The following is a 55,497-nucleotide window of genomic DNA, read 5'->3' as shown; positions in this document are numbered from 1 at the left end:
TCTTGCCCACCCGCCACAGCGCGATCATCAGCACCGACACGATGAAGGCCACCAGCAGGTCGTGCCGGCTGCCTTCCCAGATGTAGCGCGCGATCACCGGCAGCAGCGTGGCGCCGAGGAAGGTGTAGTAGCTCGGCAGGTGCATCGAGGTGAGCGCGGCGGCCACGCCGCACACCGACACCAGCAGCGACATCAGCACGATCTGCTGTTCCGGCGCTTCCGGGCTGAAGAACAGCCACAGCGTCGAACTCCAGAGCACGCCGGAAATGGCGGCGCCGATCAGCCAGTAGGTGCCCCAGCGCGGCGCGCTGGCGGCGTCGGGTGCGGCACGCCTGTACTGGCGCAGCAGTACCAGACGCGACACCTGGTTGGCCATCGACAGCACGAACCACAGTGCGACCGTCCATAGCGGGAAGGTGTCGTACACCGTCCAGGCGACCAGCAGGGTGCCGAGGATCTGGCCACCGAAGGCAGTGCCCAGGTTCGCGTACAGCATCTGGATCTGTGTTGCCACGACCTGGCGGTCGAGCTGGGCCTGTTCGCCCGGCTCCAGCCGGGCCGCCGCGTCGCCGCGCTCGCGCGTCAGCGACTCGATGGTCGTGTCTTCGGACAGCACGACCGGAGGCGTCATCTGGCTCATGGCGTCGAGCCCGGTGTTCCGAGCTTCAGTCCGATGCGGCTGGCTGCCAGCACCGCCTGCGTGCGGTTGCTGGCGCCGAGCGCCTTCAGGATGGCGGTGATATGCACCTTGACCGTGCCTTCGGCCAGATTCAGCTCGCGGCAGATTTCCTTGTTCGGCTTGCCCTGCACCATCAGCGTCAGCACTTCCGCCTGACGCTCGGTCAGGCCGATGTCGGACGCGGTCTGCGGCCGTCGCGGTGTCTCTTCCTGACGCGGCGCGCCGAGGCCAAGTTCGCCGACGATGGCCTGCCGCGGCACGTAGACGCCGCCCGACAGCACCAGTCGCAGCGCGCCGAGCAGCACTTCGTTGGTGCTCGATTTCGGAATGAAGCCCATCGCGCCCTCGTCGAGCGCCGCCAGAACGGTGTCCGAGTCGTCGAAACCCGACAGCACGACGATGGGCAGCGCCGGATGTGCGCCGCGGAAGGTCTGCAGCGCGCTCATGCCGCGACAGCCTGGCAGCGTCAGATCGAGCAGGGCGAGGTCGAGATCGGGGTGCTCGTCGGCCAGCCGCAGACCGCCTTCGCAATCGGGCGCGTCGTACAGACGGATGTCGGCCGCAAGGCCCGGCAGCACGTGGCGCAGCGCTTCGCGTATCAGCGGGTGATCGTCAACGATCAGTATCTTCATGGGTGTCCGGGGCCATCACGTCGTCAGCGCCTGAAAGTCCTTCGCGCATCGGAGACGTCAATGATGGCGGAAAGTAGCGCAACTCGGGACCTGTATTATTACTTTAGTCGTAGGCCGCTTGGATGAACTGCACCGGGAGGGTGCGCAATTACACTGAGGCGGCCCGCCTCCGGCTCACACCGTGCCGAGGCGGAGCACATCGACACGTCATCGGGAGGTTCTGTTTGGGCTGTCTGCTCATCGTCGAAGATCATGCGCTGGTGCGCGAAGGCATGGCCCAGACGCTGGCGCGGCTGGGTGCGGAGTGGTGCGTGATCGAGGCGTCCGACGCGGCGCAGGCGCTGGCCGTGATCGACGGCGGTGCCGAGGTCGATCTGGTGCTGACCGACCTGATGCTGCCCGGCATGAACGGCTTTTCTCTGCTCGCCACGCTGCGCGAGCGCGATCCGTCGCTGCCGGTGGTGGTGGTGTCCGCGCTGAGCGACAAGGCGACGGTGTCGCGCGCGATGCGCCAGGGCGCCTCGGGCTTCGTATCGAAAGGCGATTCCGGCGACCAGCTGGTGCAGGCGGTGCGTCTGGTGCTCGACGGCGGCCTCTATACCCCGCCCGAGCGTCGCCCACCCAACGCACGGGCCGGACGCACGTCGGCGACGATACGCCCGAGTCCGGCCGACGACTACGGGCTCACGCAGGCGCAGACGCGGGTGCTGCACCTGTTGGCCGAGGGGCGTTCCAATCGCGAGATCGCCGAGTCGCTCGGCCTGGCCGAAGGTACGGTCAAGGTGCACGTGACGCGCATCTTCAAGGCGATGAAGGTGACCTCACGTGCGCAGGTGCTGATCGCGCTGGCACAGCGCGGTACGCGCCGCGAGGGCTGAGCGCGGGACGCACGCGAGGCGCGTCCCGCAGCGCCCGGCTCAGTGCGTGGTGGTGCTGCCCATCGTCGCTTCGACGCCGCTCCGTGACTGGGCCGGCAGGGCGTGTTCCATCGCGTCCTCGGCGTCGATGTCCACCTCTTCGTGGTCGATGCGCAGGATGTCCAGCACCGGTGCGGCGACACGGCGACAGGCGTTGGCCAGCGGTGACGGCAGGCTGTCCGGGATGCGTTTCTGCAGCAGCTGCTTCGACGACGAGATCGCGAACACCGGTTCCAGGATGCGCGTGCGGTACTGGCCGAGCTGGCTTTCGATCAGCTTGTCGGCCGCTTCGCGCGCCCACGGGTTGGTCGGCCACTGGGTCGGAATGGCCAGTGCGCGCGGGAAGGTTTCCAGATCCTGCTGCACGGTGCGGATGTCTTCGTGCGAATCGCGGAAGGGCAGCAGCACCAGGTGGGCGAGGCCGTACAGGTGGCGGTCCATTTCGCTGCGGTTGGCGCCGCCGTCGATCACGCCTATCCACTTGTTCAGGCCGCGTATCTTGTCCACCACCTTGGCCAGCGCATCGCGCGAACGCGCGTCAGCGGTGAGGTAGCGGCGGCCTTCGGGGTCCAGCGGTTCGCGACCGATGTCGGTCAGCACGCAGACCGAGCGCTGGTTCAGCAGCCCCAGACCCTGACATAGCATGTGCGAAAGCGTGGTCTTGCCGGTGCCGCCCTTGTTGCCGATCACGCAGATGATTTCAGCCATTTCGTGTTCTCCACCTACCGGGGTTCGAGCAAGGATTATTCCGCGATCAGGCGTGCGCCATCGGCGGGAACTGCAGCCGAAACCGGTTCCATTTCCGCGACCGGGCGGCCATTCTTGCCGCGTCGTCCGGCAAATGTGTACACATATAGCGCACGCGCGGCCGGGTCGCCGTCGATGACGCGGTCCGCCGCCATGCCAGGAATTTCGAAGCTGTTGGCAATCAGCTGCCCATCCGCCTTCATTTCCAGTGCCGCCTTGCGACCCAGCCTGGGCATAGGCACCGGCGACAGGAAGGCATAGACGACGTCGAACTGGCCGAGCGGCACCGACCACAGGTCGTCACGGCGTATCGTCACATTGGGCAGGTGGCGGTTGCGCCAGCGGGCGACCAGCCAGGGCAGCGGCGCGTTCTCGATGCCGGTGAAGCGACAGTCCGGGCGCGACATGGCGAGCCGGCGCAGCAGTTCGCCGGTACCGCAGCCGAGATCGACCAGATGGATGGCGCGTTCCTGCGGCAGTGCCTGCAGCAGCGCTCGGGCTGTCGCCTGGTTGGTCAGGAACAGTGGCACGCGGCTGCGGAAGGTGGACCAGAACACCGCCGACAGCAGCAGAAAGGCGAACAGATACCAGGCAGGTGCGATGTCCAGCATGCGGGCGCCGACGACCAGCGGCGAGAACAGCAGGTGGATCACCACCCACCAGCGCGGTGCCTTCAGGGTCAGCGCGAAGGCGGCGGCGATGCCCGCCTGCATGACGACGATGGCACCGATGCCGGCCGGCGGCGTCACCGTGTAGCGCAGCGCGAACACGGCAACGATCCAGGACACGAGCTGTATGGCGAGGGCGCGGAACAGGTGCATAGCGAGCCGCCGTGCGGTAAGTCGATGCCCTTACAGTAGCCCAGCCGGCGCCTGCGCAGTCACCGATTAGCGCGCGCAATGACCCGCATTCCCGCGATTTGGCGTCAGCTGCGGGTGGCTTCTTCCAGCTTCTGCAGCCAGTTCAGCGCGTAGACGCGGTCGTTGCCGCACATCTCCACCGACGCCTGCAGCCCGCGGCAGCAGGCCGGGCGCTCGGGCGAACCGAAGATGGCGCAGCGCAGGTCTGCGGTCAGCTGCACGCAGCGCACGCCCGCCGGCTTGCCCTCAGGCATGCCCGGTATCGGGCTGGAAATCGACGGCGCGATGCAGCAGGCGCCGCAGCCGTCCCGGCACTGCAGCGCCTCAGTCATCGAGCGCTTCCAGCAGGCGGCGCACCGGCGCCGGCAAAGCCGCGGAGGTGACGTCGGTGCGTGGTTGCCAATGCAGCGACGACTCCGCCGCTAAGGCGCTGCGCGCGTCGACCGCGATGCGCAGCGGCACCAGATGCAGTTCGAAGTGGGTGAAGCCGTGGATCACCGGCGCCATCACCCGCACCGCGCCGCCGGAGATGCCGTGCGCCGCCAGCCAGTGCGCCGCTTCGCTCAGCGCTTCGGGTAAGGTCTGCGCCGCCAGTTCGGGCAGACTGAGCAGGCCGCCCCAGATGCCGTGGCCGGGTCGGCGTTCGAGCAGCACCGCGTCGGCTGTCGTCACCAGCAGCGCGTGGCGCAGGCGCTGCGGACGCAGCTTCGCCGGGCGTGGCGCCGGCAGCTCGCGCTGCCTGCCCTGCAGGCGCGCTTCGCAGCGCGCCGCGACCGGACAGGCGTCGCAGCGCGGGCGGTTGCGCGTGCATACGGTGGCGCCCAGATCCATCAGCGCCTGCGTATAGACCGCACCGTCGCGCGTCGGCATCAGCGCGTGCGCCAGTGCCCACATGCGCTGCTCGACTGCGCGCGTTCCCGGGAAGCCGTCGATACCGAAGACTCGGGCGAACACCCGCTTCACGTTGCCGTCGAGTATCGGTGCGTGCGCGCCGAAGCAGAAGGTGGCGATGGCCGACGCGGTCGAGCGGCCGATGCCCGGCAGACTTTCGATGTCTTCGACAGTGCTAGGAAAGCGGCCGCCGAAGCGCGTCATCACTTCGCGTGCGGCGCGGTGCAGGTTGCGCGCGCGGGCGTAGTAGCCAAGGCCGCTCCAGTTCTCCATCACCGTCGCTTCGTCGGCGGCCGCCAGTGCGGCCAGCGTCGGGAAGCGCTCGATGAAGCGGCCGTAGTAGCCGATCACCGTCTGCACCTGTGTCTGCTGCAGCATGATTTCCGACACCCAGACGCCGTAGGCGTCGCCGGTCTGCCAGGGCAGGTCGTGCCGGCCGTGCAGGCGCTGCCAGTGCACCAGCGTGGCCGCGAAATCGTCGCTGACGGCTACCTCTGAGGGAGTATTCATGGGCGCGGATTGTAGGCCGTGATGCAAAAGCGGCGATAATCCGTGCTCACTTGCATGCAGCCCGCCCGATGAAGCTTCCCGCCGTCCCCGTCCCGCGCCGTCCGGTGCCCGTCTCCGTTCGTCCGCATGGAGCGGCGCGATGAGCAATCCTGCGCACGACAGCCGTGCCTTCCGCGATGCGCTGGGCCTGTTCGCGACCGGCATCACGGTGGTCACCACGCGCGCGCCGGGCGGCGAAGCGGTCGGCCTGACCGTCAATTCCTTCAACTCGGTGTCGCTCGATCCGCCGCTGGTGCTGTGGAGCCTGTCACTCGGCTCGCCGAGCGAGGCGGCGTTCCGCGCCTGCTCGCACTACGCGGTGCATGTGCTGGGCGAGAGTCAGCAGGCACTGTCCCGCCAGTTCGCCAGCAGTCGCGAACAGCGCTTCGCCGGCGTACAGACGACGGACGGCCTGGGTGGTGCGCCGCTGATCGAAGGCTGCCTGGCGCGCTTCGAGTGTCGCAACGACATCCAGTACGCGGGCGGCGATCACCTCATCTTCGTCGGCCGGGTCGAGCGTTTCGAGCGCAGCGCTGGCGAACCCCTGCTGTACTTCGGCGGCGGCTACCGCGGCATCCGCCAGCCCTGATTACCAGGCGTAGCCGAGGCCCAGCAGCAGCGTGGTGTCGGTCGCCTTGCGACCGGGCGCCGGCGTGCGTTCCCAGTCCGCATTGACCTGGGCAGACGCCGTGATGCCGCCGGCGATGGGCAGCCGGACACCGGTCTTCGTTCGTACGGTCAGGAAGTCGGGGTCGGCAATACTCCAGAAGCCGTCCTGATCGTGGAACAGTTCGGCACGCCGGTCGAGTATCCAGTGCTTGGCGCGCACGCCCCAGCCGAGCGCTGGGTAGTCTTCGTCCTCGCCGGCCATGCGGTCCAGATTGACGTAGTCCAGACCGGTACGCAGCGACAGCTGGGTTGTTTCGTCGTTGTAGAGCTGCCAACCGTAACCTGCACCGACCGTGCTCCGCTGCCGGATGTCCTTGAACTTGTCCTGTTCCAGCGACAGACGCGAATAGATGAAGTTGTCGTCGTCAATGAAGTGGTCGTAGTTGCCATTCAGCAGCCACTGCTGCGCGGTACGCACGCCGCGGTCCTTGCGTCGGTCCACCTTGAGGCCCAGCTCCCACGCGTAGGCCTTGGCGCGGGCGTTCAGCACGGCGTCGCCATAGACGCGGTCGTTCTCCGAGTTCCCCCGCACCAGCGCAGCCGACACATTCGCGCGGCCGCTGTAGCTGACGCCGTGACCGGACTGTTCGGGCGTCGGGTTGATGAAGGCGATGTCGTGCTGCTTCACGGTGCGGCTGGCGTCGTCCTTGGATACGGCGATCCGGTCGGCGTCCGTGCTGTGCAGCGTCGCCTGGCGCGTCAGGTCACCGTCGCTTGTCATCACCGTGAGCGGTTCGTGGGTGCGCAGTACGGTGACCTGATCCCAGCGGATCTTCACGGTGCCGGCATAGGTGGTTTCGATCACCAGTTCGTTGCCGGCCTTGCTGACGATGCGTCCGCTCAGGCGGTCGCCGTTGGCGAGTTGCACCTCGTCGGCGCTGGCAGCGGTGGCGCCGAGCAGCGCCGGCAGGAGGATGGAAAGGCAGTGCGGCAGGCGTCGCAATCGCATGGCGGGTTCTCCCGGATTGTGTGGCGTGCGTGCCGGCGAACGGCGTCGGCCGGCGGCGATGGATGGATCAGGCGATCCGGATGCAGCAGGGGTGAAACGAGGATGTGCGGTTCAGCAGGCAGGCCAGTCTAGCGGCCTCGCTGACGTGCGGCTGTAGGAGAAGGGGAAGCGGGAACTGCGGAGATTGGGGGTGGAGCGGGTGAGGGGAACATCATCGTGTTCCCAACTCGTTGATTGATAACGAGTTTTCCGCACTCGGCGAACCGAGATGGACATAATTATGGACTGAAAACCACGCTTGGTCAACGCGCGCTCCGAGCAAGTCCAGTGCGAGCCATGGACAGCCAGCAATAGCCAATGTACCCGAGCGCTCAACGTCACGAGGCCGGTTCATCTCCCTTTGGCAGGAACTCCTCGCGGGCGCGCTGCAGAAACCGCTTCATGGGCTCAGAGGGTTCGGCGCTGCGGCGCAGCAGGTAGGTGGACAGCATGGGCGGCGTGCCGGCCAAGGGGCGAACGGTTATGTCGGGGCGGTTCAGGGTCTGCACCTGCGAGGCAATGGCGAAACCTAGGCCATAACCGGCACCGACCAGAGTCAGCATCACGCCTAGGCTCGTCACCTGATCTACCAGCTTGAGCGGCTTGGACGCACCTTGAAGCACCGCCTGGATCTGGTGGTGGCAGCCCGATCCCGCGTCCGGATGGCACAGTACCAACGGAAACTTCAAGGCTTCATCCAATGGCACTTCCGCGTGCGCCAACAAGGGGTGGCGCACGGGCACGATCACCGACAGAGGATCGGTCCACACGGGCTCGGCGACAAGGCCTTCGCTCACCGCGTCCGACAGCGCAAAGCCGATGTCCAGCAGATCGTTGTGCAGGCCCTTGAGCTGCTGCGCGAAAGGCAGCTCGAAGACGCGAATCTCCAGTTCGGGCTCTTCCTCGCGGCTGCGCGCCAGCAAGGTGGCAATGTGGGGCTGCGCCAAGCTGTCGCAGATGGCGATGCGCAGATAACCCTGATAGCCCTGCGCCGCCGCCTTTGCGGCACTCACCGCCTGCTCCACGGTGGCCAGCACACGCCGGCACTCACCGAGGAACACTTGACCGGCCCAGGTCAGTCGCGTCTGGTGCGCGCTGCGGTCGAACAACTGCACGCCGAGCGTGGCTTCGAGATTGCGCATTGCGCGCGACACAGGCGATTGTTCTACGCCAAGGCGCTCGGCCGCTCGCGCGAAATGCAGTTCTTCCGCGACCGCAACGAAATAGCGCAGTAGTCTGAGTTCCAATGCGGCCTCCTGTTTGCCTCGTTCCTGGCCTGCGTCCACCTCATGCGGATTGCGCCTCGCTTTCTCCTTCGATGATTGGCAAGAGGTTCCGGCGTTGCATGCTTGCCTATTCGGATAGGCAGATCGCATCCGAAAATTACGGAGGTTGAGGCGGAACGCTACCTGGCCGAAGACCTGAGAACCTCAATCACCGCGACGCTGCACTACCGCCTGATCCACAGGTTCAGTTCAATCAATTCCCGGGTTGCAGCTCCACACGCACCTCGCGCGATTTGCCGGCCCGTTCCACTGACAAGACCACCACATCGCCGACCTTCCTGTCGTCTAGCCGCGCGAGCAGCTTGGCCACATCGTCCGTCGCCTTGCCATCAACATCGATGATGCGGTCGCCCGGCACGATGCCTTGCGGCGTGACTTCGACACCCGCGAGGCCGGCCTTGTGCGCTGCCGAACCAGGGGTAACACGCAACACGAACACGCCCTTGCTTCCGGTCAGTGCAAGCAGGCGCTGATTGAGCTGTTCGTCCACCTCAATGCCCAGCGCCGGACGGATGTACTTACCGGTCTTGATGAGTTGCGGGACTACGCGCATGACGGTGTCCACCGGCACGGCGAAACCAATCCCGGCCGAGGCGCCGGAGGGGCTATAGATCGCCGTGTTGATGCCGATGAGCCTTCCTGCCGAATCGAGCAGCGGCCCACCGGAGTTGCCAGGGTTGATGGCGGCGTCGGTCTGGATCAGGTGATCGATGGCCGGGCCGCCCGCTTCTCCGGGTAACGAGCGGTCGAGCGCGGAGACGATGCCGGTGGTGAGCGTCCAGTCCAGGCCGAAGGGGTTGCCGATAGCGAACACCTTCTGACCCACCTTGAGGTCGGCACTGGTGCCGACCGGCACGGCCGGCGGGCGCTTGAAACCGACGCCAATCTTGAGCACGGCGATGTCGTGCGCTGGGCTCGTCCCCACCAGCGCGGCCTGGTAGTCGCGGCCATCGGCGAGTTTGACCGTGGCTTCAGAAGCACCCTGGATGACGTGGAAGTTGGTGACGACGTGGCCGGCATCGTCCCAGATAAAGCCCGAACCGGTGCCGCGCGGCATGGAAAAGACATTGCGAGTCCAGACGTCGCGCACCAGCTGCGCGGTGGTGATGTAGACCACCGAAGCGCGCGATTCTTCGAACAGTTCGATGGTGGCTTTCTCGTCCGCCGCCAGATCGCCACGCGCCGTCACGGTGCGATCTGCCGCCTCGCGCGGACTGAACCAGGCCTCGATGGCGGGCAGGAACTGCCACACCAGCATGAGCGTGGCAATACAGGCGGTGATGAAGAGCCAGCGCCGGATGAAGGGGTCCGGTGCGGGGCGTGGGTACGGGTCGGGGTAGGCCATGAGAAGTCTCCTGTTGATAGGCAATCAGCGCCACAGCCCGCTCGGGTGCCAGCGCGGCGGGCGCGGCGTCACAGCGGATTCCGGCAAGAAATGGGGCGCGTGGAATGGCAACGCTGATGCTGGCCCAGGCGCCAACGTCAGTACGCGTGAGATGCGTTCTTGCGTGGCCGGATGCGTGCGCAACCAGAAGGGTTCGGGATTGCCCCATCCCGGCCACAACCAGGCGCGCCAGGAGCGGCTGACCCGCTCGATTTTCGCCAGCGCGGACGCCAGCCCCTGCGGGTCGCCCGTCAGTTCCGCCGCGAGGCGGTCAGCGTCGAACTCACGCACGCGAGACAAGCCGAGCTGTGCGAGCAGGGCCAGCTGAGGCGATGCGGCCAATAACAATAGACCAGGCCAATAGACCTCCGCCGCGCCAACCAGCAGCGCGGGCAGGCTCAGCAGGATCGCGATCTGTCCCATAAGGGCCAGCAGGCTCGTGAGGCGACTGACGGAATCCGCCAGCCCCATGACGCGCAGATCCTCATTGGCGATGTGCGCGATCTCGTGCGCGAGCACACCCGCCAGCTCGCGTGAGCTCAGGCTGCGCAGCAGGCCATCGGTGAGGGCGATCGATGCCTCCTGCTTCGATCCGGTGGCGAAGGCGTTGACGACGGCACTGGGCACATAGTGCGGCACCGGCGTGGCGGGCAAACCGGCACGGGCGGGCAGCTCGCGCAACAGGGCCCACATCTCGTGGGCTTCTTGCGGGTGCAAGGCCCGTACGCGGTACAGGCGCAAGCTCAGCGCCGACGCGGCTACCGGTTCCAGCAGCAACGCACCTGCAACGGCAAACAGCGCGAGCCACAGGCCGCCTTCCCCAAACGGCAGTCTCCCTGCTGCGGCTGCGATCCCGACCAGGGTCAGGACCAACAGTCCGGTCTGCAGGCGGTTGAGCCAGCGGTGTTGCAACAACGCCGCGCGCGGGTCACTGGGATGATGACGGGTCATGCTCAGATGTCTCGGCGGCGCGGTCGTCGCGCTCGCGCAGCAGCCAGTAGGTCGCACCCAGAGCCAGCGTGGCGCCTGCCAGCGCGGCTATCTTTGCGGGGCTCGCCTCGGGGTCAAGGATCACGAACTTGCGCGCCAGCGCGATCAGGCCGATGAGGATCACGGTCTTGACCTGGATGATGCTGTCCCGACGCAGCGCCACGCGCACGATGGAATGCTTGAACTCCATCGCGATCAAGAGCGTCATGATCATGCCGAACACACTCTGGAATACCTTGTGATCCAGGGGATTGAAGGCATCGAGAACCAGCAGCGTGAAGACGATGGAGATGAGCTGGAACAGCGACACCACGATGATGACGGCAATCACCGCCGACAGCACGAGCGCGACGACCTGCTCGAAGCGCTCGTAAAAACTCATGATGGCCCATTGGTCACGGAAGACCTGAAATGGGTTAAGGCGTGTTGATTTCATGACGATGAACTCCCTGGAAAACGGCTGCTGTCGAGACGGCGGCGCATTGCGCTGATGTGTCCTTCAATCAGCTCGGTCGACATGCCAAGCGTCGACATCACCTGTTCCGCCAGCCCAATAGCTGCGGCAAAGGATTGCTGGTACACGCGCACGTTGGGCATGGCGCGAAATGCATCGGCCGCGGTCGTACTTCTGCATGACACCCACAAGGTCAGCGCCGGACGGCGCTCGGCAATCGCCTGGGCGATGCGCAGCACTTGCTGGGCATGGTCGAACGTGAGCACCACCAGACGCGCTTGCGCCAACCCGGCAGCCAGCAGGGTATCGGGCCGACTCGCATCGCCATGGAACACCGGCGCGCCGGCGGCACGCGCGGCCTCTACCTTCTGCTCGTCTGCTTCCAGCAGCAGATGCGCCACGCCGGCGTGGCGAAGAATCTCGCTGACTGTCAGGCCAAGCTCGCCCGCGCCGCAAACGATGACATGGTCTCGATATCGCGCCGTCTGCGCGGCGATCTCGACTTCTTCAGCCTGGGGTGGCTGAATGACGCCGCCGGTGCGGCTCAAGAACCGGGCAAGTACATCGTGATGGCGGATCAGCAGCGGTGCCAAGGCCATGCTGAGCACCAGCGCGACCAGCATGGGTTGTACGACGGTCGCGGGGATCAGATGCTGCTGCAAGACCATGCCCAACAACAGCAGGGCGAACTCGCCGCCATGCCCCAACGCTATGCCCGTGCGCCAGGCATCGAGGGCGGACAGGCGCGTCGCCCGCAAGGCCAGGGTGTTGAGCCCGATCTTGACCGGTACCAGCACTGCCAGCCACGCCAGCACCGCCAGCGGTGCCGAAAGAATCTGCGCTCCGTCCAACTGCAGGCCGATGGTCACGAAGAACACCCCCGACAACACATCGCGAAACGGTTTGAGGTGGCTTTCCATGTGGTGACGGAAGTCGCTCTCGCCCAGCACCATGCCGGCCAAAAACGCACCCAGGGCGGCGGATACGCCGACCGCGTGTGCAGCAGCGGCGGCAGCCACCACCACGCACAAGGAAACCAGCACGAAGGATTCTTCGTGGCCCTGCCGCGCCACCCAGCCCAGCAGGCCATGCAACAGACGACGGGAGGCGAGGGCCGCTGCCGCGAACAACATCAGCACGCCCAACACTTCGAGCAGCACGCTCTCGATCTTCGGCGACTCGCCGCGCGCCCAGATCGCCAGCAGGGCCAGCAGGGGCACGCTGGCCAGATCCTGAAAGACCAGCACGGCGATGGCGCTGCGGCCATGGCGTGTGGTGAGTTCACCCTGGTCGGCCAACTGCCGGCTGACCAGCGCCGTGGAAGACATGGCCGCCGCAGCGCCGAGCAGCGCAGCGCTCTGAGCTGGCTGCCCCAACCCCATCAGCATCAGGGTCAGAGGTGCGGCCACAACGACCATCTGCAAACTGCCAGCCACCAGTACGGTCTTGCGAGTGAGCCAAAAGTGCCCGAGGGAGAATTCCAGTCCGACCATGAACAGCAGCAGCGCCACTCCCAGCTCGGACAGAAAATCAAGCGCTTCTCCCGGCGCGATCACGCCGGTGACTGAGGGGCCCAGTAAGGCGCCGGCGGCGAGGTAACCCAGCAAGGCGGGCACTCTGAACGCCGCCGTCGCCACCGCCGCGAGGCTGCATGCCGCCAGCAGGATCAGGGTGGCGCCGAGCAAGTCCTGCATCGGTCAGCGCCCCACCTGTGCAGATGCCCAGCGCACGATGTCCTGCGCGCCCAAGGCGCCGGCCTGACGCCCGATCTCCCGCCCACCCTGGAACAGGGCGAGCGTCGGAATGCTGCGAATACCGAACTGGGCGGCCAGGTGAGGCTCGGCCTCGGTATTTACCTTGGCCAACCTCACCTTGGGTTCAAGCAGGGAGGCTGCCTGCTCGAACTGCGGGGCCATCATCTTGCACGGCCCGCACCATGGCGCCCAGAAATCGACCAGCAGCGGCAGATCGCTGCGCTCCACGTGGCGCGAGAACGTCGCCGTGGTCAACTCGATGGGCTCGCCCGTGAACAAGGGCTGCTGGCAGCGGCCGCAGTTGGGATGTTCCGATAGCTTCGCAGTCGGTACGCGGTTGATGGACTGGCAATGCGGGCAGACAAGGTGAAGATCATTCTTCATGGTTCGCCTCCTTGGACCACAGTGAGGCTGCCTCGCTTCGGGTCACAGACAATGCCGACCAATCAACGCCTTGGAGCCAATCGTTCCCGTTTTTGCTTACTCCGGCCTCTTCCAGATGAGCAGCGATGAATGCTTCGGCCTGCATGAGCCACCTTCGGACAGCATCTTCCTTACTAGGAATCAGCAGGATTTCAGAGACGCTGCTGGCATTCAGCCCGTCCACACGGATAAGCAGAAAAATGCGCCGCCACAAACGCGGCATGTCCTTCAGCAGGTCAAATGCAAAAGCAAACTCGCTCGACCGATCAATCAGCTCCTCCTGTTCCGCGATCGTTGCGGCATCGGGATGCTGACTGCCAGCGAAGATATCGGCCAGCTTGAGTGTGTCATCGGGCTGATAAAATTCGAAGATTTCCTCTTCCACCATGGCCTCGGCGACGTCCTGGGCATCCGGTTCGACCGGCGCGTCCAGAGAAACGAATTCGCCAAATTGCCGGCTGCTTGCCACTTCGTTATCCAGGACGGCGAACAGATGCTTCAAAAGACCGGTGTAAGCCGCTTTTTCTTCCGGCACGGATTGCCATTCCACCTCAGCTTGGACAATCGCTTCATCCACCACGTCGCGCAGCGTCGGATAATCGCGCGGTAAATCGCCGACGGCCCGCAGATAAGCCAGCTCACGCCTTGCGACAGCCTCAAGTTTCGACAGTAGAGGCATTCGGGTCGCCTCGGCCTCATGGGCGGCTGATGCGGGTTTTGCGGCAATCCGCACCTTGAGCTCGCGCAAGCGCTCGCGTCGTGCTTTGCGCTTGATTTGATCCTGAGCATGCAGTCGGTCAAAATGCTTCTTGGCCTGACGGAACAACGACTGTGCGAGCATCTGCGCGAGGGGCGTCAGCTCGTCATGTGATGCAGTAACGCTGACAATCTTTTTGCCGGGCAGGTGCATATAGCCACTGGCCAGAAATTGCCGCTTGATCTTGTCGCGATCAAGGACGATTTGAAGTTGCGCTGAATCTTTAGTGTGTTTGTCGAGCAATGGCTTGAGGGCGTGCTCGATCACATTTCCCAAAGCTCTCTGCCAAGGTTCATGAAACTCTTTGTCGATAGCTCGATAGCCATATTGCATCTGCATGTATGACTCCTTCGATGTCATTTCTATGGAGGTATGAATCGAGGATGCTCATATCCATAGAATTTAGTTTGACCCGCTCTTATCCCTGGCGCGTTTTGCGAAGACGCCAACTCAAGAACAAAAGCGTGACACCATAGACTGCCGCATAGAAGCCCAACAGCCAGCCTGCGGCCAGGAATGACTCGACCGGACGGGAAAAAAATATCCACAAGACGATAGCGCCAAGGACAATCGAGAGCAGTCCACTGAAGGCAAGCCAGATTTCACCCTTGATTTCTTGACGCAGCCGAACGGCGGCGGATATCTCCAGCACACCGGTGAAAATCGCCCAGAACCCCACGCTAGCCCATAAAAAAGAAGCCATGACCATCGTGGCGACCCAAGGAGCAACCAGGACGACGACGCCGGTAAGTATGCCGACAATGCCGCTGAACAGCAGCCAGCCCCAGCGCTCTTTTTTCTGGATATGGCGCACCGCTGCAACCAAGTTGAAAGCGCCATTGACCAAGGAAAATGCGCCGAACACTAAGGTCATGGCCAACAGAGCCGATTGTGGCATCCAGAACGCAAGGGCTGCGAAAATCAATGCCAAGACACCGCGCAACGCAAAAATCCACCAATTTTCGGTCAATGAACACAGTGTTTTGGTGGGCTCATCCGCACTGGAATCGGTGATGGTATCTGTATTCATGCTATATCTCCTAAAGATCTAATGGGGTGAAAAAGCAAACACTCCTGAGCCAAGAGAGGGGCGCGACGCGCCCCTCTTACGCCCTATCCAGCGGTTTCAGAACAACTTGGACAGCTTTGCCTTGATTTCATCGAGCCAGCCTTTTCCGCCGCCTCCCCCAGCCGTCTTTTGCTTCACTTTCTTGACTTCAGCATACAGGGGCTCAAAGTCCTTCTTCTTTCCATAGCCCAGCATTTCTGCCATTTCCAACTGCTGCCGCGCTTCGTTCAATAATGTCTCCAGGCGCTCATTGGACGCTTCGCTCCGCTGACCATCTTCTACCAAGGTCTCGGCGCGCTTCAGGAGCAGCCTGGCGCGCAGGGCGGGCAGCGGATGCACGCTGCGCGTCTCGACCAGCGTGCTGAGCGCTGCCTGCAGCGCGGCTTTGGCTTCTTCAATCTTGCCCTGATCGATCAGCGGCACGACTGACTTCACGGCTGCGGGATAGGACGCCAGAGGGATGTTGGTGACCGCGATCACGATTTCACTGGCCAGCAAAGCCAGCACGTGACGTGCCTGTTGCACCTCGCCATGTTTGAGGGCATCCAGCGCCTCGTCGGTCATCGCCTCAATGGTTTCCGTGTTGGCGAACAAGTCGTGCACGATGGTGCGCACATCAACGGGGGCCAGGGCAAGCGTGGGTTCGCGCGCAACGATCAGCTCCAGCTTTCCCGTCACTTCGGCCAGCGTTGCCAATGCGCGTGCAGCGTCCTTGCCGTCAAGTGCGGCCAGCGCTGATTTGGTCAGCGCCAAGGCCGAGACGGCCTCATCGAGGACTTGTTTACGTTTGTCTGCAGCCTGCGAGTCCGTTTCCTTCTGAACCTCAGGCTGTACCTCCGTGACGACTTCAGGCTTGGCCTGTGGACTGACAGGAAGGCTGCTTACCGCGGCCTGTTCGTTTATTTCTTTGTTCGTCGCATTGGGATTTGATGTTTGCTCATTCATGATGATATGCCTCGTATGAGTTAGTGAAAATAGGCGAATCTATTGGGGCTGACTGCGAACATCGCGAGACTGACCGACCGAACAGTCGGCCCCTTCATCACCTCAAAACAGCTTTTGGAGGCGCGTCTTCAACTCGTCGAACCATCCCTTGCCGCTTTTGCCACCAGCCGACTTTTGCTCAATGGACTTCACCTGATCGAAGATGGGTTTGAAATCCGCCTTCTTGCCATAACCCAGGATCTGCGCCATTTCGATCTCCGTGCGCACGGACGACAGCAAGGTGCTGAGCTCCTCGTTCTGCTTGGCATCGCGCTTGTCGGTCTCGGCCAGCTTTTCAGCTTTTGCCATCGCGGCTTCAGCCCGTAGCACGGGCAGAGGAAAGGCGACCGAGGTCACCACCAGCGTGTTCAGTGCGCGGGCGAGTTCCGCCTTGGCGTCGTCGATCTTGCCGCTGTCGATGAGCCGTGCGGCCGACTTGATCGCTGCCGGGTACGTTGCCATCGGCAGGTTGTCGGTTTCGATCACGATTTCGCTGGCCAGATTGGCGACGATGGGCCGGGCCTTTTGCACCTCGCCATCACCCAACAACTCCCGAGACAACTTGACCGCTTTCTTCACCGTTTCCACGTTGGCGTGGATATCGCGGGTGATGACGCGTACATGGACCGGCGCCAAAGCAAGTTTGGCGTCGCGTGCCAATACCAGTTCCAGCTTTCCGCTGGCCAGTTCCAGCGCAGCGAGCGCCTCCTTGGTCTTCTTTGCATCAAGGAGTGCCAAAGCCTCCTGGGTCTTGGTGAGCGCCGTGATGGCGTCCTGAGTGAGCTCAGCACGCTTTTTTTCGGCTTCCCGGGCGGCCTTGTCATCTACCTGTGGCTGCGCCGCCTTGGATGCGGCAGAGGGTGCTGCAGCACCTGGGCTAGAACCTGCCGCCGATTGGGCCTGGGCCGGTCCGCTCAGTCCGACGACGACCGCCAGGGCAAGTGCGGAGAAGGTTGATTGGGGCTGTTTGATATTCATGATCTGGGGCTCCTAATTAAAGTTAGTTGACTGAGATTTCAATCTGTTTCGGTTTGGCTTGCTCGGCCTTGACAAGCCGCACTTCCAGCGCGCCGTCTTTCATCGAAGCCGTCACCTTGGTCGGATCAACGTTGTCAGGCAAGACAAAGCTGCGCACAAAGCGGCCATACGCACGTTCGATGCGGTGGAACTTCTTGCCCTGCTCCTCTTTTTCCAGTTTGCGCTCGCCGCTGATGGTGAGCACGCCGTTTTCCGCGCTGACGCGCACGGCATCCTTGGGGACCTCCGGCAGATCCAGCTTGAGGAGGAATGCGTTCTCATCCTCGCTGATGTCCACCATTGGTGCCCAGTCCGCCGTGGTCATGGCTTCGTTGCCGGTACGGGCGCCCTCTCGCTGGGGTGTCCGTCCCAACATCGTCGCCAGGCGGTTTTGCAATTCATCCAGTTCCCGGAAGGGGTCCCACGGAGTCAATGCAGACATATCGGTTCTCCTTGAACAATGCCGACGAATTGGATGACGCACTGAACAGAGCCGTCGGTTTACTCTGAATGGCACCTACTACTGTTTTCAGTTCCGAACAAGTCCTTGAGTCAATTGACGGATATCGCTTTCGTCGAGCGTTTCCCGCGCCAGCAGCTCGCGCGCACAGCGCTCCAGCACCGCGCGGTTGATGTCGAGAATCCGGTAGGCGCGCTCGAACACGCCCATCACGATGTCGCGGATGGCCTGATCGATGCGCGCCTGGGTCGATTCGGCCACCCGGCAGCCGCCGTGGGCCAGTTCCGGTGTATCGAGAAAGCGGGGCCGCTGCGCCTCGAAGGCGATGTAGCCCAGTCCTTCGTCCATGCCAAAGCGGGTGATCATGTCGCGGGCAATGTCGGTGGCCCGTGCGAGGTCATCGGCAGCCCCGGTGGACAGCTCGCCGAACACGAGCTTCTCGGCCGCACGACCGCCCAGCAGCACGGCGATCTTGTGTTCCAGATCGGCGCGCGTCATCAGGAAGCGGTCTTCGGTGGGGCGTTGCAGCGTGTAGCCCAGCGCGCCCATGCCGCGCGGGATGATCGAGATCTTGTGCACGGGGTCGGTGCCGGGCAGCGCCAGCGCCACCAGCGCATGGCCCATCTCGTGATAGGCCACGGTTTCCCGCTCCTTGGGATTGAGCACTCGGTTCTTCTTCTCCAGGCCCGCCACGATGCGCTCGATGGCGGCGGTGAAATCCTGCAACTCCACGGCGGACGCTTTGCGCCGGGTCGCGGCCAGCGCGGCCTCGTTGACCAGGTTCGCGAGGTCTGCACCCGAAAAGCCTGTGGTCAGCGCAGCCACCTGTTCGAGATCGATATCCTGAGCCAGCGTCACCTTCTTGACGTGGACTTTCAGGATGTCCAGCCGTCCCTTCTTGTCGGGCCGGTCCACCAGCACCTGGCGGTCGAAGCGGCCGGCACGCAGCAGCGCCTGGTCGAGGATTTCGGGGCGGTTGGTGGCGGCGAGGATGATCAGCCCCACCGAGCTGTCGAAGCCGTCCATCTCGGTGAGCAGCTGGTTGAGCGTCTGCTCACGCTCGTCGTGGCCGCCGATGGGCCCGCCGACGCCGCGTGCACGGCCCAGCGCGTCGAGTTCATCGATGAAGATGATGGCCGGCGCCTGCCCGCGCGCCTGCTCGAACAGGTCGCGCACCCGCGCCGCGCCCACGCCGACAAACATCTCGACGAACTCCGAGCCGGAGATAGAGAAGAACGGTACCCCGGCCTCGCCCGCCACGGCCTTGGCCAGCAGGGTCTTGCCCGTGCCGGGCGGGCCAACCAGCAACACACCTTTCGGGATGCGCGCGCCGAGGCGGCCGTAATCCTGCGGGTTCTTCAGGAAGTCGACGATTTCGACCAGCTCGGCCTTGGCCTCATCGACACCCGCGACATCGGCAAAGGTGACGCCGGTGTTCTTCTCCATGAACACCTTGGCGCGGCTCTTGCCGATGCTCAGGAAGCCGCCCATGCCCTGCTTCTCGGCGAAGCGGCGGAACAGGAAGAACCAGACGCCGAAGAAGGCCACCGCCGGCAGAATCCAGGAGAGCACATCACGTAGCCAGGTGCTTTCCACCACCCGCGCGTAAGGCACGTCGTACTTGGACAGCCGCTCGGCCAGGTCGGGTTCGACGCGAGTGGCCACGATGGTGGTCTTGCCCCGGCTGTCCGGCGATTTCAGGCGCCCGGTGACCGTGCGGTCCGACACCAGCACTTCGGCGACGCGCCCCTCGGCCAGCGCCTTCTCGAATTCGCTGTAGGGCACGGGCTCGACGGTCTTGGCCGCCTGCCAGTAGTTCTGCAGCGTCAGCAGCAACAGGCCGGCGACGATCCAGTAGCCAATGTTCCATTGATCTTTCTTTTCCATGGGCAATGTTCCTCGCAAGTCGTGCCGCTAGAGAATGGGGGTGAACAGACGGGCCACCCCGTCGCGCAAGCGGATGGCCAGCGGGCGGGCGCGCAACGCCATGGCCGATATCTCGTTCGATGCATCACGGGCGGCATCAAAAAGGGATTCCAGCCGCGTAGACAGCGCGGTGTCGTACACCTCCACATTGAACTCGAAGTTCAGGCGCAGGCTGCGCGCATCCCAATTGGCCGAACCCAGGCAGCACCACTGGCCGTCTATCAGCATCAGCTTGCTGTGGTCGAACGGGCCAGGCCGTTCGAAGATGCGTACACCGTGCTCCAGCACCTGCCAGTAGTGGGCGCGCGCGGCCCATTGCACCGTGGGATGGTCGCCGTTTGCGGGCGTCAGCACCTCGACGCGCACGCCGCGCAACGCGGCCGTGCTCAGCGCCGCGATCATCGGCTGATCGGGCACGAAGTAAGGTGTCCAGATGCGCACCGAATGCTTCGCCGCGCTCAAAGCGCCCATGAAGGTCCAGCGCATCCTGTCCAGGGCCTCATCGGGACCGGCCTCGATGCCGCGCGCCCAAGAGGTTCCTTGCTCATCAGCCGTTGCGGGCGGTTCGCCCCAGAAACCCTTGCTGAGCCGCTCGCCCGTGGTATCGCACCAATCATCGGTGAAGCACCGCATCAGATGCGCAACCACCGGCCCGCGCAGACGAAAGTGCAAATCGTGACAGGCCTGCTCCGGCGCATCGGGCCGCCAATACGGGCTGAAGATGTTCATGCCGCCGGTGAAACCCGTCTCGCCATCGATCACCAGCAGCTTGCGGTGATTGCGCAGATGCGCGGCATGCAGGCGCGCGGGAATCAACGTCGGGTTGAACGTCGCCGCCGGAACGCCGGCGCGTTGCAAGGCGCGGTAGGCGCTGCGGGGCCTCCAGCGGGCATAGACGTCGTCGATCAGCACCCGCACTTGCACGCCGCGCTCATGAGCCCGGCGCAGCGCATCGACGAACTGCGCCCCGATGCCTTGGCTGTCGAAGATGTACGAAGCCAGCGCGACGCTGTGCCGCGCCGACTCGATGGCAGCGAGCATGGCCGGGTAGGCCTGCTCGCCATCGACGAGCGGCTCGATGCGGTTGCCGCTGGTCAGCGACTGGCCGGTGGCACGTCCCACCAGGTGCGCCAGGCCGGCAAACGGCGCCGATACGGCCTGGGGCATCGTAGGCGCGCGGTCCTGCCGAACAGCAGGATCTGCCCCCGGAAACAGCCGCCGCGCCCGCCGCTGGTAACGGTTGATGCCGAACAGCCCATACAGCAGCGAACCGCCCAGCGGCAACAGCGCGATCAGCAGCACCCACAGCGTGGCCGATCGAGGGTCACGCTTGTAGATGACCGCGTGCCCCGCTGTGGGGATAGCGACCGCCAGCGACACGAGGGTGGCTGCCCATGTCAGCCCGTTGGGGTCGGACACGACAGCCTCCCCATGACTCAAGATTCGCCGCCCGCTGACTTCTTCTTGCGCGCAGGCTTGCTCGCGTCGCTCGGCGGCGTCTCGGCCACGTTCGCGGCATCGGGCTTCTCAGGCTCGGCCGGCTTCGCGGGTGGCTCCTGGCGCTCGAAGACCACCCGTTCGGCCTTGTCGTCCCAGCGGGCGCTGGCGTGATCGGCCTTGCCGATACCGCCACCCAGCATCTCGCGCGCCAGAGCAGTTTCCAGCTCGCTGCGGATCAGCCGCTTGAGCTCACGCGCGCCGAACTCGGGCTTGTAGCCTTCCTCCGCGAAGTGATCGATCAAGGTCTGATCGAAGGTCAGCGTCACGCCCTGGCTGGCGGCGTTGCGGGCCACACGATCGAGCTGCAGGCCGACGATATGGCGGATCTCCTCCTTGCCCAGCGCATGGAAGACGATGATCTCGTCGATGCGGTTGAGGAACTCGGGGCGGAAGTGTCCGCGCAGCACGTCCATCACCTCGCCCTTGGTCTTCTCGTATTCCTCGCCGGCGGCGCCACGGGCCTTCAGCCGACGCTGGATGATGTCCGAGCCCAAGTTCGAGGTGGCGATGATGATGGTATTGGTGAAATCCACCACCCGGCCCTTGCCGTCGGTGAGCCGCCCGTCGTCGAACACCTGCAGCAGGATGTTGTAGACGTCGGGGTGAGCCTTCTCGATCTCGTCCAGCAGCAACACGCTGTAGGGTTTGCGCCGCACCTTCTCGGTGAGCTGGCCACCCTCGTCGTAGCCGACGTAACCCGGAGGCGCCCCCACCAGGCGTGCCACGGTATGGCGTTCCCCGTACTCGGACATGTCGATGCGCAGCAGCGCACCTTCATCGCCATAGATGGACTCGGCCAGCGCCTTGGCGAGCTCGGTCTTGCCCACGCCGGTCGGCCCGAGGAACAGAAAAGTCGCCACCGGCTTGCTGCCTTCGCGCAGGCCCGCGCGCGACAACCGCACGGCATCGGCCACCGCGCGCACCGCTTCGTCCTGGCCCACGAGGCGCTCGTGCAGCCGCTGCTCCAGATGCAGCAGCTTCTCGCGTTCTTCCACCGTCAGCTCGTTGACCGGAATGCCGGTCAGGCGCGAGACGATCTGCGCGACATGCTCGGCTTTGACTTCGGCACTGCCCGAGGCGCGCTCGCGTTCCCATTCCTCGACAAGCTTCTTGAGTTCGGCCTCTTTGGCCTCGATGTGCTTGCCCAGCTCGGCGGCCTTGTCGTACTGCTTGCGCGAGGCCACATAGTCCTGCTCACGCCGCAGCTGGTGCAGTTCGGACTCCAGCTCTTGCACCGCCACCGGGCGGGCCGTGGCCGACAGCTTCACGCGTGCGGCCGCCTGGTCGAGCAGGTCGATGGCCTTGTCAGGCAAAAAGCGCGCGGTGATGTAGCGGTCCGACAACTCGGCGGCGGCGATGATCGCATCCTCGGTGATGCTGACCTTGTGGTGCGCCTCGAAGGTGTCACGCAGGCCGCGCAGGATCATCATGGTCTGCGCTACCGTCGGCTCGGGCACCATCACCGGCTGGAAGCGACGCTCCAGCGCGGCGTCCTTCTCGATGTACTTCTGATACTCGTTGAGCGTGGTGGCGCCGATCAGGTTCAGTTCGCCGCGCGCCATCATCGGCTTGAACACGTTGGCCACGTCCAGCCCGCCTTCGCCGCCACCCTGGCCTGCACCGACGATGGTGTGCACCTCGTCGATGAAGAGAATCAGCTCGCCCTGGTGCTCGGTCACTTCCTTGAGCACCTTCTGCACGCGCTCCTCGAACTCGCCGCGGTACTTGGCGCCTGCCACCATGGCGTTGATGTTGAGTTCGACCAGACGCTTGTCGCGCAGCGTCTCGGGCACTTCGCCGGCGACCATGCGCTGCGCCAGCCCTTCGACGATGGCGGTCTTGCCGACGCCGGGCTCGCCGATCAGTACCGGGTTGTTCTTCTTGCGCCGGGCCAGCACTTCGATGGTCGTCTCGATCTCCTGCGCGCGGCCGATGACCGGATCGAGCTTGCCCTCGCGCGCCATCTTGGTGAGGTCGCGCGAATACTTGTCGAGTTCCGGCGTGTTGGTCGGCGTCTCGGCGCGGCCATCCTCGGCCCCTTTGCCGACCACCTTGCTTACCTGCTGGCGCAGCGCTTGCGGCGTGAGGCCGTAACGGCGCAGCAGGTTGGCCGCCAAACCTTCGCCTTCCTCGGCGAGCCCGATCAGGAAATGCTCCGGCCCGACATAAGAGTGGCCGAGTTCGTTGGAGGCCACGAAAGCACGGCTGAGCGCGTCCTTGACCCGGGGCGACACGCCGATCTCGCCCTCGAACGGCTTATCGCCGCGCTTGGCTTCGGATTCGATCTGGCGCTTGAGGTCATCGACCTTGATCTTGAACTGCCCCAGGATGGTCTTGACCACGTCGCTGTCGGATAGCGCCAGCAGCAGGTGTTCGGTATCGACTTCGGCGCGCCCGAACTCTGCAGCGTGTCGGGCGGCCTCCTGCAACAGGGCCTCGGACTGTTCGCTGATACGGCTGGCGAGCCCACTGCCGCGACGGCGCGCGGTGCCCGTACCGGCCGGGGCGGGTTCGCCGAACGAGGCATCGACGACCTCGTCGGTATCGGCCGCCATGGACGGTGCGTCGTCACCGATGCGGAAGAAGTCGCTGCCAAGGAAGTCTTCGAACAGCCCGCTGCGCGAGCCGAACAACGCTTCGAGCGGCGAGACGGTGCGCTTTTGCTGGCGCACCAATTGGCGATAGTGCTCGTCACACAACAGCATGGTGCTGTGGCGACCATTGAGATTGGCTTCCACCCGCACCGTGGCGGGCTGGCCGCAGACTTGGCATTGTTTTCTGGCCATGCTGATGCTCCTGTAAAGATGGATTTGATGAGACGCCGCCGATCACGAAGCCTCATCCTTTTGTGGTTTTGAGAAAAGCGAGCCGACCAGCGTCAGCCGTTGATCGGGATCGAGCGCCCCTGCTTGGGCGTACTGGCCTCGCGCTTTTCCATCGTGATCGTGAGCACGCCGTTCTTGAAAGCGGCCTTGATCGTGTCCTGGTTGGCATCGGCCGGCAGGTTCAGAGCGCGCTGAAAGCTGCCGTAGGAGCGCTCCACCCGGTGGAAACCACCATCTTTGGTTTCCTGCTCCTGACGCTTTTCACCGCGCACCAGCAGCACGTCGTTGTCGAGCGTGATCTGGATGTCTTTTTCCTCGATGCCGGGTACTTCCAGGGCGATCTTGTACTGCTTGTCGGTCTCCTGGATGTCCAGCGCCGGCTTCAGCATGCCCGGCCAGTCCGACGGCCAGCGTGGCATGGCCAGCGTCGGGAAACCGAAGCCTCGAAACGCGTCGTCGAACAGGCGGTCGATCTCGCGATGTAATTGCAGGATGGGACTGACGGGCCCACCCGCCACCGGCAGGTCATTGCGCTGCACCGGGAGCGAGGCAGTGCTCTGTTGTTCTTCCTGCTCCTTCTTGAACCAGTTCCAGGGAGCCAATTTCTTGAAATCAATGTCCATGTCACACCTCCAGAAGAAAAGTTGAAGACTCTCGCTCACTCCGTTTGCCTGCGGCGACGGACAGCGCGCCCAGACGACACGGAGTGTTCCGCTGACTTTGGCTGCTCATCTGTGCGTATCACCTCCTTCTTTCTGCCTGCTTGGACCTGATCATTGATCCATCGATCGATTTCACTTTGACGAAACCGCCACGTCCCGCCGACCTTGAAGGCCGGAATCTCCCCGTGCGAGGCGAGCCGGTAAAGCGTCCGCTTGCCGACTTTCAAGTAGGCAGCCAACTCGTCGAGTGTGAAGATCGCCTGCTGGCGCGCTGTCATACCACCCCCACAAGTTCCGTCGTCACGCGGCCTCGCCTGAGGAAATTCTTGCAAGATACTGCAAGATATTGCGCCTAACATGCCGAAAGTCAAGAGTCAACATCCAGCGATCTGCTGGCCGATTGATGTGACTCAATCGTAAGCAGCCAGGAAACAAATGTTGGCTGCCACCGCGATGGTGCTCCCCAAGTCATCAATCTGCTGCCATGTGAAAGGGGAAGTCCATGAACGAGATTGCCCGAGTCGGGGTGGATCTGGCCAAGCGGGTTATCTAGGTGCATGCGGTGGACGCGCGTGGTGGTTGCCAAGGCGCTGGCCGCTGACAAGTTTGCGGCCTGGTGCGCGGAGCTGCCTCCCGGCTGCCTGGTGGCCCTGGAGGCCTGCGGCGGTGCGCATCACTGGGCACGCAAGCTGCGCGGCTATGGGCTGGATGCGCGGCTGATTGCAGGCCACTTCGTCACGCCCTACCGCATGGCCGGCAAGGGACGCAAGAACGGTGCGGCCGATGCCGCAGCGATCTGCGAGGCGGCAACCCGCCCGCACATGCGCTTCGTGCCGGTGAAGCCGCCGGCGCAGACGCTGCTGGCCAGCCATCAGCTACGCAAACCTCCCGATTCACTCACGCAGCTTATTCCTGCTTGCCTAGGGACGACCATGTAAGCGGCAGATGGTCGGAGTCCTTTGCGACCAGCACCTACGCGAGCAGCCCGGAGGTGGGGATGCCCTTGGCGATGATCTCCGCCGGGACCGGCGCCTGGGTCAGCGTTCGGCATCTATGCGCAGGTCCACTTGCCGCGGATGTGGCACTCGACCGTGAACACGCCCGGCGTGTAGTCCAGCTTCTCGCTGATGCGCTTGAGCGCACAGCCGCACGCGCAGCGGGTGTTCTCGGGCTCGTGGTGGCAGTCCACGCGCGGCAGGTCCGCCGGCAAGGCGGTGCGCTTAGGCATCGCGCCAGGCGTAGCCGGCGGCTTCTTCTTGCCCAGCAGTTCCTGGAGCTGCGCCTCAGCCGCGGCAAGGTCGGCGTCCGTCTGGAAGTGTGTAGGCCTTGCCGGTGGCTTTGGCTTGGCGGACCACCAAGTCTGAGAGTGCCATGCTCTAGCTCCTGAACATGAGTCAGGAACCAGATGCTTAACCCATCGACCTCAGCGCCCTAGCAGGCTGGTGAGAAACCCTTGAATCCTTCCGAATCACGTCCTTCCGCTCGTTTTCTCCGGCACCGGAAGTGCGCCGTGGCGTGTGATTCGGGATTCTCTCACTCTCGCATTCCGCTGCTCGCCGGGAAGCGGACGCATCTATCCCTTCTACGCGGCAGCCGTTCGCATCAGGCTCAGCATTCGGGTCAGGTTGTACGCCGCGAACGCGAACAGTGCCTGGCCCGAGAGCTTTTCCAGCCCCTTGTGCCGCGTCTTGCGCAAACCACCCACCGTCTTGATCCAGCCGAAGGCCTCTTCGATCATCTTTCGCCGGCGCAGACTCATCGCGTAGCCTTTGCCACGCGCCGTGCGTCCATCGACGGCGCTGCCGCTGACCTTGCGCGCCACGTGTGCCTTGATGCCGCGCCGTTCGAGTGCGGCAACGAACTCGGCCGTGTCATAGCCCTTGTCCGCACCCACCGTCGCGCCCGGCTTGCGCACGCTGCGATCAATCATCCGGATCGCCGCCTCCCACTCGGCGCGTCCCGTGGCTTGCGTGCTCTCGACATCGACGACGAGCCCGTTGCGGTTCTCGGAGAGCGCGTGCGCCATGTAGCGCAGCTTCGCTTCCGCGAACTCGCCCTTCTTGTAGAGCCGCGCCTGCGGGTCGGTTGTGCTCTGGTGTGTGGCGTTGCTGCGCGTCTTGCCCTTGAAGTCCGCCTCCGGGTTGCGCCCGGCAGGCTTGTCCGGGCCACTGCCGTCCTTGGGAACGAAGCTCTTGTGGCTGGCCCAGGCCTCGATCATCGTGCCATCGACGCTGAAGTGCTCGTCGGAGACGAAGCCCTGCCACTCGGCAAGATGCAGTACGCGACGGAAGAACTGGCGTGCGACGTCGGTGCCGAGCAGACGGTCGCGATTGATGCTGAAGACGGTGCGGTCCCACACCGCGTCATCCATGCCCAGGCCAACGAACCATCGGAACAGCAGGTTGTAGTCGAGCTGCTCGACGAGCTGGCGCTCGCTGCGGATCGTGAAGAGGATCTGCACGAGCAGCGCACGCAGCAGCTGCTCGGGCGGAATCGACGGGCGCCCGGTGTGCGAGTAACGCTCATCGAACAGCGCACTCATGTTGGCGAGAATGCCGTCGACCAGCGCACGCAGAGTGCGCAGCGGGTGGTCCTTCGGCACGCGTTGCTCCAGGCTCACGTAGCTGAACATCGACGCTTGGGGATTCTCTTGGCCGCGCATGGGAAATCGGGAAAAGCAGAAAGACGATTCGAGGCAGGAGTCTGCCTCAAAACCCGCGCCCGGAGCAGCGGTCGGGGTTTCTCACCAGCCTGCTAGCAACAATCCGGAAGCCGTCGTGCCCGCAAAAATGGACACAAAAATGGACATAAACGTCGTGGCTTAAGGTGGATTTCCGTGGAGCCCACTGGAACATCGAGGTGTCGAAAACTCAACCAGAATCAACGACTTACGATGCTTCTTGGACATTCTCAGAATTCCCTGGAACGATGCAGTGGAGGTGAAGGGAACAGCACCCGGTCGCTAACAGGCCGTTGAAATACCTATCGACGCCTCACCTGCAAAGCAGGAAGATGAGGCCATCGATCGACGAACGGTGAGGCGACGATGCGAGGAGCGGACAGCTACAACGAGGCTCTGTTCAGCACGATACGGCTGGAGGACTTCGTGCCGGCCGAGCATCCGTTGCGGCCGATTCGCGTCTGGGTCAACGACGCGCTGGGCAAGATGGGCGATACGTTCGCGGCCATGTACGCCGCCGACGTCAAGGGCGGTCGCCCGAGCATCGCGCCCGAGAAGCTCATCCGCGCGATGCTGCTGCAGGTGCTCTACAGCGTGCGCAGCGAACGCCAGCTCGTCGAGCAGATTCGCTACAACCTGCTGTTCCGCTGGTTCGTCGGGCTGTCCATCGACGACGAGGTGTGGAACCACTCGGTGTTCAGCAAGAACCGCGACCGGCTGATCGAGCACGATGTGGTGACCGAGCTTTTCAACGCCACGGTGGAGATGGCGCACCAGCGCGGGCTGCTGTCGGGCGAACACTTCAGCGTGGACGGGACCTTGATCCAGGCCTGGGCCAGCCACAAGAGCATGCGGCGCAAGGACGGTTCGGACGACGGGCGCCCACCCGAGGACTGGAAAGGCCAGCCCCGCAGCAACGACACGCACGAATCGACGTCGGATCCCGACGCGCGGCTGTACCGCAAGAGCAACGCCGCACCTGCGCTGCCGAGCTACCTGGGGCATGTGCTGACCGACAACCGCCATGGCCTGGTGGTCAACGTGCAGGCCAGCACCGCGGACGGCACGGCCGAGCGCGAGGTCGCCGCGCAGATGCTGGGCGACGTTGCAAGACCGGGCAAGCGCGTGACGGTGGGTGCCGACAAGGCATATGACACCAAGGGGTTCGTCAAGGTGTGCCGGGAGATCGGAGTGACGCCGCACGTTGCGCAGAACACGAGCCGCAATGGCGGCAGCGCCATTGACGGGCGCACCACGAGACATTCTGGCTACGCTGTCAGCCAGCGCAAGAGGAAGCGCATCGAGCAGTGCTTCGGGTGGGGCAAGCTCATCGGGCCGATCCGTCAGGTGATGGTGCAAGGACTGGACAAGGTGGACCAGCTTCTGACCCTGACGATGACAGCCTACAACCTCACACGACTGCGCAACCTGGCGCAGCCATGCCCGGGGTGCGTCCAATGAGCTGCGAAGAGGTCGAAATGCCCTCTTGCGGATGCATGAATGCCGGTGAAACACACGCGCCGCGGCCTTCCGGGTGGAACCCGAGGACTGTATGAACTTGCCAGAACATCCAGCGATGGCGGAACGCGCGTTCATTCAGGGTTCTTCAACGGCCTGCTAACTCATTTATTACGAACGTTTTTTCCGATCCAGGCGTCACGGAATGGACTCGATTGTGGACTCAAGTCTTCGGCCTGGTCAACGCAGGCCGTTGCGGGTGATCCAAAGCGAGCCAAGCACATCCATCAACAGCCAGAGCATCGGATTTCATTCCGAAGTCTATCTGTCCACCGGCACATAACGCCACAGGCCGCAACGGACAGGCGAGCTGCGTCCTCAAAGGACCGGCTCATCATCGACCGGCGCGGCCCCGTCTTTCACCCGCTCGATGAACCGCCTCATGGGCTCCGAGGGTTCGCCCCGGCGGCGCAGCAGGTAGGTGGAGAGCATCGGTGGGATGCCGGCCAGGGGACGAATGGAGATGTCCGGGCGCTGTAGCGTCTGCACCTGCGAGGCGATGGCGAAGCCGATGCCGTAGCCGGCGCCGACCAGGGTCAGCATCACGCCCAGGCTGGTCACTTCGTCCACCAGCTTGAGCGGCATGTTCGTGTCCTGCAGCACCGCCTGAATCTGGTGGCGGCAACCGGAGCCCGCCTCGGGGTGGCACAGAACCAGCGGAAACTTCAAGGCTTCGGGCAGCGGCACCTGCACGTGTGCCAGCAAGGGGTGGCGTGCGGGCACGATCACCGACAGCGGATCGGTCCACACCGGCTCGGCGACGAGGCCATCATGCACCGCGTTTGACAAGCCAAAGCCGATGTCCAGCAGATCGTTGTGCAGCATCTTGAGCTGCTGCGCGAACGGCAGCTCGAAGACGCGAATCTCCAGCTCGGGCTCATCCTCGCGGCTGCGTGCCAGCAAGGTGGCGATGCGGGGTTGCGCCAGGCTGTCGCAGATCGCGATGCGCAGATGGCCCTGGTAGCCCTGTGCCGCCGCCTTGGCGCTCTTGACTGCCTGCTCCACGGTGGCCTGCACGCGCCGGCATTCGCCGAGGAACACCTGGCCGGCCCAGGTCAGCCGCGTCAGGCGTGTGCTGCGGTCGAACAACTGCACGCCAAGCTGGCTTTCCAGGTCGCGCATCGCACGCGACACAGGCGATTGCTCGATGCCCAGACGCTCGGCTGCACGGGCCAGATGCAGTTCTTCCGCAACTGCGATGAAGTAACGCAGCAATCTGAAATCCAAGGCCACCTCCTGTTTGTCTTCTTCTGGTTCGGCCTCTCGGGCGCCAGCATCTACATCCGCATCCCGTCAGCACCTCCTTCGATGGCATCGCGTCGAAGCACTCATGCCTGTCGGGAGCAGGCCCGTCGCCGACACGCGCGGAGCAGGCCGGCGCACAGCCCGGGCTGAATGCTGATGGTCAGCGCCTGCTGCTGCCATGCCAGGGCGGGCAGCGGTGCGCCGGGCACCGCGCGCAGGTGCGCGCGTGTGGCTCGTGTCCGCGATCAGTGCAGCCGACGACGACACGCCGGCGTCAGGGCGGGCGTGCCGATGCAGTTTCATGAGGGTGTCTTTCGGCTCACCCCGGTCGCTGCCCGGGTCGGTCACGAAGCTCAGTTTCAACACCCGGACTTCTGCGTAGCCGCCAACACCTGGGCGACGCGCTGGCGGGCCCACCAAGCGGTCGCCGCGGATGAAGTCCTCGGGCTGCGGTTGACGCGGCGCGGAGGCCTGCAGCCGCTGCGCGAGCTGCCCATCGCCCATGCGTTCGTCGTTCCAGGACACGCTGCCGTGGGTGGTGACGGACAGGTTCGCCGCGTCGGGCTTGATCGGCTTCACTCCATTCAGACACAGATACTAATGAGAATTATTATTGATTGTCCGTGGTTTTATGTGATATGGCAACACCGATGGAATCACCCGGCCTCGCCTGGACACTCGCCGCCTCGTGCCGGCGACTGAGGCCGGATGGCGGCAACTGGAAAGCCTCTGTGACCGGCATCGCCACCGGGAAGCACTCATGCGGTTCCCTACGGCCAGAGGAATGGACTCCACTTTCTGGGGGGAATTACATGAACTTACGCCATCTTCGCTGTTTCATCGCCGTGGCCGAAGAGTTGCACTTTGGCCGGGCGGCGCGGCGGCTGCATGTGGAGCAGTCGCCCCTGTCGCGCACGATCCGCCAACTGGAGGCCGACCTGGGCGTGGCGCTGCTGGAGCGCACGCCGCGCGGCGTGCGCCTGACCCCGGCCGGGCAGGTGTTTCTGGAGGAGGCCCGGCGCGTGCTGCTGACCCTTGAGCAAGCCCAGACCAAGACGCGGGCGGTGGCGGTGGGACACCGGGGCACCCTGCGCATCGCCCTGGCCGGCGGCGTCGGGCGGACCCGGCTGTCGGCGCTGCTCGCGCTGTGCCGCGAGGAGGCGCCGGAAGTGGGCATCCGGCTGTTCGAGGCGCCGCTGTCGCAGGTGGTGGGCGGCCTGGGCAACGACCTGTACGACGCGGCCTTTGCGATGGCCGGCGAGATGGCGGCCGGGGTGGTCGCCAGGCCGGTGTGGCAAGATCCACTGGTGGTGGCCATACCCGCGCGGCACCCCTTGCTGGCGCACAAGCGGGTACCGCTGGACGAGGTGGTGGGCTACCCGCTGGTGCTGTGTCACCCGCAGGTTTGTCAGGAGTGCAGCCGGCAATGCGAGCGCCTGCTGCGCCTGGTGGAGACACCGCCGGTCGTGGCCGAGTACGTGACGACCCACTCGTTGATGCTGGCCCTGGTGGCGGCCGGCTATGGCGTGGGATTTTCCACCGCGGCGCACGCGGTGGCATGCCGGCAGGCGGACGTGATCGTCCGGCCGCTGGACGAGGACTCGGCGGCGTTGACGACCTACCTGCTACATCCCGAGGGCGCGATGTCGGAGCCGCTGCGCCACTTCATCGACCGTGCTCAGCGTGTCGGCCATATGCCGTTGGATACGCAACGGCTCGCATGAGGCTGCTTCAGGCGGGTTGGGGCGATGCCATTTTGGTCAAGGTGCCAGACCCGTTTTGTCATAGCGGGGTTCCATTGACGCGGTGCACGGGCGTGCTGCACTCAGGCTGCTCGCGCTTGCGGTTGGCATCCTGCGATGAGACTTGCATGCCCATCGCGTCGCGTCACAGCGAAGACGCGCGGCGCAACAGTGCTTGCCGTATGCGCATCGGCTCTGGCGTGTTGAGCTGATCGCGCTTTACTGGGCCTTTTCCCCTGCAAAGACTTTGGCCTGGTTATCCGGGTCAGGCATGGTGCCCGCGAATGATGCTGGTGACAGCATGTTTCGCGGCTTGCGAATTGTGAGTGATGGCGCCATGCGCGGCAAGACGCACATCTCGCAACGAAACCGGCGGCATCGTCGATGCCACGGTCTTCGCCGCTTCGCCACTTGCTCGTTTCGCCCGGAGATTTCTGGACAGCCACGCACGTCGCCTGTACGGCGGGTGCGTGTGTGTGGACTCGGTGCGATGACGAATGGAGGCGCGTGATATGCCGAAGTCGAGCAGCCTGGCCGATGGCGCCAAGACCAACTACCGCCCGATCGAGGCGGCAATCCGCTGGAGCGGATTGCTGCGCTTCGAGCGGCGCATCCTGGCGACCTTGGGACAGCGGCCTCTGCCGGAGGCAACGGAGTTTCCGCGCTGGCCGATGCTGCGGTTGAACGCCGAAAGAATCTTCGATGCGCTGGCTCACGGCGAGCTGCCGTATGGCAAGGACGGCTTGGCGCGGGACACGCAGGGCCTGACGATGGACGACCCGTCGCTGACCGTGCGGCACGTCGATCTGAAAGCCTGGATGGCGCACTACTACCCCGGCGAGAAACCGGCGTTTCTGTTCGATGAGATCGAGCGTGCGCTTCACCCGGCGATCAGCCTGGACACAGTGGGCGCATTGATGGCCGAGCGGGAAGCGATCAAGGCGCGGCTGGCGGAACACTTGGGCGTGCACGAGACGCTGCGCGCCGAGCACGAGGCGCTGCTGAAGACGCACGCCGCCTACACGGCCGACGCGGAGCGTGCGAGCACGCCTGGGCCGCGCAGCGAATCGACCTACCTGAACATCGTTGGCGGGTTACTGACGCTACTGCTGGGCAAGTCGCCCAGCGGCATGCCGTATTCCAGCTTCCTGACGCAGGAAGCCATCATCAGCGCGATGGTGGCGCACCACGGCAACGCGATGGGCATCACCGAGCGCACGCTGCAGGCCAAGTTCGCACTGGCTCGGCGCAATCTGCAGAGCACAAATTCCTGAGCGATGCCAGACCGTATCTGCGGTCGCGGATGCCGCATTTGCGGTGTCTTTCCTCAGCGCGGCGTTCTTAATGCGAGTCACGCCAATCAGCGCCACTGAGCGTTAAGGAGTGACCCTCATGTCTTCGCAGACCACCGCCACGGCGGCACCGACCGAGCACCGCATCCTGCGCCGCGCCGAGGTCGAAGCCAAGACCGGCTTCAAGCGCGCGCACATCTACAGCCTGATGAAGGAAGGCAAGTTCCCCAAGGCGCTGCGCCTGGGCGTGCGCGCGGTGGGCTGGGACTCGGTGGAGATCGAACAGTGGATCGCCGATCGCCTCAAAGAACGCGCCTGACGCTTCTTCTCGGTTCATGCCATTCGACGAGGAGAAGCCCATGCAGGTGGTGTCCATCATTTCGACCAAGGGCGGCGTGGGCAAGACCACGACGGCGGCCAACCTGGGCGGCTTTATCGCCGATGCCGGGCTGCGCGTGCTGCTGCTGGACCTGGACGTGCAGCCCACGCTGTCGAGCTACTTCACGCTGGACGCGCGCGCGCCCGGCGGCATCTACGAGATGCTGGCCTTCAACGAGCGGCGCATCGAGCAACTGGTGTCACGCACCGCGATCGCGGGCCTGGACCTGGTGCTCTCCAACGACGACCGCGGTGAACTGAACACGCTGCTGCTGCACGCTCCGGATGGGCGCCTGCGACTGCGCCATTTGCTGCCCGTCTTCCGCACGCACTATGACCTGCTGTTGATCGACACCCAGGGCGCGCGCAGCGTGCTGCTGGAGATGGCTGTGCTGGCGTCCGACCTGGCGCTGTCGCCGGTGACGCCGGAAATCCTCGCGGCGCGCGAGCTGCGGCGCGGCACGCTGCAACTGATCGAGGACATCGCGCCGTATCGGCACCTGGGCATCGAGCCGCCGCCGCTGCGCCTGCTCATCAACCGTGTGCATCCGGTGTCGTCGAACGCGCGGCTGGTCCAGCAGGCGCTGCGACAGGTGTTCCAGGAACAGGCCGGCGTGCAGGTGCTGGGCACCGACGTGCCGGCCATCGAAGCCTATCCGCGCGCTGCGACACGAGGATTGCCAGTGCACCGGGTGGAGTACCGGCAGCCGGCTGGGCGCACGGCGCCCGCGGCGCTGGAGACCATGCGCACGCTGGCCGGCGAGCTGTTCCCCGCGTGGCGGGAGTGCTTCGCGCTGGTCACCGGCCGGGCCGATGCGGGAGGGGCCAGCCATGGCGAGCGCACATGAACTGGCGCGCGGCCGTGAACGGCTGCGCGCGCTGATCGAGTTCGCGCTGGGCGAAGGCTGGCGCGTGGTGCGCACGTCCGGCGGGCACCTGAAATTCACGAAGCAAGGCTGCGCGTCGATCTACACCAGTTCGACGGCGAGCGACCACCGTGCCGACCGCAATGCACGCGCGCAACTTCGCCGCGCCGACCGGCAGGCGCAGGAGAACGGCCGTGGCTGAGCTGACGCCGCAGGACATGGCTGCCAAGCTTCTGGCCACCGGCTTCGAGCGCAGCGGCCCTTCGGCCGCGACCTTGAGCGACCCCATCGCCGACACGCCGATGGTGGTGACGCTGGACCAGTTGCGGCCCTACGACCACGACCCGCGCGTGACGCGCAACCCGGCCTATGCGGAGATCAAGGCGTCCATCCGCGAACGCGGGCTGGACGCGCCCCCCGCGATCACGCGCAGGCCGGGCGAGGCGCACTACATCATTCGCAACGGCGGCAACACGCGGCTGGCGATCCTGCGCGAGTTGTGGAGCGAGACCAAGGAGGAACGCTTCTTCCGCATTGCGTGCCTGTTCCGCCCGTGGCCGGCGCGCGGCGAAATCGTGGCGCTGACCGGGCATCTGGCCGAGAACGAGCTGCGCGGCGGGCTGACCTTCATCGAGCGGGCATTGGGCATCGAGAAGGCGCGCGAGTTCTACGAGCAGGAAAGCGGCCAGGCGCTGTCACAGAGCGAACTCGCGCGGCGGCTGACGGCCGACGGCTATCCGGTGCCGCAGTCACACATCAGCCGCATGAACGATGCGGTGCGCTATCTGCTGCCGGCGATCCCGACGCTGCTGTACGGCGGATTGGGCCGGCATCAGGTGGACCGGCTCGCAGTGCTGCGCAAGGCGTGCGAGCGCACCTGGGAGCGGCGGGCGCTGGGCCGCACTGTGGCCGTGGACTTCGCCACCTTGTTTCAGGACGTGCTGACGCAGTTCGACACACAGCCGGACGACTTCTCGCCGCAGCGAGTACAGGACGAGCTGGTGGGCCAGATGGCCGAGCTGCTGGAGGCGGACTACGACACGCTGGCGCTGGAGATCAACGACAGCGAAAGCCGCCAGCGTGCGCTGACCAGCGAACCGGCGGCGCCGACGCCAGCGGCAGCGCCTGTCGTGCCTGCTGCACCTCCCCCGCCGGTCTCCGCGCCTCAGCAGCCACCCGCCTCGTCTGTGCCGCGCGACACCACGCCAGCCGCGCCTCCGGCGCCAGCAGCAACACCGCCTGCACCGCCCGAGGCGCCGGAGGAGCAGCACGGGCAGCGCGACGAGCGCCTGCAAGGGCACATCGTGACGCCGGCGCCGACCACCGAGCGCCTGCAGTCCATCCAACGGATGGTCGCGGACCAGCTCGGCGACAAGCTGCCCGACTTCGAGGCCGATGCGCTGCGTGCGATCCCCGTGCAGGCGGGCGGACTCTATCCCATCTCGGACGTCTGGTACATCGAGCCGAGCTTGGACGTGCCGGATCGCCTGCGCGTGCACATCGCGCAATTCGCGCGCGAGATCGCCGGGGACGCAGCGGTAGCCGACCACATCGAGGCCAGCGACGGCGGCATCGGCTTCGTCTGCGTGGCGCCGGCCGTGGGCCAGGCGAAGGCGCTGCCGGTGTTCGCGCGGGCGGTGCTGACCCTGCTGCATGCGCTGAGTGCAGCGCCGCCCGCCGCGAACGGATTGGACCGCGCGCGGCTGGCCGATGAGCTGGCGGCGCTGCTCCATGGCCATGGCGGCTCGGCCACACGCCTGAGCGATGCTGCGCTGGTGAAGCTGTTCCGTCTGCTGCGCCTGGCGCGCCGGCTGCTGGATCTGGAAGCCGGCGTAGCGAGCCAGGATTCCTGAGCGCAGGAGGCTCCCGTATGTCGGCACCGCACCCGCTCAACCAGGCCGTGATCGCCCAGGCCCTGCATGACCTGCGCAACGGCCAGTTGCGCCGCTGCAAGGCCATGGGCTTCGGCGAGGAGGAGCTGGATGCGCTGAAACACCCCGAGCTCGTGAGCATGCTGGTGAATGCCACGGTGTCGTGGTGTTCGGTATCGGTGAACCGGGAAGTGTTGAAGCGGCTGCTGAGCCAGGTGCACGACGTGGAGCGGGAGATCGCCACGGTGGACCGCATGCTGCGCCTGGGGGCGAGCACGGAGATGGTCAGCAAGTTCTACGGCCTCACGCATCAGGAAGTGGCGCTGCGCCGCGACATCCTCGGGCTGCCCAAGCGCAAGGGCCGGCATCCGGTGCTCGACGAGGCGCAGGAGGTGGCCTTGTGGGAACGCTGGAAGGCCGGCATCACGGAGCGGCAGATCGCGCTGAACGACGACATGGCGATGGTGGCGCTGACCATGGATCTGGCCGAGGCCATGACCCTGCCCATGTCGGTGATCTGGTCGGCGATACGGAACTGGATCGACCATGGGTTGGTATAGGCCATGACCACGGGCGGCGCACCACGGCGCGAAGGCCCCGTTGCGCTGTCCGCGCTCTTCGACGAGGCCCTGCAGCACCTGCAGCCGGCGCAGGGAACGGCGCCGGCCGCCGACGGTTTCCTCTACAGCGGCAACCGCCATGAGAGCGTGCCGCGCAGGCTGTTCCTCGACCGGCGCCTGACGCCGCTGGAGCGAAACGCCTGGCAGGTGTTCCGCCTGCAGCTCAACGACGACGGCGTGACCGCCTTTCCCACCTACGACCAGCTCCGCCCCTATCTGGCGTCCATGCCCTGTGCGGCGCAAGCCTCGCACGAGACCGTTGCGCGCGCCTTGACGCTGCTGCGGCTGACGCGCTGGCTCAGCCTGGTGCGGCGGCGGCGCGATCCCAAGACCGGCCGTATCCAAGGCAACCTCTACGTGCTGCACGACGAACCGCTGTCGCCCTTCGAGGCGATGCAGCTCGACCCGGACTACCTGGGCCTGGTGAGTCAGGCGCTCACGCACGCGGCGAAGGCGGTGCAGGTCGTGGGCATGAACACGCTGCGAGAGATCGCCGAAGACCCCCTGCTCAGCGGGCGCACGCTGCCGACCCGTCTGCAAGTGCTGGCGCAGCGCATGGCGCGGCATGGCTGGACGACGCCAGGTTATCCACAGGAGGGTGCGGACCACGAATCCGAAGAAGGCCAGGAAGCCCTGCTTCGGAATGACGCGCGCCCGTCTTCGGAATCCGAAGCAGGGCCGAAACCCGCGCCGGACGGCTCTCTTCGGATTCCGAAGGAGGACCGTACAGTACGTAATGATCGTATAAATGAAGTACGTACAGTACCGCGCGCGAGGGCCTTGCAGAACCTGCGGCTGCCCGAGCGTTTCCTGCGCTTGAAGGACGAGCAGCAGGCCGGCGCGCTGATGGCGCTGCAGCAGGTGGACGAGGCGCAGCGGCAGGCCGTGCTCGACGAGTGGGCGGCACGCTGTGGCGGCAGTACGGTGCGCAATCCCGCCGGCTACTTGTTCGGCATCATCCAGAAGGCGATCCGCGGGGAGTTCAAGGCGTGGGCGGGCAACGACGCAGCAGCGCCGCCCGCGCCGCGAGCTGCGGGGCCGGCGCCATCGTCGTCGCCTTCGGCTTCCCGCCCAGCCGACCCCGAGGTGGCGCGCGCCTACCTCGCACGGCTGCGTTCAGCCTTGCGCGATCCCTGAGCTATCCCCAGGGGATAGACGGAACAGGTCGCCTTCCAGCTGGGGGAGCAGACCGCTTGGAACTGTGCTCAAACTGTGCGTATAATGTGCTCGTGATTCCTTGCCTTTGGGAGCAACGTCATGGCCTCTACCGCTTTCGCGGATGTGCTCGAATCGGTGCGTGAAGCCGGCACGTCCCGCTTTTCCGCCACGAACGTCGCCGATGCCCTGGGCCTGCAGTACCAGGACTTGGCCACGCTGGCTGGCGTGCACCGCAACACCCTGCGCACCCACCCCGAGTCACCGCGACTCCAGGCCGCGCTTCGTGACCTGATGCGGGTGCTATCGGCCGCCTCGGCGGTGCAGCCGGATACCGCGCGTGCATTCTTCATGGTCAAGAACGAGCCCATCCCGACGTTCCACCACAAGACCCTGCTGCAGTTGGTGCAGGAAGGACGCACCGACGATGCGATCGACTACCTGGAGTCGATCAGTGCAGGGTTCACCGGATGATCCTCCTCGACCTGCCGCCCGGCACCACGCTGTTTCGCGCGCACACCCCGCAGTGGGCCAGCCGGCCAACCAGCGGCGCTGGTGCGGCGGCCAAGGGCGGGCGCTTCAACCGGGAGGGCGTCGAGGCGCTGTATCTGTCGCTGGAGGAAGCGACCGCGCTACGCGAATACCAGCAGACCTCGCCCTTCCTGCCGCCCTGCACGATGTGCTCGTACACCGTGGCATTGCGCGAGCTGGTCGATCTGCGGCAGCTCCACCGCGGCGAACCTTGGGACGAGCTGTGGCACGACTGGCGCGAGGACTGGCGCCATCTGAAATTCGACCTTCACATCGAGCCGCCCACTTGGGTGCTGGGCGACATGGTGCTGGCCCAGGGCCATACCGGAATCCTGTTCCCCAGCCAGGCGAACGATGGCGGCACCAATATCGTGGTGTTCGTGGATCGGCTCAGGGATGGCAATTCGGTCGAGGTCAATGATCCCGACGGGCGACTGCCCCGCGACCAATCCAGTTGGACGCGCTGACTCCACAGCGCGGATTCGCACTCCACCCTTCGGCCCGCCGCCGAGCTATCCCCAGGGGATAGCCGGCACACACAGCCTTCCGTGCGGAACAAACCGGGCGCGCATGGGCTGCGGTTTGTTGACTGACGGCCTTCCGGCCGATGCCGATGCTGGCGACTCGCCCCTTCACCGCGAGTCGCTCCCATGGCCAACGAACGCACAGAACCCCTGCAACTGAATCTCGGATCGCTGCGCAGCGCGATGTCGCTGACGCTGCACACGCACCATGCATCGCGCATCTGGCACGGCCGCGCGCCGACCGAGGGGCGCCCAGGCATCATCGGTCTCAACGGCTTCATCGGCGCCATGAACAAAATGAAGCGCGGCGCCGAGCAGGACGACCCCTACTCGGACTGGTGGATGCTGCGGATCGAGGACAAGCTCGCCGACACCAAGACCCGTCTGCAGACCCTGCGCGAACAGGTGGATCAGGCCTTGGCCGACGTGCCAGCGGCGCTGTCCCTGGGCGAGAACATGAACGTGCAGCCGGTGAAGCTGCCGCTGTTCGTGAACGCCCAGCTCGGCTTCATGGCGGTGTATCTGCTGGCCGACTACGACGACCTGGCACGCAAACTCATCCTGGCGCACCACACGGCGCTGATCGATCGCAGCACCTTGGAGCGCTGGCTCAATGATGGTGCGCACGCGCTGCGCAGCCTGTTCTCGCTGGCCCAGCAGTACCGCTACTCGGGCACCACGCGCGACGACTTCGCGGCGAAGAACGCGGCGGCGCGAGCGGCGCTGGAGAAGTTCGGCGAGTTGCCGCAGGACGTGCTGGAAGGCACGCGCCGCTCGCGCTTCGCGCCACCGATCGCGCGGCGGACGACCAAGCCCGGCACGCCGCCTGCAGCGCCCGCCATCGAGCCCGATGCGCCGGCTCACACGGATGGCACAGCCGATGGTGCGGCGGGCGATGAGGCTGCGGGCGCATGACAGCATCGCCCCCTATCAGCCACTCCACGCGCTTCGTGGCGCTGGAACAGGCGGACTTCCAGCGGCTGGAACACGCAGGCTACCTAAAAGGCCTTTTACAGCCTTTTAAGGGTAAGGGGAGTCTGGAGACCTGGGCCAGCCAGTGCGCAGCGCTGCGCGACGACGTGATTGGCCTGGCGCAGCGGCGCGTGCTGCCCCAGGCGCGCGCCTACCCATTCAGTCTGCTCGACGTGCAACTGGCCCAGCAGGCCACTGGCGCAGGGACGACCTTCCTGCGCTGGCGCAACCTCGACCGTTCCTCCATGGGCGTGGCGTTGTGGGAGGCCCTGCTGGCCAACCCCGCGACGCCGGCCTCGCTGATCGACGAGCTGTACGCGATCGAACTGCAGCGCATCGTGCTGAACATGCAGATCAGTCTGACCCACAGCATCGCTCGCCAAGCCCTGGAATGCGCCAACAAGGCCGCCCAGGCCGAAGTGGCTTACCTGCGGCGCGTCCACGGGCATACCGCGTCCGTTCCACCCACCACCAAGGAGTCACCATGAGCACGCACTTCGTCGGCGAGGGCAGCATCGGTTCTGCGCCGGACTACCGCGAATTTCCGAACGGCAACGACGAGCCACGCCGGCTGCTTCGCCTGAACGTCTACTTCGACAACCCGATCCCGAAGAAGGACGGCGAGTACGAAGATCGCGGCGGCTTCTGGGCACCCGTGGAGCTGTGGCACCGCGACGCCGAGCACTGGAAGACGCTGTACCAGAAAGGCATGCGGGTGCTGGTCGAGGGCCGCACCGTGCGCGACGAATGGGAGGACGCCGACGAGAACGAGCGCGTGACGTTCAAGGTCGAGGCGCGGCGCGTGGGCATCCTGCCGTACCGCATCGAGTCGGTGGCGCTCAGCGCCAAGCCCGCCGGCGGACAGTAATTCGCCCATCGCCGTTCCCCCGAGGGCGGCTGTAGCAACCGTCATACGCCCGCGATGCACCAGCGAGCTATCCCCAGGGGATAGCTCCAAGGTCGTCCACAGAGTTCCAGCCGCCCTCCCGAAACGACGCTCTTGCTGTGCCAGCTCCTGTGGTCCATGCGCACAGCTGCGGCAACGGACCGCCTGCCGATCACAAAGCGGTGTCTGCATCAATCGGCTTCCTTGCTGCCGGCATCTCCTGGCCCCGCCAAGCTGACGCCCATCCAATGAACCGCACATTTCCAAGGAGGCTTCATGCGCGTGTTCCTGTGCGAGAAGCCGTCCCAGGGCAAGGACATCGCCCGTGTGCTGGGCGCCAGCCAACGCGGCAACGGCTGCTACAGCGGCGCCGGTGTCGTCGTGACCTGGTGCATCGGTCATCTGGTGGAGGCGGTTCCACCCGAAGGCTACGGCGAGCAATACAAGCGCTGGGCCATCGAGCAACTGCCCATTCTTCCTGAGCGTTGGCGTGTCGAGCCCAAGGCGGCGACCGCAGCGCAATTCAAGGTCGTGCAGCAGCTCGTCGCCAAGGCGGGCGAGCTGGTGATTGCGACCGATGCCGACCGCGAGGGCGAGATGATCGCCCGCGAGATCATCGACCTATGCGGCTACCACGGGCCGATTCAGCGCCTGTGGCTGTCGGCGCTCAACGATGCGTCGATCCGCAAGGCACTGGGTGCACTCAAGCCGTCCGCCGAGACGCTGCCGCTGTATTTCTCCGCACTCGCCCGATCGCGCGCCGACTGGCTGATCGGGATGAACCTGAGCCGCTTGTTCACACTGCTGGGGCGCCAGGCCGGCTATACCGGCGTGCTGTCGGTGGGGCGCGTGCAGACGCCGACGCTGAAGTTGGTCGTGGACCGCGATCGCGAGATCGCGCGCTTCGTCTCCGTGCCGTATTGGGCCGTGGACGTGCTGCTATCCCATGCCGGCCAGTCCTTCACCGCGAGCTGGATACCGCCCGAAGGCAGCACGGATGCAGCGGGTCGCTGCCTTCAGCAGCCGGTGGCGCAGCAGGCTGCGGATCGCATTCGCGCGGCACGCGATGCGCAGGTCGTGTCGGTAGAAACCGAGCGCGTTCGCGAAGGGCCGCCGCTGCCGTTCGACCTGGGCACGCTGCAGGAGGTGTGCTCCAAGCAGTTGGGCCTCGACGTGCAGGAGACGCTGGACATTGCCCAGGCGCTGTATGAGACGCACAAGGCGACAACGTACCCGCGCTCGGATTCGGGCTACCTGCCCGAGAGCATGCTGGCCGAGGTACCGACCGTACTCGACAGCCTGGTCAAGACCGACCCCAGCCTGCGGCCGCTGATCGAGCGCCTGGATCGCAACCAGCGTTCGCGTGCGTGGAACGACGGCAAGGTGTCGGCTCACCACGGCATCATCCCGACGCTGGAGCCCGCCAACCTGTCGGCCATGAACGAGAAGGAACTGGCCGTCTACCGGCTGATCCGCGCTCATTACCTCGCGCAGTTCCTCCCGCACCATGAGTTCGACCGGACGGTAGCGCAGTTCTCGTGCGGCAGTCAGTCGCTGGCGGCCGTGGGCAAGCAGATTGCCGTCATCGGCTGGCGTGAGGTGCTGGCGACGCCGGGGCCGGACGATGCCGGTGGCGAGGATGCGCAGCACAGCCAGGTGCTGCCCGCCCTGCATGCGGGCCTGTCCTGCCCGGTCGGAAAGGTGGATCTCAAGGCGCTGAAGACGCTGCCGCCCAAACCCTACACGCAGGGCGAGCTGATCAAGGCCATGAAGACCGTCGCCAAGTTCGTGACCGACCCGCGCCTGAAACAGAAGCTGCGAGATACCACCGGCATCGGCACCGAGGCGACACGCGCCAACATCATCAACGGTCTGATCGGTCGCGGCTACCTGGTCAAGAAAGGCCGCGCCGTCCGCGCTTCCGACGCGGCATTCACGCTCATCGACGCGGTGCCCTCGGCCATCGCCGACCCCGGCACCACGGCGGTGTGGGAGCAGGCGCTCGACATGATCGAGGCCGGCCAGATGGCGCTGGACACCTTCATCGAGAAGCAGTCCGTGTGGGTCGGCCAGCTCGTGCAGCAGTACCGCGGCGCAACGCTCTCGCTCAAGCTGCCGCCGGCGCCGGCCTGCCCGCAGTGCGGCGCACCGATGCAGCAGCGCACGGGCAAAAGCGGCGCGTTCTGGTCCTGCTCGCGCTACCCGGACTGCAAGGGCACGTTGCCGATCGAGTCCCCGACGGGCCGGCGCAGCGCACCGCGCAAGCGGCGCGCTGCCTCCAAGGCGTCCTGATCCTCGCTTCCCCCTGCCGCGCCAGCCCTTCACTGGCGGCGAGGCAAACGTCCCGCACCGCGCGGGACTCCAAAGCGCGCGTCTCCTTCTGCAACGGTGTGCGCGCCCCGTCTGCCCACCATCGGGCGACGGGGCGAGAAGGTCATTGCTCCACGAATCGCGCCCGCCGCCATTCCCTTGATCGGTGTGCCTTGCCTCGGCCACGAGGGGCTTCCTGACGCCTTGCCGCCGCGTGAGCCGTGAGGAGGCCCCTTGGGCCGAGGGTATTCCGTGCCGGTGCCCGCCGGCGGAACAACGGGCTCCCTTTGTGTGTGGATGCACGCCAGAGGTTTCCGGCCCCAGCCACGAAACGGGCCGGGTGCGATTGCTGACGCAGCGAACGGCTTTGACGACGGCCTGCGCTGACGCAGCCCACAGGTGGTTTTCCTTCCTCTCCAGCCGAAGGCCCGCGTGGCCTTCGTCGCCCTGGCCCTTGCCTTGTCCCGTGACGCGGGCCTGCCCTAAAGCGGGCCGTCCGCGATTCGGTTTTCCCTGCGACGGCAGCCATGCTTCGCGCCCATCCTCACGCCATGCGTTGCTGACAGTCGTCAGCGGCATGCCCTGGCAGTCTCGGTCTTCAAGACTGCAACGCGGTTCGCCGCGTTGACCGATCCAGTCCGCTTCGCATCGCCCACCGCGGACGCTCGCCGGCCTGGCGACGATGCACTTTTCTCAACCACCCGAGGGGAACCCCATCCCCTGCGGGATGCGTGCTCCCCGACCCACCAAGGAGCACGGCATGTCTGAACCTTCCGCATCTTCCTCTGCAACCGCAGTGCGCAGTGGTGCGCTGGCGCTGGCCTGGACCGGCAAGCGTTTGCCGCTACAGGTGCTGCGCAGCGCGGCCGGCCACTACATCGGCACGCAAGACGACGAAGGCCCGGTATCGCGGGAGTCCGTCGAGTATTTCCCGAACCACCTCGCAGCACAGCGCGCCCTGGATGCCCATGCCTGGACACAGCGCGCTCACCCCTGATTCCCACCCTTCAAGGAGTTCTCTCATGAATCTGTCTTTACCCGAAGACGTGCTCGATCAGATGGCGCTGGAACAGGCGCACTTCGACGCTGCACCGCAGGCCTTCTTCGAGGCCTGGAAGCGCGGCGCGCAGATCGCCGGCCACGAGTGGTTCGGCGACGGCACACGCGAAGGTCTGCAGCGTGCCACCACCAAGTGGGACCTGCGGCCCAACATGCTGATGCTCAACGACGCCTTGGGCGTGCTGAGCAGCGGTCAACGCATGTTCCTGTCCGCGATGGTGAGCTTCTACAACTCCCGCGAGGGCGGCGCGATGCTCAAGCGTTGCGGCTTCGAGGGGCTGTCCGACTTCGGCGGCCTCAATCTGGAACGGCGCCAGGTCATCGCCGACCTCACGCTGCACTACAACGGCTGGTGAGCCGCGCCTGGCAACCCACCGTCTTTTCATCCCACCCCACGAGGGACATGCGTCCCCGTTCGGGGCCATGTCCCTCCTTCCTTTCGCAGGAGCGGCCATGTCCCGAATCAGCATCTTCCACTGACCTGCACCGCCCGCCACCAGGGCGGCCCGATGCCGCGGCCGGCTGACCGGCTGCCACTTCATCCACCTACTGGGGTTCAATCCCCGGCAGGGGATTGCCTCGGCCATCCTCTGCTGGAGGAATCCCATGTCTCATTCCAAAAACCCCTTCGTCCGCGGCTACGATGGCCTGTCCGTGCAGCGGCTGCTGGCGATTTCCTACGACGACGACTGCCCGCTGAGCTATCTGCCGCTGCACGTCTCGCAGTCGCACCTGCCGGACAGCCAGGTCGAGCGCCATGCCTGCGTCTTCTGCGACGACTTCGCGCTGATCACCGAGGGCCAGAACGTGCCGCCCGAGCTGGACGCGCAGTGTCCCAGCCACGGCATCGCCCGAAACCTCGTCTACACCGTCATGGCCGAAGAAGCCGGCCAGCCGCTGCACGTCGGCGATACCTACTCCGAGGAAGCCGCGCGCGAGGTGGTACGCCGCCTGCGCTTCGAGACCGGGTTCTACAGCCGTGCCTGGGAAATCAGTTCGGCGCACATCACCGAGGAGGCCGGTCGCTTCCTCGCCGAACTGGCGGACATCGCCACGCCGAGCGGTTTTCTGTTCGTGGCCTTCCGCATTCCCTACAGCCCGGCGGTCGGCATGAAGCTGATCGCCACGCCCTGGACGGATGCGAACCTGCAGCATGTCGAGGGCATCACCGCCGAAGAGCTTCGGCAGGAGCACCGGGCCAAGGGCATGCCGGAGTCCCTCGTGGAAGTGTTGCACCTGGCTGCGCTCGCCGACGTGCGGCTGCTGATCTTCGATGCCGACGCGCCCGTGCTGGACGGACTGACGCTCTACGACGACGAGTAACCCCCTCTTGAGCCCCGTGCGGGGCTCTTCTTTTTCGCGGAACGCGGTGCCGGCGCATTGCCGATTCCCGGCGGACGGCCGCCGCCATGTGCCGCACGCTGGCCGCATGTTCGCTGGCTTTGCCGGCAGCATGCCCAGGCAGTCGAGACCTTCAAGACTGCGGCGCGGTTCGCCGTGCTGGTTGTTTCGTTCTCCGGGCGCACCTGCGTCCATCCACCTCACCCTCAAGGGACAGACCTCCCTTGCGGGCGGGAGTCCCTTGGTTGCCACAAGGAGTCTCCCCATGGATACCCAAGCCATCCGTGCACAGATGCCAACGCTTGTCGTCGGTCATGTGCCTTCCAACGTCCGTTCGTTCAAGTTCAACATCTTCGACGGCCAGCCCAAGGTTTCGACGCTGGGCTTTCACATCGACCCGAAGCCTTTCGAGGGCAAGGTCATCGCCACCACCGACGAGGCCATCGTCGTCAAGACGGGGCGAGCCGAGTTCGCGGTGCTCGATCGAACGCTCGTGACCGAGGTGCCCGACGAGGGCGCCAAGGTGCAGGTCGAAACCTATGTCAGACGCCGCTTCGACGGTCAGCGGGCGGACACGCCCGAGGAGCAGACCGAGTTCACCGCCGACGGCCAGCCCTACACGGTGAAGCGGTTCGTGCTCGGGTCTGCACCGGCGAAGCTGCCGATCCCCGAGCCGCGCTGCCCCGAGCTGCAGGAACTGATCGACCAACTGGAGCAGTTGCCCGCTCCCGATGGTTTCCGGCGCATCACCCACATGCTGGTGGATGCCGGTGCACGGGACATCACCTGGGTCGATCCGCTGCCCGCCGACATGATCCGCACGCCGCCGGCCATCGGTTTCACCGTCGCCACGATGAAGTTCCAGGGTCGCGTCACCGTGCTGTATGAGCGTGGCCTCGACCTCTACGCGGTGGAGCTGCACCGCGACGGCGAGCTGATCGAACGGGTCGATGAGGTGTTCTTCGACACCCTCGGCGAGACGCTGGAACGGCTGATCGACGACGGGAGCTGGAAACGCATTCGCGTGCAGTGCCTGTCGGGTCGCAAGGCTGTCCGGCACTGACCCTCCCAGCAGCTTCCCGCCCTCGCGGCGGGAAGCCTCTCTTCCTGCCTCCCTGGAGATCACACCCATGACTGTTCGATTCAAAGGCACGGAGCTGCGGCCCGTGCTCGCCGAAGCGGTGGCGAATCAATGCCGCGTCATCCTGGTCAAGGATCAGGGCGTGTACTTCCTGGCCGAGCGCGGCGAGCGCCGGCCCGATGGTCGCCAGAAGACCATCGCCTACGCCGCCGGCTGCAACCCGGATGTCGATGCCTTCGACTATTGGTGGGAGCTGGCGCGCGCCGAGTTCGGCGACGACGACTTCGGCGAGTTCTTCGATCCGCAGGAGGGCGTGTTTGCGCGCATCCTGCACAGCGAGGACGACCTCGACGTGTCCGCCACCACGACACACCTGTCGCTGCAGGCGGTTCCTCCCACACCCAACGGCAACTGACCGCCCATCCCTGGCCCCCGCTCCGGGGGCCTCTTTCTTCCCGGCAATGCGGACAGCCGCGAGTGCCGATTGCCGCTCGCCTGCGCGCCGTCCCGGCGCCACGCTTCCGGCCATGTTCCGCTGACGTCCGTCAGCGACATGCCCAGGCAGCCACGATCTTCAAGGCTGCGACGCGGTTCCGACCGCGTTGATCACCCCAGTTCGCACCGGCATCCATGCGCGAACGGCCATCGGTTCTCGATGGCGATGCCACCAAGCTGTTCCATCAACCCACGCGGGGGTTCCACACCTTCCCCGCCTTGGGTCGGGTGTGTCTCCGCCTCATTGTTCCCAGGAGATTCACCATGACCACTTCCAACGAGAAGTCCTACTTCGATCTGCACATCACCGGCCTCGGGTACCTCAATCGCATCCGCGAAGTGAAGCCCAAGAAAGGCGATGCGTTCCTGGCCTGCGACATCGCGGCTCTGAACGGTCCCAGCGATGACGTCTCGTATGTGCGTTTCGACACGCGCGTATCGGGATCGGAAGCGCAGCACCTGGTGCGCCGCTGCATTCAGGCGGTCGACGCCGAGAAGAAGGTGATGATCGGCTTCCGCATGGGCGACCTGTGGACCGACACCTTCACCTACTCCAAGGGCAAGCGTGCCGGCGAGCAGGGTGTGAGCCTCAAGGCCCGCCTGCTGTTCGTCAGTTGGATCAAGGTCGACGGCAAGCTCGTCTACAAGGCCGAGCCCAAGCCGACCGAGACCGACGAGCGGGACCCGGAAGTCCCTGTGACGTCCGACGCGCCCGCCGCGCAGCAAGCCTCGGCACCGGAGCCTTCCGAGCCCGTCGCCGATGCTGCCGACGACGCAGCCGATGCCCCCGCATTGGCCGTTGCCGAGTCGTTCTGATCCGCAAGGCCCCATCCCCGGGGCCTTGTCTTCTCTTCGTCCGCAGGAGACCTTCATGATCACCATCCCCGGCCAACTGGCCATCAAGACCATCCACGGCAGGAACGGCGACTTCAACGTCGGCCGCCTGGCGACCTCGATCGGCGAGTTCGTCGTGAAGAACGCCGAACTCGATCAGTACCGCGAGGGCAAGTACGACGGTGATTTCGTCATCGTCGAGATTCGTCCCTCCACGTACAACGCCAACGGCCGCATGGTCATCGAGATCCGCGCCCATCTGGGCGGGATGACACTGTCCAACATCGACGCCCTGAGCCGCGACGAAGCCCGCCGGCTGAGTCCGCAGGAAGTCGATCCGATCGACGAGGAGGCGCAGGCGCCCGTGCCGGCAACGCCCCCGGCCAAGCCGAAGGCGAAGCCGCGCAGTCCGCGCGATCCCCTGGTCGATACCACGCCGTTCGGCAGCGAACCGGCTCCCGTGTCCGCTGCGGCCTCGGCCGAGGCAGACGACGCGGCGCTGTTCGGTGCCTTGTGGCCCCTGGGCGAGACCGTGAAGCTCGATGCGACCGTGGATCGTCGTGTGCTGCGTCAGCAGCGCGACCGTCTCGACAAGCTCGGCTACGAGTTCGCTCCGTTGTCCCAGGACTGGCACCTCAAAGCTGCCTGATTCATCCGCCGCCTTGCGCGGCATTCCGCCACCCGCTGGGGTTCTCCCCCGACGGGGAGGGCTCCGGCCTTTTCTTCAAGGAGACCCTCATGGGCTGGACCTTCGTTCGTCAGACGCGCGATCAGTTGATCCGCGAGCTGCTCGCTCCGCAGGCGTCCGACCGCGCTTGCTGCGAAGTCATCGACCACACACTGGACGGCGACGTTCTGTGGACCGTGGTTCGCGTCACCGCCAGGCAGGCGGGCGTCATGGGCCTCGCGGCCGGTGAGTCCGTCTGCTACATCGGCTGCCATCTGCTGGAAAGCTCGGGCGGCGATTGGGGCTACAAGTCACTCGATGAGTCCGTGCATCCGTACTACTACTCGTGCCCGCTGCGCTATCTCGACATGGCGCCGGTGCAAAGCCCCGAGTGGCGCGAGCGGGTTCACCGCTTCCACGCGGGCCGCGCTGTCTAGCGGCACGCATCTTCCTTCACCCAACCGGGGCGAGCATGGCCCCGCGGGCTGTGGTTGCTCCTTCATTTCCAAGAGGACATCACCATGCCTGCACCTTCTTCCGCGAAACCGCTGTACCGCATCGACGAATGCCCCGACCTCATGGCCGACGGTTGCGTCGGTGACGAGCAGGGCAATCTCGTCTTTCTCTCGATCTGGGCGCGCGACACCGCCGTTCAGGAGTTCCTCGCCCGCCTGACTCTCGGCCGGGATGAACAGGGGCTCGACCAGTTCCACGTCATCACCGAGCAGGGCGCATCCATCCCGGTCTTCGTCGGCAACGTCGAGAACCTGGAAAAGCGCATCACCCGCGCCTATCGGCGGACGCTGTTCGGTTCGCTGACGAATGTGTGGCTGTTCGACCGTCGCTGCGTGAAGCCAGACAAGGCCAATGCCAGCGCGCTGGCGCTTCTGCCCAGGGATTCCGCTCACCGGCTCGACCGGCTGTGGACGCTGGTGCAGGACACCTGCCCGCTGCCACTGCTCGACCACTGGCGCGACACCGTGCTGGAGCTGTTGCAGACACGGCGGATGCTGACCGGTCTTCCCTTGGCCCTCGGGCCGCTGGAAGGCCATCGGCTGGCCCTCGATGTCCCGGCGCTGACGAAGGCGCTGGGCGAGCTGATCCGCAACGGCACCCTCGGTGCCACGCAGTACGAACTGGCCGCGAACGCACCGCTTCGGCGTGTGGCGTGAGCCATCCCCACGGGCATGCGCGCCGCGCGTGCCCGCCTTCCCTCATCCATCATCAGGAGAAATCCATGGCACTCATGTTTCCGCGCCTGGCGCGCAATTTCATTCGTAACGGCTACTTCCCCACCGACGAGCCGACGCTGGAGCGGGCCTTGTCCGCACTGGCGCCGTCTCCCGGCTCCATGTCCATCATCGATCCCTGCGCCGGCGAAGGCGTGGCGATTGCCGAAGCCGCCCACGCCCTCGGGCGCGAGCAGGTCCAGGCCTTCGCCGTCGAGTACGACGCGGAGCGTGCCCGCCACGCACGGCAACTGGTCGATCGCTGCATCCACGGTGACCTGATGGACTCGCTGATCTCGCGCCAGTCCTTCGGGCTGCTGTGGCTGAACCCGCCGTATGGCGACCTGAGCAAGGACGTGAACGGCAACATCGGCTATCAGGGCCAGGGCCGTGCGCGGCTGGAAAAGCTGTTCTATCAGCGCGCGCTGCCGCTGCTGCAGTACGGTGGCGTGCTGATCTTCATCGTGCCGTCCTACGTGCTCGACGCCGAGCTGGTCGGATGGCTGACGCGCCACTTCGCCGACCTGCGCATCTACCGTGCGGTGGAAACGCAGTTCAAGCAGGTGGTGATCTTCGGTCGCAGGATTCGTCAGCGCGACCAGGCATCGGATTCGGTCAAGGCCACCCGCGGTCTGCTGCTGCAGATCGGACAGGGCGACGCCGAAGCCGAGGAGCTGCCGCTCGAATGGCCGTTCCTGCCGTACACCGTCCCTGCCAGCCCGGCCGAGCCGGAGCACTTCTATCGCGTGACGATGGAGCCCGAGCAGTTCGCCGATGAAGTCGGCCGGCTGCAAGGACTCTGGCCGGCGCTCGATACGCACCTGGGGGGCGCGCAGCAGTCGCTGCGTCCACCGGCGCGGGCCTTGTCCCACTGGCATCTCGCTCTGGCCTTGGCCGCGGGCGCGATCTCGGGCGTCGTGACCTCGAAGAGCGGCAGAACGCTCGTCGTGAAAGGTGATACCCATAAGGAGAAGACTCTCCAGACGGAGTACACCGAGCGCGACGACGGCTCCGTGGCCGAGACACGCATCCTCACCGACAAGTTCGTGCCGGTCATCCGCGCCTGGGACATGACACCGGGCTCCGCCACGCGGGGCGAGGTGTTGACCATCCGCTGATCGTCGTTCCCCGACGGCAAGCCGCCAGTGCTTCGCCGCCTTCTTTGTCCACTCACCGGGGTCATGTCGCCCCGATGGGGCGCCGTGGCCTCTTTTCCCTGAAGGAGAAATCACCATGGCACTCGCTGTTCTCAATCTCGTCTCGCAACCACGGTTCCCATCCGGGCAAGTGGTCATGACCGCCGGCATCAACGATCTGGTCCAGCAGGGCCAGTTCAATCCGGTGCCTTATCTGCGTCGCCACCTTCGTGGTGACTGGGGCGATCTCGACGACTGCGACCGGCGTTCCAACGATGCCGCGTTGAAGTCCGGAGACCGCTTGTTCTCGTCCTACCAGGTCACGCCGACCTTGAAGCTCTGGATCATCACCGAGTGGGACCGCAGCGTCACCACGCTGCTGCTGCCATCCGAGTACTGATCGTCCTCTGACGGCTCGGCCGTCTTTCTCTTCCCACCCCTGGGGCATGCCATCGCCCCGCAGGGGTCGGTGCATGCCCCATTTCCATTGGAGCATCACCATGTCACTCGATCTCGAAACTGTTCCCGCGGCTGTTTCCGATGCCTCGCCCGTGCAGGGCGACCTGCTCGAAGCCGCATCTTCTCCGCTCACCCTCAGCCTGCAGGACTTCGTATCGGAGTTCGGCGACGAGCTGCTCGATTCGCTCAACCGCGCCAATCCTCCGGTCTACACCGGCCAGGTGCGGGTGCATCGGCAACTGATCCTCGCCGCGCTCAAGCGCAAGCTGTTCCCGGCGCAAGCCGATGTGGTCCACGCCGTCACCGAGCTGTTGGTCGATCGTGGCGAACGCGCCGCGATCGTCAATGGCGAGATGGGCTGCGGCAAGACGACGGTGGGTATTGCCACCGCCGCCGTGCTCAACGCCGAAGGCTACCGCCGTACCTTGGTTCTGTCTCCGCCGCACCTGGTCTACAAGTGGCGGCGCGAAATCCAGGAGACGGTGGCCAGTGCCAAGGTCTGGGTGCTCAATGGCCCGGACACGCTGGTCAAGCTGCTGAAACTGCGAGAGCAGTTGGGCGTGCCGGCCCAGGGCCAGGAGTTCTTCGTCCTGGGCCGCGTGCGGATGCGGATGGGGTTCCACTGGAAGCCTGTCTTCGTTCGGCGGCGCACGCCTCACGGCGACGTGGGGGCCTGCCCGGATTGCGGGCATGTCATCACCGACCTCGACGGCGAGCCGATCAATCCGGTCGAGCTGGAAGCCGAGGAGTCCCGCCGCAAGTGCAGCCACTGCCGTGCACCGCTGTGGTCGTTGATCCGTCCCAGAGGCCTGTCCGCCAGCGACCAGTCCTCGACCGTGCTCAAGGCACTGAAGCGTATTCCAACCATCGGGGAAGTCACCGCGCAGAAGCTGATGCAAAAGTTCGGTGACGCCTTCCTCGCGTCGATGCTCGGGGACAACATCCACGAGTTCATCAACCTGATGGATGGCAACGGCGAGCTGGTCTTCTCGGACCGGCAAGCCCATCGGATGGAACGTGCGATGGCCAACATGGAGTTCGGCTTCGGCGAGGGCGGCTACCAGCCGTCCGAGTTCATCAAGAGGCAGCTTCCCCAAGGCACGTTCGACCTGCTCATCGCCGACGAGGCGCACGAGTACAAGAACGGCGGCTCCGCACAGGGCCAGGCCATGGGGGTGTTGGCGGCCAAGGCGCGCAAGACGCTATTGCTCACCGGCACGCTGATGGGCGGCTACGGCGACGACCTGTTCCACCTGCTGTTCCGAGCCCTTCCGGGGCGGATGATCGAAGACGGCTACCGGCCGACGAAGAGCGGCAGCATGACGTCGGCCGCGATGGCGTTCATGCGCGATCACGGCGTGCTCAAGGACATCTATTCCGAGAGCACCGGCACGGCGCACAAGACGGCCAAGGGCACCAAGGTATCGGTGCGCACGGTCAAGGCGCCGGGTTTCGGTCCCAAGGGCGTGCTGCGTTGCGTCCTGCCGTTCACGGTCTTCCTCAAGTTGAAGGACATCGGTGGCAATGTGCTGCCGCCCTACGACGAGGAGTTCCGCGAAGTCGCGATGGACACGGCGCAAGCTGCGGCCTACCGCGATCTGGCGGGTCGGCTGACCCAGGAGCTGAAGCAGGCCCTGGCGAAGCGCGACACGACGCTGCTGGGTGTGGTCCTCAACGTGCTGCTGGCCTGGCCGGATTGCTGCTTCCGGTCGGAGACGGTGGTGCATCCACGCACGCGCAACACCCTGGCCTTCGTCCCGGCTCAGTTCAACGAGCTGGAGGTGATGCCCAAGGAGCGCGAGCTGATTGATATCTGCAAGCAGGAGAAAGCAGAAGGTCGCAAGACCCTGGTCTACACGGTCTACACCGGCACGCGCGACACCACGTCGCGCCTGAAGGTGCTGCTGGAGCAGGAAGGCTTCAAGGTGGCGGTACTGCGCGCGAGCGTGGATGCCTCCCGCCGGGAAGACTGGATCGCCGAGCAGTTGGACCGCGGTATCGACGTGCTCGTCACCAATCCCGAACTGGTGAAAACCGGCCTGGACCTGTTGGAGTTCCCGACGATCGTGTTCATGCAGTCGGGCTACAACGTGTATTCGCTGCAGCAGGCCGCACGCCGTTCATGGCGTATCGGTCAGAAGCAGTCGGTGCGCGTGATCTACCTCGGCTACGCCAACTCCTCGCAGATGACCTGCCTGGGGTTGATGGCCAGGAAGATCATGGTGTCGCAGAGCACGTCGGGAGACGTGCCCGAATCCGGGCTGGATGTCCTGAACCAGGACGGAGACTCGGTGGAAGTGGCACTGGCGCGGCAGTTGGTGCATTGAGATTGTTTCACTCTTGGTCGGCCCCTTCGGGGGCCGAATTCTTGTCTTCGGTCGTTGCCGCAGTCGCTATTTCAGGGGAGCGTTTCAGAAAACAAAAAAGCGCGGCCGTAGTAGTGCCGGTCAATGCCAGCATCGGCCATCGCCAGCTTCTCCCAGCGTTCCTTGATAAGGCTGGTCGGCGCATCGGCGGGCACCATGCGATTTGGGATCAGATCCGACGGACTCGCTACGCAACTTCTTAGATTTCGTTTGATCTATAACATGCAGTAAGATATATAACTCATTATCAACCCCTTGGCGATAAAGGAGTCCGTGCTTGAGCTTTCTCGCGCTGTTCATCAGCCTGCCCACCAAGGCATCGACCGGCCGCATGCGCGTCTGGCGCTCCGTCAAGGCGCTGGGCTGCGCGACGCTGCGCGATGGGGTCTATCTGCTGCCCGACTCGGCCGATAGCGCTACGGCGCTGGACGAAGTGGCGGCGCAGTCGGTCGAGGCCGGGGGCAGCGGCGAGGTCTATCGACTGTCGGGGTGTGACGAAGCTCAGGAAGCCGCGCTGCGCGCCCTGTTCGACCGGGGCGAGGAGTACGCGGGCATCGTCGAGGAGATCAAAGGGCTCGGACGGAGCCTGGCGTCCCTGGACGGCGCAGCCGCCGCGCGTAAGCTCCAGCCGCTCGTGCGCCGCTTCGAGCAGGTGGCGCGCATCGACTTCTTCCCCGGCGAGGCGCAGCGGCAGACCTTGAGCCTGCTCGACGACCTGCGCGACGCGCTCACCCGCCGGCTTTCTCCCGACGAGCCGACCCCTCGGCAGGCTGACATTCCGCGACTGGAGCGGGCCGACTATCGGGGCCGTGTCTGGGCCACGCGGGCCCGTCCGTGGGTCGACCGGCTCGCCTCGGCCTGGCTGATCCGCCGGTTTATCGACCCGAAGGCCCGCATCGTCTGGCTGACGAGTCCCGCCGACTGCAAAGCCGATTGGCTTGGCTTCGATTTCGACGGCGCGGCCTTTAGTCACGTGGGCACCAAGGTCAGCTTCGAGACGCTACTGGCGAGTTTCGGACTTGATTCCGCCCCTGCACTGATACGCCTGGGCGAGCTCGTGCATTGCCTGGATGTGGGGGGGCTACCGGTAGCTGAAGCGCTGGGCATCGAATCGCTGCTCGCCGGCCTGCGGGCATCCGAACCCGACGACGACGCGCTGCTTGCCCGCGCATGCGAAGTCTTTGACTGGCTATTGAAGAGTTACGAGGAAAAAACAACGTGAACGCCCCGACCAGTCCTCAGACCGCTGCCACGACTGAAGCGGTCCCTCCAGCGATGAGCTACCTGCAGCTCTTCGCGCGCTTCCTCAAGTTCGGCTTGCTCGCATGGGGCGGGCCTGTGGCTCAGATCGGCATGTTGCGCCGCGAGCTCGTGGACGAGGAACGCTGGATCTCCAGCAGACGCTTCAACAAGCTGCTTGCGGTGATGCAGGTACTGCCCGGACCCGAAGCGCACGAAATATGCGTTCATTTGGGCATCCGGGCGAAGGGGCGGCTGGGGGGCGTACTGGCGGGACTCGGTTTCATGCTTCCCGGATTCTTGCTGATGTTCGCGCTGTCCTGGTTGTACTTCCAGATTGAATTCGTGGGTACCGCGCTGGGCGCGGCGTTCCTTGGCGTGCAGGCGGCTATGATCGCCCTGATCGTGCGCGCCGTGCACCGTATCGGCGAGCACATCCTGCTTGACCGCTGGTTGTGGGTCATTGCCATCGTTTGCGCGCTGGCGGCCATAGGTCGTGTCGACTTCTGGATCACCCTGCCGGCGGGCGGCCTTGTGTACGCCCTGCTCGTGCTGAATCATCGGGCCTTGGCGCTCCT

At 65.2% G+C, this 55,497-nt stretch carries 58 protein-coding genes and 2 pseudogenes (2 of these 60 only partly in view); 32 read left to right on the top strand and 28 right to left on the bottom strand.

Going from position 1 to position 55,497, the window contains the following annotated elements:
* A protein-coding gene (locus tag WJU27_RS14955; RefSeq protein ID WP_341422568.1) for an ATP-binding response regulator crosses the window boundary here: on the bottom strand, positions 1-640 show its 5' end (the start). 1,229 nt of this gene lie to the left of the window's left edge; only the first 640 of its 1,869 coding nucleotides appear in the window; it begins with the start codon at positions 638-640; the stop codon falls past the left edge of the window.
* Complete coding sequence (locus WJU27_RS14950) at positions 637-1,311, bottom strand: response regulator (RefSeq protein WP_020166107.1); 675 nt, start codon at positions 1,309-1,311, stop codon at positions 637-639. The genes WJU27_RS14955 and WJU27_RS14950 overlap by 4 nt, the downstream gene beginning before the upstream one ends.
* Before the next feature lie 224 nt (positions 1,312-1,535).
* Between WJU27_RS14950 and WJU27_RS14945 the strand changes: the two genes are divergently transcribed.
* Positions 1,536-2,189, top strand: coding sequence for a response regulator (locus tag WJU27_RS14945; protein WP_020166106.1), 654 nt, complete (start codon positions 1,536-1,538; stop codon positions 2,187-2,189).
* Between the two features lie 39 nt (positions 2,190-2,228).
* On the opposite strand, the gene WJU27_RS14940 is transcribed toward WJU27_RS14945, so the two are convergent.
* The 4 genes from WJU27_RS14940 to mutY form a co-directional block, all read right to left on the bottom strand.
* Complete coding sequence (locus tag WJU27_RS14940) at positions 2,229-2,936, bottom strand: hypothetical protein (protein ID WP_341422567.1); 708 nt, start codon at positions 2,934-2,936, stop codon at positions 2,229-2,231.
* 35 nt (positions 2,937-2,971) lie between these two features.
* Entirely contained in the window at positions 2,972-3,796 is an 825-nt protein-coding gene (locus tag WJU27_RS14935) for a class I SAM-dependent methyltransferase (protein ID WP_341422566.1), read from the bottom strand.
* A gap of 104 nt (positions 3,797-3,900) precedes the next feature.
* Positions 3,901-4,167, bottom strand: coding sequence for a YkgJ family cysteine cluster protein (locus WJU27_RS14930; RefSeq protein ID WP_341422565.1), 267 nt, complete (start codon positions 4,165-4,167; stop codon positions 3,901-3,903).
* The gene (mutY, locus tag WJU27_RS14925; protein ID WP_341422564.1) at positions 4,160-5,236 is read right to left on the bottom strand and encodes an A/G-specific adenine glycosylase; all 1,077 of its coding nucleotides are present in this window, start codon (positions 5,234-5,236) and stop codon (positions 4,160-4,162) included. Before mutY ends, WJU27_RS14930 begins: the two co-directional genes overlap by 8 nt.
* A gap of 139 nt (positions 5,237-5,375) precedes the next feature.
* On the opposite strand from mutY, the gene WJU27_RS14920 reads away from it, so the two are divergent.
* Positions 5,376-5,864 carry a flavin reductase family protein gene (locus WJU27_RS14920; RefSeq protein ID WP_020166102.1) on the top strand — a complete coding sequence of 163 codons (489 nt, stop codon included), beginning with the start codon at positions 5,376-5,378 and terminating at the stop codon, positions 5,862-5,864.
* Here WJU27_RS14920 and WJU27_RS14915 read toward each other — a convergent pair whose 3' ends face one another.
* The 17 genes from WJU27_RS14915 to WJU27_RS14835 form a co-directional block, all read right to left on the bottom strand.
* A complete protein-coding gene (locus WJU27_RS14915) occupies positions 5,865-6,893 on the bottom strand; it encodes a DUF481 domain-containing protein (RefSeq protein WP_341422563.1) in 1,029 nt (342 codons plus the stop codon).
* Positions 6,894-7,270: 377 nt separating this feature from the next.
* On the bottom strand, positions 7,271-8,179 hold the full coding sequence (locus WJU27_RS14910; RefSeq protein ID WP_003141085.1) for a LysR family transcriptional regulator: 909 nt from the start codon (positions 8,177-8,179) through the stop codon (positions 7,271-7,273).
* Positions 8,180-8,411: 232 nt separating this feature from the next.
* Positions 8,412-9,563, bottom strand: coding sequence for a S1C family serine protease (locus WJU27_RS14905; RefSeq protein ID WP_034024254.1), 1,152 nt, complete (start codon positions 9,561-9,563; stop codon positions 8,412-8,414).
* Positions 9,564-9,587: 24 nt separating this feature from the next.
* Positions 9,588-10,553, bottom strand: a complete 966-nt coding sequence (locus WJU27_RS14900; RefSeq protein WP_033955538.1) for a zinc metalloprotease HtpX — start codon at positions 10,551-10,553, stop codon at positions 9,588-9,590.
* Positions 10,531-11,028, bottom strand: coding sequence for a heat resistance protein PsiE-GI (gene psiE-GI, locus WJU27_RS14895; protein ID WP_033986635.1), 498 nt, complete (start codon positions 11,026-11,028; stop codon positions 10,531-10,533). The genes WJU27_RS14900 and psiE-GI overlap by 23 nt, the downstream gene beginning before the upstream one ends.
* Complete coding sequence (gene kefB-GI, locus WJU27_RS14890) at positions 11,025-12,740, bottom strand: heat resistance system K+/H+ antiporter KefB-GI (protein WP_034024259.1); 1,716 nt, start codon at positions 12,738-12,740, stop codon at positions 11,025-11,027. Before kefB-GI ends, psiE-GI begins: the two co-directional genes overlap by 4 nt.
* A 3-nt stretch (positions 12,741-12,743) precedes the next feature.
* Positions 12,744-13,184 (bottom strand): heat resistance system thioredoxin Trx-GI, encoded by a 441-nt coding sequence (trx-GI, locus tag WJU27_RS14885; protein WP_023115018.1) that lies wholly within the window; start codon positions 13,182-13,184, stop codon positions 12,744-12,746.
* Entirely contained in the window at positions 13,174-14,319 is a 1,146-nt protein-coding gene (locus WJU27_RS14880) for a hypothetical protein (RefSeq protein ID WP_023115019.1), read from the bottom strand. Before WJU27_RS14880 ends, trx-GI begins: the two co-directional genes overlap by 11 nt.
* A gap of 79 nt (positions 14,320-14,398) precedes the next feature.
* Positions 14,399-15,010, bottom strand: coding sequence for a heat resistance membrane protein HdeD-GI (hdeD-GI, locus tag WJU27_RS14875; RefSeq protein WP_003285392.1), 612 nt, complete (start codon positions 15,008-15,010; stop codon positions 14,399-14,401).
* 96 nt (positions 15,011-15,106) lie between these two features.
* Positions 15,107-15,994 carry a heat resistance protein YfdX2 gene (yfdX2, locus tag WJU27_RS14870; RefSeq protein WP_116850178.1) on the bottom strand — a complete coding sequence of 296 codons (888 nt, stop codon included), beginning with the start codon at positions 15,992-15,994 and terminating at the stop codon, positions 15,107-15,109.
* A gap of 102 nt (positions 15,995-16,096) precedes the next feature.
* Positions 16,097-17,011 carry a heat resistance protein YfdX1 gene (gene yfdX1, locus WJU27_RS14865; RefSeq protein WP_112778058.1) on the bottom strand — a complete coding sequence of 305 codons (915 nt, stop codon included), beginning with the start codon at positions 17,009-17,011 and terminating at the stop codon, positions 16,097-16,099.
* Positions 17,012-17,033: 22 nt separating this feature from the next.
* Positions 17,034-17,492 carry a small heat shock protein sHSP20-GI gene (gene hsp20-GI, locus WJU27_RS14860; protein ID WP_012761380.1) on the bottom strand — a complete coding sequence of 153 codons (459 nt, stop codon included), beginning with the start codon at positions 17,490-17,492 and terminating at the stop codon, positions 17,034-17,036.
* Between the two features lie 87 nt (positions 17,493-17,579).
* Positions 17,580-19,397: an ATP-dependent zinc metalloprotease FtsH gene (gene ftsH, locus WJU27_RS14855; RefSeq protein ID WP_012761381.1), complete on the bottom strand. Its 1,818-nt coding sequence runs from the start codon at positions 19,395-19,397 to the stop codon at positions 17,580-17,582.
* Between the two features lie 27 nt (positions 19,398-19,424).
* On the bottom strand, positions 19,425-20,855 hold the full coding sequence (cls, locus tag WJU27_RS14850) for a cardiolipin synthase (RefSeq protein WP_341422562.1): 1,431 nt from the start codon (positions 20,853-20,855) through the stop codon (positions 19,425-19,427).
* Positions 20,856-20,872: 17 nt separating this feature from the next.
* The gene (gene clpK / locus WJU27_RS14845) at positions 20,873-23,722 is read right to left on the bottom strand and encodes a heat shock survival AAA family ATPase ClpK (RefSeq protein WP_341422561.1); all 2,850 of its coding nucleotides are present in this window, start codon (positions 23,720-23,722) and stop codon (positions 20,873-20,875) included.
* Positions 23,723-23,814: 92 nt separating this feature from the next.
* Positions 23,815-24,384: an Hsp20/alpha crystallin family protein gene (locus tag WJU27_RS14840; protein WP_016446189.1), complete on the bottom strand. Its 570-nt coding sequence runs from the start codon at positions 24,382-24,384 to the stop codon at positions 23,815-23,817.
* A 35-nt stretch (positions 24,385-24,419) separates the two neighbouring features.
* Entirely contained in the window at positions 24,420-24,701 is a 282-nt protein-coding gene (locus tag WJU27_RS14835) for a helix-turn-helix domain-containing protein (protein ID WP_124189402.1), read from the bottom strand.
* Positions 24,702-25,043: 342 nt separating this feature from the next.
* On the opposite strand from WJU27_RS14835, the pseudogene WJU27_RS14830 reads away from it, so the two are divergent.
* Positions 25,044-25,277: pseudogene (locus WJU27_RS14830) on the top strand (IS110 family transposase); the annotation flags it as partial.
* A 121-nt stretch (positions 25,278-25,398) separates the two neighbouring features.
* Here WJU27_RS14830 and WJU27_RS14825 read toward each other — a convergent pair.
* Together WJU27_RS14825 and WJU27_RS14820 are read right to left on the bottom strand one after the other, a co-directional pair.
* Positions 25,399-25,729, bottom strand: a pseudogene (locus WJU27_RS14825) (IS66 family transposase zinc-finger binding domain-containing protein); the annotation flags it as partial.
* 276 nt (positions 25,730-26,005) lie between these two features.
* On the bottom strand, positions 26,006-27,085 hold the full coding sequence (locus WJU27_RS14820; RefSeq protein WP_341422560.1) for an IS5 family transposase: 1,080 nt from the start codon (positions 27,083-27,085) through the stop codon (positions 26,006-26,008).
* 384 nt (positions 27,086-27,469) lie between these two features.
* Here WJU27_RS14820 and WJU27_RS14815 point away from each other — a divergent pair, with 384 nt between their 5' ends.
* Positions 27,470-28,564, top strand: a complete 1,095-nt coding sequence (locus tag WJU27_RS14815) for an IS5 family transposase (RefSeq protein ID WP_023115023.1) — start codon at positions 27,470-27,472, stop codon at positions 28,562-28,564.
* Positions 28,565-28,939: 375 nt separating this feature from the next.
* Here WJU27_RS14815 and WJU27_RS14810 read toward each other — a convergent pair whose 3' ends face one another.
* Together WJU27_RS14810 and WJU27_RS14805 are read right to left on the bottom strand one after the other, a co-directional pair.
* Positions 28,940-29,848 (bottom strand): LysR family transcriptional regulator, encoded by a 909-nt coding sequence (locus WJU27_RS14810; RefSeq protein ID WP_023115024.1) that lies wholly within the window; start codon positions 29,846-29,848, stop codon positions 28,940-28,942.
* A 66-nt stretch (positions 29,849-29,914) separates the two neighbouring features.
* A complete protein-coding gene (locus WJU27_RS14805) occupies positions 29,915-30,445 on the bottom strand; it encodes an ExbD/TolR family protein (protein WP_071534642.1) in 531 nt (176 codons plus the stop codon).
* Between the two features lie 233 nt (positions 30,446-30,678).
* Between WJU27_RS14805 and WJU27_RS14800 the strand changes: the two genes are divergently transcribed.
* From WJU27_RS14800 to WJU27_RS14675, 26 genes are all read left to right on the top strand, one after another.
* A complete protein-coding gene (locus WJU27_RS14800) occupies positions 30,679-31,590 on the top strand; it encodes a LysR family transcriptional regulator (protein ID WP_023115025.1) in 912 nt (303 codons plus the stop codon).
* Positions 31,591-32,120: 530 nt separating this feature from the next.
* Complete coding sequence (locus WJU27_RS14795; RefSeq protein WP_023093166.1) at positions 32,121-32,882, top strand: hypothetical protein; 762 nt, start codon at positions 32,121-32,123, stop codon at positions 32,880-32,882.
* 118 nt (positions 32,883-33,000) lie between these two features.
* A complete protein-coding gene (locus tag WJU27_RS14790; protein WP_016446183.1) occupies positions 33,001-33,219 on the top strand; it encodes an AlpA family transcriptional regulator in 219 nt (72 codons plus the stop codon).
* 40 nt (positions 33,220-33,259) lie between these two features.
* A complete protein-coding gene (locus WJU27_RS14785) occupies positions 33,260-34,126 on the top strand; it encodes a ParA family protein (RefSeq protein ID WP_023093165.1) in 867 nt (288 codons plus the stop codon).
* Entirely contained in the window at positions 34,110-34,346 is a 237-nt protein-coding gene (locus WJU27_RS14780; RefSeq protein WP_012584779.1) for a hypothetical protein, read from the top strand. Before WJU27_RS14785 ends, WJU27_RS14780 begins: the two co-directional genes overlap by 17 nt.
* A complete protein-coding gene (locus WJU27_RS14775) occupies positions 34,339-35,997 on the top strand; it encodes a ParB family protein (protein WP_023093164.1) in 1,659 nt (552 codons plus the stop codon). Before WJU27_RS14780 ends, WJU27_RS14775 begins: the two co-directional genes overlap by 8 nt.
* Positions 35,998-36,014: 17 nt before the next feature.
* Entirely contained in the window at positions 36,015-36,575 is a 561-nt protein-coding gene (locus WJU27_RS14770) for a DUF2857 domain-containing protein (protein ID WP_023093163.1), read from the top strand.
* Between the two features lie 3 nt (positions 36,576-36,578).
* The gene (locus WJU27_RS14765) at positions 36,579-37,772 is read left to right on the top strand and encodes an STY4528 family pathogenicity island replication protein (protein WP_023093162.1); all 1,194 of its coding nucleotides are present in this window, start codon (positions 36,579-36,581) and stop codon (positions 37,770-37,772) included.
* Positions 37,773-37,892: 120 nt separating this feature from the next.
* A complete protein-coding gene (locus WJU27_RS14760; RefSeq protein ID WP_023093161.1) occupies positions 37,893-38,264 on the top strand; it encodes a hypothetical protein in 372 nt (123 codons plus the stop codon).
* On the top strand, positions 38,261-38,788 hold the full coding sequence (locus tag WJU27_RS14755) for an RES family NAD+ phosphorylase (RefSeq protein WP_023093160.1): 528 nt from the start codon (positions 38,261-38,263) through the stop codon (positions 38,786-38,788). The genes WJU27_RS14760 and WJU27_RS14755 overlap by 4 nt, the downstream gene beginning before the upstream one ends.
* A 183-nt stretch (positions 38,789-38,971) precedes the next feature.
* The gene (locus WJU27_RS14750) at positions 38,972-39,760 is read left to right on the top strand and encodes a PFL_4669 family integrating conjugative element protein (RefSeq protein ID WP_017462948.1); all 789 of its coding nucleotides are present in this window, start codon (positions 38,972-38,974) and stop codon (positions 39,758-39,760) included.
* On the top strand, positions 39,757-40,305 hold the full coding sequence (locus WJU27_RS14745; RefSeq protein WP_033986542.1) for a DUF3158 family protein: 549 nt from the start codon (positions 39,757-39,759) through the stop codon (positions 40,303-40,305). Before WJU27_RS14750 ends, WJU27_RS14745 begins: the two co-directional genes overlap by 4 nt.
* Complete coding sequence (locus WJU27_RS14740) at positions 40,302-40,685, top strand: single-stranded DNA-binding protein (protein WP_033986544.1); 384 nt, start codon at positions 40,302-40,304, stop codon at positions 40,683-40,685. The genes WJU27_RS14745 and WJU27_RS14740 overlap by 4 nt, the downstream gene beginning before the upstream one ends.
* A 294-nt stretch (positions 40,686-40,979) precedes the next feature.
* Positions 40,980-42,995: a DNA topoisomerase III gene (locus WJU27_RS14735; protein WP_033986546.1), complete on the top strand. Its 2,016-nt coding sequence runs from the start codon at positions 40,980-40,982 to the stop codon at positions 42,993-42,995.
* Between the two features lie 778 nt (positions 42,996-43,773).
* Positions 43,774-44,010 carry a hypothetical protein gene (locus WJU27_RS14730; protein ID WP_033986547.1) on the top strand — a complete coding sequence of 79 codons (237 nt, stop codon included), beginning with the start codon at positions 43,774-43,776 and terminating at the stop codon, positions 44,008-44,010.
* Between the two features lie 25 nt (positions 44,011-44,035).
* On the top strand, positions 44,036-44,428 hold the full coding sequence (locus tag WJU27_RS14725; protein ID WP_033986549.1) for a hypothetical protein: 393 nt from the start codon (positions 44,036-44,038) through the stop codon (positions 44,426-44,428).
* Positions 44,429-44,678: 250 nt separating this feature from the next.
* Positions 44,679-45,395, top strand: a complete 717-nt coding sequence (locus tag WJU27_RS14720; protein ID WP_023093153.1) for a DUF5983 family protein — start codon at positions 44,679-44,681, stop codon at positions 45,393-45,395.
* A 283-nt stretch (positions 45,396-45,678) separates the two neighbouring features.
* On the top strand, positions 45,679-46,476 hold the full coding sequence (locus tag WJU27_RS14715; RefSeq protein WP_033986551.1) for a hypothetical protein: 798 nt from the start codon (positions 45,679-45,681) through the stop codon (positions 46,474-46,476).
* A gap of 67 nt (positions 46,477-46,543) precedes the next feature.
* On the top strand, positions 46,544-46,909 hold the full coding sequence (locus WJU27_RS14710) for a DUF3085 domain-containing protein (RefSeq protein WP_033986553.1): 366 nt from the start codon (positions 46,544-46,546) through the stop codon (positions 46,907-46,909).
* Between the two features lie 344 nt (positions 46,910-47,253).
* Positions 47,254-47,805 carry an STY4534 family ICE replication protein gene (locus WJU27_RS14705; RefSeq protein WP_031755002.1) on the top strand — a complete coding sequence of 184 codons (552 nt, stop codon included), beginning with the start codon at positions 47,254-47,256 and terminating at the stop codon, positions 47,803-47,805.
* A gap of 55 nt (positions 47,806-47,860) precedes the next feature.
* The gene (locus WJU27_RS14700; RefSeq protein ID WP_003294141.1) at positions 47,861-48,472 is read left to right on the top strand and encodes a DUF3275 family protein; all 612 of its coding nucleotides are present in this window, start codon (positions 47,861-47,863) and stop codon (positions 48,470-48,472) included.
* 89 nt (positions 48,473-48,561) lie between these two features.
* On the top strand, positions 48,562-48,927 hold the full coding sequence (locus tag WJU27_RS14695) for a hypothetical protein (RefSeq protein ID WP_033986555.1): 366 nt from the start codon (positions 48,562-48,564) through the stop codon (positions 48,925-48,927).
* Positions 48,928-49,011: 84 nt separating this feature from the next.
* The gene (locus WJU27_RS14690) at positions 49,012-49,662 is read left to right on the top strand and encodes a hypothetical protein (protein WP_003141029.1); all 651 of its coding nucleotides are present in this window, start codon (positions 49,012-49,014) and stop codon (positions 49,660-49,662) included.
* A 65-nt stretch (positions 49,663-49,727) separates the two neighbouring features.
* Positions 49,728-50,837, top strand: coding sequence for a DUF6094 domain-containing protein (locus WJU27_RS14685; protein WP_033986558.1), 1,110 nt, complete (start codon positions 49,728-49,730; stop codon positions 50,835-50,837).
* A 115-nt stretch (positions 50,838-50,952) separates the two neighbouring features.
* Positions 50,953-51,255: a hypothetical protein gene (locus WJU27_RS14680; protein WP_033986560.1), complete on the top strand. Its 303-nt coding sequence runs from the start codon at positions 50,953-50,955 to the stop codon at positions 51,253-51,255.
* Between the two features lie 100 nt (positions 51,256-51,355).
* Positions 51,356-53,641, top strand: a complete 2,286-nt coding sequence (locus tag WJU27_RS14675) for a helicase-related protein (protein ID WP_033986562.1) — start codon at positions 51,356-51,358, stop codon at positions 53,639-53,641.
* A 71-nt stretch (positions 53,642-53,712) separates the two neighbouring features.
* Here WJU27_RS14675 and WJU27_RS14670 read toward each other — a convergent pair whose 3' ends face one another.
* Positions 53,713-53,838, bottom strand: coding sequence for a hypothetical protein (locus WJU27_RS14670; protein ID WP_255321382.1), 126 nt, complete (start codon positions 53,836-53,838; stop codon positions 53,713-53,715).
* A 119-nt stretch (positions 53,839-53,957) separates the two neighbouring features.
* Between WJU27_RS14670 and WJU27_RS14665 the strand changes: the two genes are divergently transcribed.
* Positions 53,958-54,902 carry a chromate resistance protein ChrB domain-containing protein gene (locus tag WJU27_RS14665; RefSeq protein WP_033986563.1) on the top strand — a complete coding sequence of 315 codons (945 nt, stop codon included), beginning with the start codon at positions 53,958-53,960 and terminating at the stop codon, positions 54,900-54,902.
* On the top strand, positions 54,899-55,497 hold the start of the coding sequence (gene chrA / locus WJU27_RS14660; RefSeq protein WP_172040025.1) for a chromate resistance efflux protein ChrA. The gene runs 634 nt beyond the window's last position; only the first 599 of its 1,233 coding nucleotides appear in the window; the start codon lies at positions 54,899-54,901; its stop codon lies beyond the right edge, outside the window. Before WJU27_RS14665 ends, chrA begins: the two co-directional genes overlap by 4 nt.

Source organism: Methyloversatilis sp. NSM2 (assembly GCF_038066675.1).
Lineage (GTDB): Bacteria > Pseudomonadota > Gammaproteobacteria > Burkholderiales > Rhodocyclaceae > Methyloversatilis > Methyloversatilis discipulorum_A.
The sequence above is the reverse complement of the archived record's forward strand: the minus strand, read 5'-3'. Positions and strand labels throughout refer to the sequence as shown.

Bases quoted from the DNA above. Each gene is read 5' to 3' on its own strand.
- clpK (WP_341422561.1), bottom strand. From the start codon at position 23,722: ATGGCCAGAAAACAATGCCAAGTCTGCGGCCAGCCCGCCACGGTGCGG.
- WJU27_RS14930 (WP_341422565.1), bottom strand. From the start codon at position 4,167: ATGACTGAGGCGCTGCAGTGCCGGGACGGCTGCGGCGCCTGCTGCATC.
- WJU27_RS14905 (WP_034024254.1), bottom strand. From the start codon at position 9,563: ATGGCCTACCCCGACCCGTACCCACGCCCCGCACCGGACCCCTTCATC.
- psiE-GI (WP_033986635.1), bottom strand. From the start codon at position 11,028: ATGAAATCAACACGCCTTAACCCATTTCAGGTCTTCCGTGACCAATGG.
- hdeD-GI (WP_003285392.1), bottom strand. From the start codon at position 15,010: ATGAATACAGATACCATCACCGATTCCAGTGCGGATGAGCCCACCAAA.
- WJU27_RS14700 (WP_003294141.1), top strand. From the start codon at position 47,861: ATGATCACCATCCCCGGCCAACTGGCCATCAAGACCATCCACGGCAGG.
- WJU27_RS14680 (WP_033986560.1), top strand. From the start codon at position 50,953: ATGGCACTCGCTGTTCTCAATCTCGTCTCGCAACCACGGTTCCCATCC.
- WJU27_RS14695 (WP_033986555.1), top strand. From the start codon at position 48,562: ATGGGCTGGACCTTCGTTCGTCAGACGCGCGATCAGTTGATCCGCGAG.
- WJU27_RS14740 (WP_033986544.1), top strand. From the start codon at position 40,302: ATGAGCACGCACTTCGTCGGCGAGGGCAGCATCGGTTCTGCGCCGGAC.
- WJU27_RS14685 (WP_033986558.1), top strand. From the start codon at position 49,728: ATGGCACTCATGTTTCCGCGCCTGGCGCGCAATTTCATTCGTAACGGC.
- hsp20-GI (WP_012761380.1), bottom strand. From the start codon at position 17,492: ATGTCTGCATTGACTCCGTGGGACCCCTTCCGGGAACTGGATGAATTG.
- yfdX1 (WP_112778058.1), bottom strand. From the start codon at position 17,011: ATGAATATCAAACAGCCCCAATCAACCTTCTCCGCACTTGCCCTGGCG.
- ftsH (WP_012761381.1), bottom strand. From the start codon at position 19,397: ATGGAAAAGAAAGATCAATGGAACATTGGCTACTGGATCGTCGCCGGC.
- WJU27_RS14690 (WP_003141029.1), top strand. From the start codon at position 49,012: ATGCCTGCACCTTCTTCCGCGAAACCGCTGTACCGCATCGACGAATGC.
- trx-GI (WP_023115018.1), bottom strand. From the start codon at position 13,184: ATGAAGAATGATCTTCACCTTGTCTGCCCGCATTGCCAGTCCATCAAC.
- WJU27_RS14900 (WP_033955538.1), bottom strand. From the start codon at position 10,553: ATGACCCGTCATCATCCCAGTGACCCGCGCGCGGCGTTGTTGCAACAC.
- WJU27_RS14675 (WP_033986562.1), top strand. From the start codon at position 51,356: ATGTCACTCGATCTCGAAACTGTTCCCGCGGCTGTTTCCGATGCCTCG.
- kefB-GI (WP_034024259.1), bottom strand. From the start codon at position 12,740: ATGCAGGACTTGCTCGGCGCCACCCTGATCCTGCTGGCGGCATGCAGC.
- WJU27_RS14745 (WP_033986542.1), top strand. From the start codon at position 39,757: ATGACAGCATCGCCCCCTATCAGCCACTCCACGCGCTTCGTGGCGCTG.
- yfdX2 (WP_116850178.1), bottom strand. From the start codon at position 15,994: ATGAATGAGCAAACATCAAATCCCAATGCGACGAACAAAGAAATAAAC.
- WJU27_RS14835 (WP_124189402.1), bottom strand. From the start codon at position 24,701: ATGACAGCGCGCCAGCAGGCGATCTTCACACTCGACGAGTTGGCTGCC.
- WJU27_RS14770 (WP_023093163.1), top strand. From the start codon at position 36,015: ATGTCGGCACCGCACCCGCTCAACCAGGCCGTGATCGCCCAGGCCCTG.
- WJU27_RS14780 (WP_012584779.1), top strand. From the start codon at position 34,110: ATGGCGAGCGCACATGAACTGGCGCGCGGCCGTGAACGGCTGCGCGCG.
- WJU27_RS14785 (WP_023093165.1), top strand. From the start codon at position 33,260: ATGCAGGTGGTGTCCATCATTTCGACCAAGGGCGGCGTGGGCAAGACC.
- WJU27_RS14795 (WP_023093166.1), top strand. From the start codon at position 32,121: ATGCCGAAGTCGAGCAGCCTGGCCGATGGCGCCAAGACCAACTACCGC.
- WJU27_RS14920 (WP_020166102.1), top strand. From the start codon at position 5,376: ATGAGCAATCCTGCGCACGACAGCCGTGCCTTCCGCGATGCGCTGGGC.
- WJU27_RS14670 (WP_255321382.1), bottom strand. From the start codon at position 53,838: ATGGTGCCCGCCGATGCGCCGACCAGCCTTATCAAGGAACGCTGGGAG.
- WJU27_RS14710 (WP_033986553.1), top strand. From the start codon at position 46,544: ATGACTGTTCGATTCAAAGGCACGGAGCTGCGGCCCGTGCTCGCCGAA.
- mutY (WP_341422564.1), bottom strand. From the start codon at position 5,236: ATGAATACTCCCTCAGAGGTAGCCGTCAGCGACGATTTCGCGGCCACG.
- WJU27_RS14725 (WP_033986549.1), top strand. From the start codon at position 44,036: ATGAATCTGTCTTTACCCGAAGACGTGCTCGATCAGATGGCGCTGGAA.
- WJU27_RS14840 (WP_016446189.1), bottom strand. From the start codon at position 24,384: ATGGACATTGATTTCAAGAAATTGGCTCCCTGGAACTGGTTCAAGAAG.
- WJU27_RS14940 (WP_341422567.1), bottom strand. From the start codon at position 2,936: ATGGCTGAAATCATCTGCGTGATCGGCAACAAGGGCGGCACCGGCAAG.
- WJU27_RS14935 (WP_341422566.1), bottom strand. From the start codon at position 3,796: ATGCACCTGTTCCGCGCCCTCGCCATACAGCTCGTGTCCTGGATCGTT.
- WJU27_RS14790 (WP_016446183.1), top strand. From the start codon at position 33,001: ATGTCTTCGCAGACCACCGCCACGGCGGCACCGACCGAGCACCGCATC.
- WJU27_RS14820 (WP_341422560.1), bottom strand. From the start codon at position 27,085: ATGCGCGGCCAAGAGAATCCCCAAGCGTCGATGTTCAGCTACGTGAGC.
- WJU27_RS14755 (WP_023093160.1), top strand. From the start codon at position 38,261: ATGATCCTCCTCGACCTGCCGCCCGGCACCACGCTGTTTCGCGCGCAC.
- WJU27_RS14720 (WP_023093153.1), top strand. From the start codon at position 44,679: ATGTCTCATTCCAAAAACCCCTTCGTCCGCGGCTACGATGGCCTGTCC.
- WJU27_RS14715 (WP_033986551.1), top strand. From the start codon at position 45,679: ATGGATACCCAAGCCATCCGTGCACAGATGCCAACGCTTGTCGTCGGT.
- WJU27_RS14760 (WP_023093161.1), top strand. From the start codon at position 37,893: ATGGCCTCTACCGCTTTCGCGGATGTGCTCGAATCGGTGCGTGAAGCC.
- WJU27_RS14800 (WP_023115025.1), top strand. From the start codon at position 30,679: ATGAACTTACGCCATCTTCGCTGTTTCATCGCCGTGGCCGAAGAGTTG.
- WJU27_RS14750 (WP_017462948.1), top strand. From the start codon at position 38,972: ATGGCCAACGAACGCACAGAACCCCTGCAACTGAATCTCGGATCGCTG.
- WJU27_RS14880 (WP_023115019.1), bottom strand. From the start codon at position 14,319: ATGCAGATGCAATATGGCTATCGAGCTATCGACAAAGAGTTTCATGAA.
- WJU27_RS14735 (WP_033986546.1), top strand. From the start codon at position 40,980: ATGCGCGTGTTCCTGTGCGAGAAGCCGTCCCAGGGCAAGGACATCGCC.
- WJU27_RS14915 (WP_341422563.1), bottom strand. From the start codon at position 6,893: ATGCGATTGCGACGCCTGCCGCACTGCCTTTCCATCCTCCTGCCGGCG.
- WJU27_RS14765 (WP_023093162.1), top strand. From the start codon at position 36,579: ATGACCACGGGCGGCGCACCACGGCGCGAAGGCCCCGTTGCGCTGTCC.
- WJU27_RS14950 (WP_020166107.1), bottom strand. From the start codon at position 1,311: ATGAAGATACTGATCGTTGACGATCACCCGCTGATACGCGAAGCGCTG.
- WJU27_RS14730 (WP_033986547.1), top strand. From the start codon at position 43,774: ATGTCTGAACCTTCCGCATCTTCCTCTGCAACCGCAGTGCGCAGTGGT.
- WJU27_RS14705 (WP_031755002.1), top strand. From the start codon at position 47,254: ATGACCACTTCCAACGAGAAGTCCTACTTCGATCTGCACATCACCGGC.
- WJU27_RS14815 (WP_023115023.1), top strand. From the start codon at position 27,470: ATGCGAGGAGCGGACAGCTACAACGAGGCTCTGTTCAGCACGATACGG.